This is a genomic window from Bacillus paranthracis, from assembly GCF_001883995.1.
Lineage (GTDB): Bacteria > Bacillota > Bacilli > Bacillales > Bacillaceae_G > Bacillus_A > Bacillus_A paranthracis.
The window spans coordinates 1-57,671 of the sequence record NZ_MACE01000015.1; the positions used below are offsets into that span (position 1 = coordinate 1).

The 57,671-nt window shown below is 34.2% G+C and carries 62 protein-coding genes and 3 pseudogenes (1 of these 65 running past the window's edge); 21 read left to right on the forward strand and 44 right to left on the reverse strand.

Annotated features, from left to right (window positions below; translation table 11 throughout):
• Window positions 1-106: pseudogene (locus BAQ46_RS05190) on the reverse strand (CPBP family intramembrane glutamate endopeptidase); the annotation flags it as partial.
• A 614-nt stretch (window positions 107-720) separates the two neighbouring features.
• On the opposite strand from BAQ46_RS05190, the gene BAQ46_RS05195 reads away from it, so the two are divergent.
• Window positions 721-1,311, forward strand: coding sequence for a TetR/AcrR family transcriptional regulator (locus tag BAQ46_RS05195; protein WP_047376240.1), 591 nt, complete (start codon window positions 721-723; stop codon window positions 1,309-1,311).
• A 369-nt stretch (window positions 1,312-1,680) separates the two neighbouring features.
• Here the strand turns inward: BAQ46_RS05195 and BAQ46_RS05200 are convergent, their stop codons facing one another.
• Complete coding sequence (locus BAQ46_RS05200; RefSeq protein WP_025991629.1) at window positions 1,681-2,160, reverse strand: hypothetical protein; 480 nt, start codon at window positions 2,158-2,160, stop codon at window positions 1,681-1,683.
• Window positions 2,161-2,176: 16 nt separating this feature from the next.
• Window positions 2,177-2,656 carry a GyrI-like domain-containing protein gene (locus BAQ46_RS05205; protein WP_000801047.1) on the reverse strand — a complete coding sequence of 160 codons (480 nt, stop codon included), beginning with the start codon at window positions 2,654-2,656 and terminating at the stop codon, window positions 2,177-2,179.
• Between the two features lie 110 nt (window positions 2,657-2,766).
• Between BAQ46_RS05205 and BAQ46_RS05210 the strand changes: the two genes are divergently transcribed.
• Window positions 2,767-3,729 carry a helix-turn-helix transcriptional regulator gene (locus BAQ46_RS05210; protein ID WP_000755048.1) on the forward strand — a complete coding sequence of 321 codons (963 nt, stop codon included), beginning with the start codon at window positions 2,767-2,769 and terminating at the stop codon, window positions 3,727-3,729.
• A gap of 143 nt (window positions 3,730-3,872) precedes the next feature.
• Here BAQ46_RS05210 and BAQ46_RS05215 read toward each other — a convergent pair whose 3' ends face one another.
• The 5 genes from BAQ46_RS05215 to hcp all read right to left on the reverse strand — a co-directional run bounded on the left by BAQ46_RS05215 (window position 3,873) and on the right by hcp (window position 7,988).
• On the reverse strand, window positions 3,873-4,622 hold the full coding sequence (locus BAQ46_RS05215) for an ABC transporter permease (RefSeq protein WP_000837823.1): 750 nt from the start codon (window positions 4,620-4,622) through the stop codon (window positions 3,873-3,875).
• Window positions 4,623-5,384: an ABC transporter ATP-binding protein gene (locus tag BAQ46_RS05220; RefSeq protein ID WP_071741733.1), complete on the reverse strand. Its 762-nt coding sequence runs from the start codon at window positions 5,382-5,384 to the stop codon at window positions 4,623-4,625.
• Between the two features lie 155 nt (window positions 5,385-5,539).
• Window positions 5,540-5,881, reverse strand: a complete 342-nt coding sequence (locus tag BAQ46_RS05225; RefSeq protein WP_000889650.1) for a DUF1048 domain-containing protein — start codon at window positions 5,879-5,881, stop codon at window positions 5,540-5,542.
• A 76-nt stretch (window positions 5,882-5,957) separates the two neighbouring features.
• Window positions 5,958-6,278: a PadR family transcriptional regulator gene (locus BAQ46_RS05230; RefSeq protein WP_000429483.1), complete on the reverse strand. Its 321-nt coding sequence runs from the start codon at window positions 6,276-6,278 to the stop codon at window positions 5,958-5,960.
• Window positions 6,279-6,701: 423 nt separating this feature from the next.
• Window positions 6,702-7,988 carry a hydroxylamine reductase gene (gene hcp, locus BAQ46_RS05235; protein ID WP_002170193.1) on the reverse strand — a complete coding sequence of 429 codons (1,287 nt, stop codon included), beginning with the start codon at window positions 7,986-7,988 and terminating at the stop codon, window positions 6,702-6,704.
• 275 nt (window positions 7,989-8,263) lie between these two features.
• On the opposite strand from hcp, the gene BAQ46_RS05240 reads away from it, so the two are divergent.
• Window positions 8,264-9,295, forward strand: a complete 1,032-nt coding sequence (locus BAQ46_RS05240) for a hypothetical protein (protein ID WP_071741778.1) — start codon at window positions 8,264-8,266, stop codon at window positions 9,293-9,295.
• 436 nt (window positions 9,296-9,731) lie between these two features.
• Here the strand turns inward: BAQ46_RS05240 and bla2 are convergent, their stop codons facing one another.
• Complete coding sequence (gene bla2 / locus BAQ46_RS05245) at window positions 9,732-10,502, reverse strand: BcII family subclass B1 metallo-beta-lactamase (protein WP_071741734.1); 771 nt, start codon at window positions 10,500-10,502, stop codon at window positions 9,732-9,734.
• Between the two features lie 145 nt (window positions 10,503-10,647).
• The gene (locus BAQ46_RS05250; RefSeq protein WP_001028126.1) at window positions 10,648-10,929 is read right to left on the reverse strand and encodes a MazG nucleotide pyrophosphohydrolase domain-containing protein; all 282 of its coding nucleotides are present in this window, start codon (window positions 10,927-10,929) and stop codon (window positions 10,648-10,650) included.
• 111 nt (window positions 10,930-11,040) lie between these two features.
• On the opposite strand from BAQ46_RS05250, the gene BAQ46_RS05255 reads away from it, so the two are divergent.
• Window positions 11,041-11,331: a DUF3784 domain-containing protein gene (locus BAQ46_RS05255; RefSeq protein ID WP_071741735.1), complete on the forward strand. Its 291-nt coding sequence runs from the start codon at window positions 11,041-11,043 to the stop codon at window positions 11,329-11,331.
• A 28-nt stretch (window positions 11,332-11,359) separates the two neighbouring features.
• Here the strand turns inward: BAQ46_RS05255 and BAQ46_RS05260 are convergent, their stop codons facing one another.
• Complete coding sequence (locus BAQ46_RS05260; RefSeq protein WP_000397700.1) at window positions 11,360-11,641, reverse strand: hypothetical protein; 282 nt, start codon at window positions 11,639-11,641, stop codon at window positions 11,360-11,362.
• 132 nt (window positions 11,642-11,773) lie between these two features.
• On the opposite strand from BAQ46_RS05260, the gene BAQ46_RS05265 reads away from it, so the two are divergent.
• Entirely contained in the window at window positions 11,774-11,968 is a 195-nt protein-coding gene (locus tag BAQ46_RS05265) for a hypothetical protein (RefSeq protein ID WP_000819249.1), read from the forward strand.
• 112 nt (window positions 11,969-12,080) lie between these two features.
• Window positions 12,081-13,118 carry a serine hydrolase domain-containing protein gene (locus tag BAQ46_RS05270; protein WP_071741736.1) on the forward strand — a complete coding sequence of 346 codons (1,038 nt, stop codon included), beginning with the start codon at window positions 12,081-12,083 and terminating at the stop codon, window positions 13,116-13,118.
• Window positions 13,119-13,154: 36 nt separating this feature from the next.
• Here BAQ46_RS05270 and BAQ46_RS05275 read toward each other — a convergent pair whose 3' ends face one another.
• The 4 genes from BAQ46_RS05275 to yeiL form a co-directional block, all read right to left on the reverse strand.
• Window positions 13,155-13,403: a hypothetical protein gene (locus BAQ46_RS05275; RefSeq protein WP_000666946.1), complete on the reverse strand. Its 249-nt coding sequence runs from the start codon at window positions 13,401-13,403 to the stop codon at window positions 13,155-13,157.
• Window positions 13,404-13,668: 265 nt separating this feature from the next.
• A complete protein-coding gene (locus tag BAQ46_RS05280) occupies window positions 13,669-14,712 on the reverse strand; it encodes a flavin-containing monooxygenase (protein WP_071741737.1) in 1,044 nt (347 codons plus the stop codon).
• 139 nt (window positions 14,713-14,851) lie between these two features.
• Window positions 14,852-15,583 carry a metallophosphoesterase family protein gene (locus BAQ46_RS05285; protein WP_000684261.1) on the reverse strand — a complete coding sequence of 244 codons (732 nt, stop codon included), beginning with the start codon at window positions 15,581-15,583 and terminating at the stop codon, window positions 14,852-14,854.
• A gap of 21 nt (window positions 15,584-15,604) precedes the next feature.
• Entirely contained in the window at window positions 15,605-16,297 is a 693-nt protein-coding gene (gene yeiL / locus BAQ46_RS05290; protein ID WP_033702248.1) for a transcriptional regulator YeiL, read from the reverse strand.
• A gap of 109 nt (window positions 16,298-16,406) precedes the next feature.
• Here yeiL and BAQ46_RS05295 point away from each other — a divergent pair, with 109 nt between their 5' ends.
• The 3 genes from BAQ46_RS05295 to BAQ46_RS05305 all read left to right on the forward strand — a co-directional run bounded on the left by BAQ46_RS05295 (window position 16,407) and on the right by BAQ46_RS05305 (window position 17,915).
• On the forward strand, window positions 16,407-16,853 hold the full coding sequence (locus tag BAQ46_RS05295; protein WP_061130361.1) for a DMT family transporter: 447 nt from the start codon (window positions 16,407-16,409) through the stop codon (window positions 16,851-16,853).
• A 13-nt stretch (window positions 16,854-16,866) separates the two neighbouring features.
• Window positions 16,867-17,331: a DMT family transporter gene (locus BAQ46_RS05300; protein WP_071741738.1), complete on the forward strand. Its 465-nt coding sequence runs from the start codon at window positions 16,867-16,869 to the stop codon at window positions 17,329-17,331.
• An 89-nt stretch (window positions 17,332-17,420) separates the two neighbouring features.
• A complete protein-coding gene (locus BAQ46_RS05305; RefSeq protein WP_071741739.1) occupies window positions 17,421-17,915 on the forward strand; it encodes a hypothetical protein in 495 nt (164 codons plus the stop codon).
• 40 nt (window positions 17,916-17,955) lie between these two features.
• On the opposite strand, the pseudogene BAQ46_RS05310 reads toward BAQ46_RS05305, so the two are convergent.
• The 4 genes and pseudogenes from BAQ46_RS05310 to BAQ46_RS05325 all read right to left on the reverse strand — a co-directional run.
• A pseudogene (locus tag BAQ46_RS05310) lies at window positions 17,956-18,282 on the reverse strand (MBL fold metallo-hydrolase); the annotation flags it as partial.
• A gap of 5 nt (window positions 18,283-18,287) precedes the next feature.
• A complete protein-coding gene (locus tag BAQ46_RS05315; RefSeq protein WP_000608745.1) occupies window positions 18,288-19,151 on the reverse strand; it encodes a DUF4097 family beta strand repeat-containing protein in 864 nt (287 codons plus the stop codon).
• On the reverse strand, window positions 19,141-19,704 hold the full coding sequence (locus BAQ46_RS05320) for an HAAS signaling domain-containing protein (protein ID WP_000164531.1): 564 nt from the start codon (window positions 19,702-19,704) through the stop codon (window positions 19,141-19,143). The genes BAQ46_RS05315 and BAQ46_RS05320 overlap by 11 nt, the downstream gene beginning before the upstream one ends.
• On the reverse strand, window positions 19,691-20,020 hold the full coding sequence (locus BAQ46_RS05325; RefSeq protein ID WP_001102641.1) for a PadR family transcriptional regulator: 330 nt from the start codon (window positions 20,018-20,020) through the stop codon (window positions 19,691-19,693). Before BAQ46_RS05325 ends, BAQ46_RS05320 begins: the two co-directional genes overlap by 14 nt.
• A gap of 316 nt (window positions 20,021-20,336) precedes the next feature.
• Between BAQ46_RS05325 and BAQ46_RS05330 the strand changes: the two genes are divergently transcribed.
• Window positions 20,337-21,356: a zinc-binding alcohol dehydrogenase family protein gene (locus tag BAQ46_RS05330; RefSeq protein WP_000643770.1), complete on the forward strand. Its 1,020-nt coding sequence runs from the start codon at window positions 20,337-20,339 to the stop codon at window positions 21,354-21,356.
• Window positions 21,357-21,404: 48 nt separating this feature from the next.
• Here the strand turns inward: BAQ46_RS05330 and BAQ46_RS05335 are convergent, their stop codons facing one another.
• Window positions 21,405-22,796, reverse strand: coding sequence for an amino acid permease (locus BAQ46_RS05335; RefSeq protein ID WP_001284419.1), 1,392 nt, complete (start codon window positions 22,794-22,796; stop codon window positions 21,405-21,407).
• A 573-nt stretch (window positions 22,797-23,369) separates the two neighbouring features.
• Window positions 23,370-24,569 (reverse strand): multidrug effflux MFS transporter, encoded by a 1,200-nt coding sequence (locus BAQ46_RS05340; RefSeq protein WP_071741740.1) that lies wholly within the window; start codon window positions 24,567-24,569, stop codon window positions 23,370-23,372.
• Window positions 24,570-24,934: 365 nt separating this feature from the next.
• Here BAQ46_RS05340 and BAQ46_RS05345 point away from each other — a divergent pair, with 365 nt between their 5' ends.
• Window positions 24,935-25,501 (forward strand): DUF5823 family protein, encoded by a 567-nt coding sequence (locus BAQ46_RS05345; RefSeq protein WP_071741741.1) that lies wholly within the window; start codon window positions 24,935-24,937, stop codon window positions 25,499-25,501.
• Window positions 25,502-25,544: 43 nt separating this feature from the next.
• Here the strand turns inward: BAQ46_RS05345 and BAQ46_RS05350 are convergent, their stop codons facing one another.
• The 5 genes from BAQ46_RS05350 to BAQ46_RS05375 form a co-directional block, all read right to left on the reverse strand.
• Window positions 25,545-25,769, reverse strand: coding sequence for a hemolysin XhlA family protein (locus BAQ46_RS05350; protein ID WP_000390469.1), 225 nt, complete (start codon window positions 25,767-25,769; stop codon window positions 25,545-25,547).
• A gap of 320 nt (window positions 25,770-26,089) precedes the next feature.
• On the reverse strand, window positions 26,090-26,368 hold the full coding sequence (locus BAQ46_RS05360) for a hypothetical protein (RefSeq protein ID WP_061130367.1): 279 nt from the start codon (window positions 26,366-26,368) through the stop codon (window positions 26,090-26,092).
• A gap of 1,048 nt (window positions 26,369-27,416) precedes the next feature.
• Entirely contained in the window at window positions 27,417-27,797 is a 381-nt protein-coding gene (locus tag BAQ46_RS05365; protein WP_061130368.1) for a hypothetical protein, read from the reverse strand.
• Window positions 27,798-28,180: 383 nt separating this feature from the next.
• Window positions 28,181-28,843, reverse strand: coding sequence for a bacillithiol biosynthesis deacetylase BshB2 (gene bshB2, locus BAQ46_RS05370; protein ID WP_061130369.1), 663 nt, complete (start codon window positions 28,841-28,843; stop codon window positions 28,181-28,183).
• Between the two features lie 15 nt (window positions 28,844-28,858).
• The gene (locus BAQ46_RS05375) at window positions 28,859-29,209 is read right to left on the reverse strand and encodes a YojF family protein (RefSeq protein WP_000407039.1); all 351 of its coding nucleotides are present in this window, start codon (window positions 29,207-29,209) and stop codon (window positions 28,859-28,861) included.
• Between the two features lie 251 nt (window positions 29,210-29,460).
• Between BAQ46_RS05375 and BAQ46_RS05380 the strand changes: the two genes are divergently transcribed.
• Window positions 29,461-30,786, forward strand: a complete 1,326-nt coding sequence (locus BAQ46_RS05380) for an ArsB/NhaD family transporter (RefSeq protein ID WP_071741742.1) — start codon at window positions 29,461-29,463, stop codon at window positions 30,784-30,786.
• A 151-nt stretch (window positions 30,787-30,937) separates the two neighbouring features.
• Here BAQ46_RS05380 and BAQ46_RS05385 read toward each other — a convergent pair whose 3' ends face one another.
• The 5 genes from BAQ46_RS05385 to BAQ46_RS05405 all read right to left on the reverse strand — a co-directional run bounded on the left by BAQ46_RS05385 (window position 30,938) and on the right by BAQ46_RS05405 (window position 35,015).
• The gene (locus BAQ46_RS05385; RefSeq protein ID WP_001047302.1) at window positions 30,938-31,165 is read right to left on the reverse strand and encodes a coiled-coil domain-containing protein; all 228 of its coding nucleotides are present in this window, start codon (window positions 31,163-31,165) and stop codon (window positions 30,938-30,940) included.
• A gap of 99 nt (window positions 31,166-31,264) precedes the next feature.
• Window positions 31,265-31,816, reverse strand: a complete 552-nt coding sequence (locus tag BAQ46_RS05390) for a GNAT family N-acetyltransferase (protein ID WP_061130371.1) — start codon at window positions 31,814-31,816, stop codon at window positions 31,265-31,267.
• Between the two features lie 217 nt (window positions 31,817-32,033).
• Entirely contained in the window at window positions 32,034-32,942 is a 909-nt protein-coding gene (locus BAQ46_RS05395) for an iron-hydroxamate ABC transporter substrate-binding protein (RefSeq protein ID WP_071741743.1), read from the reverse strand.
• A gap of 21 nt (window positions 32,943-32,963) precedes the next feature.
• Window positions 32,964-33,980 carry a FecCD family ABC transporter permease gene (locus BAQ46_RS05400; protein WP_071715717.1) on the reverse strand — a complete coding sequence of 339 codons (1,017 nt, stop codon included), beginning with the start codon at window positions 33,978-33,980 and terminating at the stop codon, window positions 32,964-32,966.
• On the reverse strand, window positions 33,981-35,015 hold the full coding sequence (locus BAQ46_RS05405) for a FecCD family ABC transporter permease (protein ID WP_071741744.1): 1,035 nt from the start codon (window positions 35,013-35,015) through the stop codon (window positions 33,981-33,983).
• A gap of 274 nt (window positions 35,016-35,289) precedes the next feature.
• Here BAQ46_RS05405 and BAQ46_RS05410 point away from each other — a divergent pair, with 274 nt between their 5' ends.
• Window positions 35,290-36,054, forward strand: coding sequence for a DUF817 domain-containing protein (locus BAQ46_RS05410; RefSeq protein WP_000965758.1), 765 nt, complete (start codon window positions 35,290-35,292; stop codon window positions 36,052-36,054).
• A gap of 114 nt (window positions 36,055-36,168) precedes the next feature.
• Here BAQ46_RS05410 and BAQ46_RS05415 read toward each other — a convergent pair whose 3' ends face one another.
• Window positions 36,169-37,206: a DUF4003 domain-containing protein gene (locus BAQ46_RS05415; RefSeq protein WP_071741745.1), complete on the reverse strand. Its 1,038-nt coding sequence runs from the start codon at window positions 37,204-37,206 to the stop codon at window positions 36,169-36,171.
• Window positions 37,207-37,415: 209 nt separating this feature from the next.
• Window positions 37,416-37,892, reverse strand: a complete 477-nt coding sequence (locus tag BAQ46_RS05420) for a DinB family protein (protein WP_001997933.1) — start codon at window positions 37,890-37,892, stop codon at window positions 37,416-37,418.
• A 171-nt stretch (window positions 37,893-38,063) separates the two neighbouring features.
• Here BAQ46_RS05420 and BAQ46_RS05425 point away from each other — a divergent pair, with 171 nt between their 5' ends.
• A complete protein-coding gene (locus BAQ46_RS05425; RefSeq protein WP_071741746.1) occupies window positions 38,064-38,555 on the forward strand; it encodes a DinB family protein in 492 nt (163 codons plus the stop codon).
• 97 nt (window positions 38,556-38,652) lie between these two features.
• Here BAQ46_RS05425 and BAQ46_RS05430 read toward each other — a convergent pair whose 3' ends face one another.
• The 3 genes from BAQ46_RS05430 to BAQ46_RS05440 form a co-directional block, all read right to left on the reverse strand.
• Entirely contained in the window at window positions 38,653-39,129 is a 477-nt protein-coding gene (locus BAQ46_RS05430) for a DUF2690 domain-containing protein (RefSeq protein ID WP_000771169.1), read from the reverse strand.
• Between the two features lie 17 nt (window positions 39,130-39,146).
• Window positions 39,147-39,659 carry a YjfA family protein gene (locus BAQ46_RS05435; protein WP_000473749.1) on the reverse strand — a complete coding sequence of 171 codons (513 nt, stop codon included), beginning with the start codon at window positions 39,657-39,659 and terminating at the stop codon, window positions 39,147-39,149.
• A gap of 291 nt (window positions 39,660-39,950) precedes the next feature.
• Complete coding sequence (locus BAQ46_RS05440; protein WP_071741747.1) at window positions 39,951-40,844, reverse strand: LysR family transcriptional regulator; 894 nt, start codon at window positions 40,842-40,844, stop codon at window positions 39,951-39,953.
• A 122-nt stretch (window positions 40,845-40,966) separates the two neighbouring features.
• On the opposite strand from BAQ46_RS05440, the gene BAQ46_RS05445 reads away from it, so the two are divergent.
• Window positions 40,967-41,932 (forward strand): quinone oxidoreductase family protein, encoded by a 966-nt coding sequence (locus BAQ46_RS05445; RefSeq protein ID WP_071741748.1) that lies wholly within the window; start codon window positions 40,967-40,969, stop codon window positions 41,930-41,932.
• Window positions 41,933-42,153: 221 nt separating this feature from the next.
• Here the strand turns inward: BAQ46_RS05445 and BAQ46_RS05450 are convergent, their stop codons facing one another.
• The 4 genes from BAQ46_RS05450 to BAQ46_RS05465 form a co-directional block, all read right to left on the reverse strand.
• The gene (locus tag BAQ46_RS05450) at window positions 42,154-42,936 is read right to left on the reverse strand and encodes a putative protein N(5)-glutamine methyltransferase (protein ID WP_071741749.1); all 783 of its coding nucleotides are present in this window, start codon (window positions 42,934-42,936) and stop codon (window positions 42,154-42,156) included.
• A gap of 277 nt (window positions 42,937-43,213) precedes the next feature.
• Window positions 43,214-43,918, reverse strand: coding sequence for a histidine phosphatase family protein (locus BAQ46_RS05455; protein WP_071741750.1), 705 nt, complete (start codon window positions 43,916-43,918; stop codon window positions 43,214-43,216).
• Window positions 43,919-44,080: 162 nt separating this feature from the next.
• A complete protein-coding gene (locus tag BAQ46_RS05460) occupies window positions 44,081-44,605 on the reverse strand; it encodes a GNAT family N-acetyltransferase (RefSeq protein WP_000256495.1) in 525 nt (174 codons plus the stop codon).
• 6 nt (window positions 44,606-44,611) lie between these two features.
• Window positions 44,612-46,513 carry an endonuclease MutS2 gene (locus tag BAQ46_RS05465; protein ID WP_001095176.1) on the reverse strand — a complete coding sequence of 634 codons (1,902 nt, stop codon included), beginning with the start codon at window positions 46,511-46,513 and terminating at the stop codon, window positions 44,612-44,614.
• A gap of 536 nt (window positions 46,514-47,049) precedes the next feature.
• On the opposite strand from BAQ46_RS05465, the gene BAQ46_RS05470 reads away from it, so the two are divergent.
• Both BAQ46_RS05470 and pepF read left to right on the forward strand, forming a co-directional pair.
• Entirely contained in the window at window positions 47,050-47,841 is a 792-nt protein-coding gene (locus BAQ46_RS05470; protein ID WP_000129178.1) for an arylamine N-acetyltransferase family protein, read from the forward strand.
• A gap of 116 nt (window positions 47,842-47,957) precedes the next feature.
• The gene (pepF, locus tag BAQ46_RS05475; RefSeq protein ID WP_071741751.1) at window positions 47,958-49,745 is read left to right on the forward strand and encodes an oligoendopeptidase F; all 1,788 of its coding nucleotides are present in this window, start codon (window positions 47,958-47,960) and stop codon (window positions 49,743-49,745) included.
• A gap of 35 nt (window positions 49,746-49,780) precedes the next feature.
• Here the strand turns inward: pepF and BAQ46_RS05480 are convergent, their stop codons facing one another.
• Window positions 49,781-50,914 carry a serine hydrolase domain-containing protein gene (locus tag BAQ46_RS05480; protein WP_000915218.1) on the reverse strand — a complete coding sequence of 378 codons (1,134 nt, stop codon included), beginning with the start codon at window positions 50,912-50,914 and terminating at the stop codon, window positions 49,781-49,783.
• A gap of 258 nt (window positions 50,915-51,172) precedes the next feature.
• Between BAQ46_RS05480 and BAQ46_RS31020 the strand changes: the two are divergent.
• Window positions 51,173-51,382, forward strand: a pseudogene (locus tag BAQ46_RS31020) (hypothetical protein).
• A gap of 99 nt (window positions 51,383-51,481) precedes the next feature.
• Here the strand turns inward: BAQ46_RS31020 and BAQ46_RS05490 are convergent.
• Complete coding sequence (locus BAQ46_RS05490) at window positions 51,482-52,702, reverse strand: MFS transporter (RefSeq protein ID WP_061131714.1); 1,221 nt, start codon at window positions 52,700-52,702, stop codon at window positions 51,482-51,484.
• Window positions 52,703-52,808: 106 nt separating this feature from the next.
• On the opposite strand from BAQ46_RS05490, the gene BAQ46_RS05495 reads away from it, so the two are divergent.
• From BAQ46_RS05495 to BAQ46_RS05505, 3 genes are all read left to right on the forward strand, one after another.
• Window positions 52,809-53,660, forward strand: a complete 852-nt coding sequence (locus BAQ46_RS05495) for a LysR family transcriptional regulator (RefSeq protein ID WP_061131713.1) — start codon at window positions 52,809-52,811, stop codon at window positions 53,658-53,660.
• Window positions 53,653-54,162: a DUF3916 domain-containing protein gene (locus BAQ46_RS05500; RefSeq protein ID WP_061131712.1), complete on the forward strand. Its 510-nt coding sequence runs from the start codon at window positions 53,653-53,655 to the stop codon at window positions 54,160-54,162. The genes BAQ46_RS05495 and BAQ46_RS05500 overlap by 8 nt, the downstream gene beginning before the upstream one ends.
• A gap of 93 nt (window positions 54,163-54,255) precedes the next feature.
• Window positions 54,256-54,933: a YdcF family protein gene (locus tag BAQ46_RS05505; RefSeq protein WP_071741752.1), complete on the forward strand. Its 678-nt coding sequence runs from the start codon at window positions 54,256-54,258 to the stop codon at window positions 54,931-54,933.
• Between the two features lie 43 nt (window positions 54,934-54,976).
• On the opposite strand, the gene BAQ46_RS05510 is transcribed toward BAQ46_RS05505, so the two are convergent.
• Together BAQ46_RS05510 and BAQ46_RS05515 are read right to left on the reverse strand one after the other, a co-directional pair.
• Entirely contained in the window at window positions 54,977-55,921 is a 945-nt protein-coding gene (locus tag BAQ46_RS05510; RefSeq protein WP_071741753.1) for a glycerophosphodiester phosphodiesterase, read from the reverse strand.
• Between the two features lie 382 nt (window positions 55,922-56,303).
• Window positions 56,304-57,671 carry the 3' portion of an FAD-dependent oxidoreductase gene (locus BAQ46_RS05515; protein ID WP_071741754.1) on the reverse strand. Its footprint extends 252 nt past the window's final position, so the window shows 1,368 of its 1,620 coding nt (coding positions 253-1,620); its start codon lies beyond the right edge, outside the window — the gene reads right to left on this strand; it ends in the stop codon at window positions 56,304-56,306.

Sequence of the window (57,671 nt, forward strand, 5' to 3'; positions counted from 1 at the left end):
AAAGGGATATGCCAAATAATATGAACAAGCCAATTTGAAGTAGTGCAAACAGTATATAAACTATTAGCATAATAAGTTCTTTTGTATTCGTTTTTATAAAGCTCACTTTATTACCTCCATAATGAAATTACTTAGAATCTTTGATTTTTCTTTCTGCATAACGTTCTCCTTCTAAATATACTTATATAAATTCCAGACCGGACGGTTCGGTCTGAAAACTAATGATACTATAAGTTTCTAGTTTTTTAAACCCCCTTTATAAATTATTTACAAAATCAAAACGGTACAAAGCAAATAAATTTATATTTCAGCTCCTGATCTACAATCAAATTCCAGTACTCATTCATTATTAACAATTAATCTTTTATAGTATGAAGTGATACGGCTTTTAACCGCAAGATCTCCTAATTAAACGAAGTGAAAATGAGAGTAGTTCAAACATTTTAGCTAAACATATTAATTAAAATTATATATAATACTCATATGTCGATACGGTAAAATTAGTTGCATGATATGACTGAATTAACCAACTGGTCATATTGTTTTTGACAGAAAATTCATTCGAATAGTATGGATAATACAGTTTGAGGTTTCCATCAGATAGGAATTGATAAGATATTTTTTGTTCCAAACTTATTTATACTCACAAAAAATCAAGAAAATAGAGGGTAAACATTACCTGGAATATTAAGCTCGTTTTTATTAGGAGGACTATAAAGCATGACTAAAGTTGATAAGGTAAAAGAAAAAATTATTGAAACATCTTTATATTTATTTAATACTAATGGGATAACTCGCACATCCATTCAGGATATAATGACAGCCACTGAACTACCGAAAGGATCTATTTATCGTAGATTCAAAAATAAAGAAGAAATTGTTCTTGCTGCCTACGACAAAAGTGGTGAGATTATGTGGAGTCATTTTCATAAAGCAATGGAAAATAAAAAGACAGCAATCGATAAAATCCTTGCAATTTTCCTTGTATATCAAGATGCAGCTAATAACCCCCCTATCGCCGGAGGCTGTCCATTGCTTAATAGCGCAATTGAAAGTACTGGAGTATTTCCAGAATTACAAAAAGCAGCAGCAAAAGGCTATGATGATACAGTAATGTTAATGGCTTCTCTCATAAAAGAAGGAATAGAGAAACAAGAACTTAAAGAAGAGATAAACATTATTTCGCTCGCTTCTTTCCTTGCCTCTTCAATGGAGGGCGCTATTATGGCAAGTCGTGTATCTAACGATAATATACACCATCATTATTTTATTGAACAAATAAAACATCATCTTTTCTCTTATTCTAAATAAGTGAGAACTTGCATTGCTTTCATTCAATTTTTATAGACTTAAATTGAATAAACCCCTCACATAAAGAATGCTTTCTATTTATGTGAGGGGTGAATAGTTTTTAGCAAAGGTAGCTTTTTAGGCGTTGTATATTATGCATACAACCAATCTATTTTTTTACATACCTCTCCTCACTATCTTGACGTGGATTTTAGGTTCTTATTTGTTACTGGTTAACCAAAAACTTTATAAAATCTCACATGTTCTTAGCTTGATAGCGATGCGCCGCTTCCCTATTTAAAAGAATGTAAAAAAGGCCAACAATTCAAGATTGTTAGCCTCCATATTCCATAATCGTGCATTTTAAAATACTACAAACGACTGGATTCTTCAACTTACACTATATTCTCCTTTAATTACAAAAAACGAACCCCGAATTGTTCCAGCTAATTTAGACTTCTGCCTAGCAAACTTAAATTTCTCTGCCAATTCTGTTGGTACCTCCATTCCATCAGAAAGCTTAAATCCAACAGCCCTCTTCTTCGGGTTATCCAATGTATACATGACGTTAATCACAAGACCATCTTCATAAAAGACGTATGCAAACTTAATATTTTCCACTTGAAAATACGATGTTTCTAAAGGTTTCGCCGCAAATTCAATATCACGTTCTTCCTTCAAAATGCGGTTCACATAATCAAGAGTCTTCTGGCTTGCACTAGCTGGTACAACTATAAATTCATGCTTGTATTTATTCATAAAGTAACGGGCTTCATGAGCACGTAAACCAGCTAGCGCTTCTACTATAGGTGAAGACTCTAAACCAACTGTAGTTACATTTTTAAAATCAACGATACAGGACAATTTCATCTCTCCTTTTAACTATTTACTTCCTAACAACCGGAATCCACATTTCACCAAACACTAAACCGTTTCTTTTCCCCATCTCAACCGTCGTATTTGGTCCACCAACATAAGCAAAATCTGTTGCTTCTCGTAAAGCCTGACCGAAGGCGATACCAGTAAGCTTATTACTTAGCTCTTCAGCTGTTTTGTCTTCCCCTTTTACTACTAAGTATTCTCCCTTAGGAAACTGAATCACTCTAGATTCTTCTTCTATTTGTGCTTCTGTCATGACGCCCGCATAATACATCATCTTGTTATTCACCGCTTCGCTCACAGAAAAAATGTAATCATTTGTAGCTAGAGCTTTTAAAGTATCCAACCTTCCATCTTCTTTAACAGCCGACCAAAAGTCTTCCTTTTCTTTTTTTATTCCAACAAAATCTGTATATTCACTCTTAATTTCAGTTCCAATACCTAACACAATAAAGCTATCTTTTTCTTCAATCGTATAATTTTTCATATTCAAAACCTTCCTTCTTTTAAAATGAATCAAATGATTTATCTTTTCATCTGATGAGTTTATAATAACTTTAAATCATGTCAAAAAATGATACTGTTTAGGAGAACCAAATGAAAAAAGTTGAACGGATTAATACAATTATGCGGTATATCAACAATCGCTCCCACTTTACAATTTCAGAAATCATACGAGAATTTAACATCTCTCGATCGACAGCTATTAGGGACATTAGAGAAATAGAAGCTATGGGCATGCCACTTGTTGCTGAAGTTGGGAGGACTGGGGGATATTTTGTTATGCATAACTCTATCCTGCCCGTTGTTCGCTTTACTGATAACGAAGTGAAAGCTCTTTTTATTGCCTTTATGGCTACAAGAAATCAACAACTTCCCTATTTAAAAAGTCGTCAATCTTTAGCCGAAAAACTGTTAGGACTCATCTCAGAAACCCAGCAAGATGATATCGTTCTTTTAAATCAACTCTTGCTGTTTGAAGGGACTAACCCATATAACCCTGATCTACTTGAGCTTTCTGACCTCCCTCACCCTATGTTAGAAAAACTCATCCAAATCCTTCTTTTGGATAGACATTTATTGATTTCCATTAAAGAAGAGAAAGAAATCAAGTCTTATTCCATTTATCTATTACACCTGTATCAAGAAAAAAGTCAATGGATCATTGAAGGTTTTGACTTAAAAGAAGAAAAGAAGAGAATGTTTCCTGTCGATCATCTCATCCATATCGAACCATACACGACGAAAAAAAAGCTAAATAAGAAAAAGATTTTAGAAAAACTAAGTAAGAAGGATGAAGTGATTAACCTTATACTTGAACTTGGTCCAAAAGCAATTGCCCAATTCAAAAAATACCACCCTTTCAAAATTTCAATATCTTATACAAATCCTTACCAATCCACAGCCATTTTAAAAACATTTATCAATGTTAACAATTCGGATGAAGTAACGGAAATAGTAAATTGGCTACTTTTCCTAGGGAAAGATATTACAATTAGGGAAATGCCTGAAGAAATACTAGAGAATTTACAAAAGCAATTGTGCTTTTACACTCCATAAGCAGTGAGCCATTGTCACTGGGTAGATATCCTTTTTTAATATCATTTTATTTACTACAGCGAGAGCACAACAAATAATAAAAGCACGGAAAATCTTTCCGTGCTTTTTCAAAGATATATATTATTTCGGACGATTTATTTCACTTACCCTAACTGACGTTTAAATGCTTTACTAGCGAAAAAGTAAGAGATGATCATGATCCCTACGCACCAAGCGAGCGCAATCCAAATATCGCTTCCAACAGATCCTTCATATAAAAGAGCACGAATCGCATTCACGATTGAAGTTACAGGCTGGTTTTCAGCAAATGCACGAACAATTTTCGGCATCGTTTCGGTAGGTACGAAGGCCGAACTAATAAATGGAAGAAAAACGAGTGGGTACGAATATGCTGTCGCCCCTTCCATAGACTTCGCTTTCAGCCCTGGAATGATAGCCAACCATGTTAGCGCTAACGTAAACATCCCTAGTATCCCAGCTACTCCAAGCCAATCTAGAATATTCGCACTGGAACGGAAACCCATTAAGAGCGCAACAAGAATAACAACTAAGATAGTAAGTACATTCGCAACAAGAGAGGTTAAAACGTGAGCCCACAATATCGATGAGCGCTTAATAGGCATCGTAATGAAACGTGCCATAAGCCCACTCTTTACATCCGTAAATAATCGTACAGAAGTGTAAGCGACACCAGATGCGATAGCCATTAGCAAAATTCCTGGCAATAAATAATTGACGTAGTTATCTGTTCCTGTTTGTATAGCCCCACCAAATACGTATACAAACAATAGCATCATCATAATCGGTGTAATCGCTACCGTAATAATTGTATCTGGACTACGCATAATATTGCGCATTAAGCGCCCAAGTAATACCCCTGTTTTGCTTTTCATTTACATCTCCTCCTTTTTGCCAATGATCGCAAGGAATATTTCTTCCAATGTAGGCTGCTTCTCGATATACTCCACTTTTGCTGGCGGGAACATCTCTTTCAGTTCAGTAAGAGTACCTGTCGTAATAATTTTTCCACCATGTAAAATAGCGATACGGTCAGCTAATTGTTCTGCTTCCTCTAAATACTGGGTTGTTAGTAAGATAGTTGTTCCTCCACCAGCAAGCTCTTTAACTGTATCCCACACTTCAATGCGCGCTTCAGGATCAAGCCCAGTCGTTGGTTCGTCAAGAAAAATAACTGCTGACGCCCCGATCAAACTCATCGCGATATCAAGCCGGCGCTTCATCCCGCCTGAATACTGATCTGCCCTTTGATTGGCCGCATCTGTCAGGCTAAATCTATCAAGCAAATCGTCAGCAACTTGAGCAGGATTGGAAACACCACGTAACTTGGCAATCATGATTAAGTTTTCCCTCCCGGTAAGCATGCCGTCTAAAGCTGCAAATTGTCCTGTCAAACTGATACTTTGACGAACATGATCTGGTTGGCGCTTAATATCAAATCCGCAAATACTTCCTTCACCGCTATCTTGTTTCAGTAGCGTCGAAAGGATGTTAACCGTTGTCGTCTTTCCCGCTCCATTTGAGCCTAGCAGCGCGAAAATTTCTCCACGCTGCACCTCAAAATCCACTCCCTTTAAGACTTCTTTATCTCTAAAAGCTTTTTTTAACCCTTTTACAGAAATCGCTGCATTACTCATACTTTTTCCCCCTTATAAAATTAAATTACCTGCACCCTCTATTTAGTACCACCGATAATCTGTATTACTTAGTAGTGGTTTAAAAATATAACTGAATAGCGATGGCGTTAATTCACATTTATGACCAGCTAATCAGTCGGTATTACTTGTTGCATTTATTTTTTTCTCAATTTCTTCATAATACTTTCATTCAAATCTTCACGATACTTAGAAACATACGTTTTAGCGTTTGCCACTAGTTCGTCAGCAAAAGATGCCACATCTTCCCCAGTAATATCTAACACTTGTCTGCCTTCCGCTGCACCAGCTTCAAACAAATCGATTAATTCGTACTGAATGTGCAGCATATCCATCCCGTTTCCGGTCGAAAAATTCCACATGTAGTTTTGAATTTTCTTAAACACAAACTGATAGTCCTCTGGCAGTGCTGCAACACGTGCCATCATCATTCTATACTCTTTTTTATCACCAATTAATTTTTTGAATATTTCCAACATCTTATTTTCCTCCTTTTTTTATAAAGCAGAACCAGAAACTCTCCAAATATGAGCCGAAACATTTTATATTATGAGGCTAGTTTGACTTCAAGACGTTAATTTTTGACGATACAAAATCCCATTTTTTCCAAAACAATTCAAGTTCCTGACGTCCAGCTTCATTTAATGAATAAAACTTACGAGGCGGTCCCATATCTGATGGTTTCTTTTCAATATTCACAAGCTTTTTCTTCTCTAATCGTACGAGGATAGTATAGACTGTTCCTTCCACGACTTCTGTAAACCCAAGATCATTCAGGTGGCGAGTAATCTCATAACCATACGTTTCACGGCGACTAATGATTTCCAGCACACACCCTTCCAGTGAACCTTTCAACATTTCAGTTAAATTTTCCATGTTCTGATCCTCCTTTACCCCCTATTCTGTCTGACTTATATTCAGTATTACAGAGTACTAAGGCGAATTTTTACTGAATAGCTTTTGAGTAAAACTACACTATTCAGTATTACTTATTACAACTACATTGTATGACTAAGTAGCGGTACATGTCAACTGATTTTCAAATTTCTTCTAAAATCCGCTATTACCTATTACTTAGTGAAAATTTTTTTAAGAAACAACACTACTCAGTATCACCTATTACAACTACATTGTATGACTGAGTAGTTGTAAATGTCAACTCGATTTTTATATTTTTCTAAAATCAACTACTACCCACCCCGCTAAGAAAAGAAAATACCCCAAAACAATAATTCTATATTATTGTTTTGGGGCGCTATAAGCTAGCTCTTCTTCTGAATAAGACCAATCATCCTCTTGTTACGATAACATCATATCCATATCTTCTGCTGCATTTGTAATTAATTTCAAACCGAATGTTTCTTGTAATACATCGAGCACGCCAGCTGAAATAAATTCAGGCGCCTTTGGACCGATGCGAATATCTTGAATTCCAAGACTAAATAGCCCAAGCAAAATAGCAACCGCTTTTTGTTCAAACCAAGATAAGACAATGCTTACTGGCAATTCATTCACTTCGCATTGGAAAGCATCAGCTAAAGCAGCCGCTATTTTCACTGTAGAAATGGAATTATTACATTGTCCTAAGTCGATGTAGCGCGGAATCTCGGTACCAGGTACAACGCCGTAATCCACATCATTGAAGCGGAACTTTCCGCAAGAAGTCGTTAAAATCACTGTTTCAGGCGGAAGTGACGTTGCTAATTCACGATAATATTCCCCGCCTTTTCCTGGTGCATCACAACCTGCGATGACAAAGAAACGCTTAATCTTTCCTTCTTTTACTGCCTCAATAATTTCTGGAGCTAATGATAAGACTGTATTATGATGAAACCCTGTTACTAACTGTTCATCCGACTCCATATGTACTTCTGGAAGTTCTAGCGCTTTTTGAATCAATGGTGCAAAATTATCATTTTCAATTTTTTGTACGCCCTCTAGGCCGGCAATATCATATGAATAAAATCGATCAGAGTATGATCCTTTAATTGGCATAACACAGTTCGTTGTCGCTAATATGGCACCTGTAAATTTTTCAAAAAGGCGTCTTTGATCATACCATGCCTTACCGATGTTTCCTTTTAAATGTTTATATTTTTTCAGCTGCGGATACCCGTGTGCTGGTAACATTTCCGAATGCGTATAAATATTAATTTCTTTTCCTTCTGTTTGTTTTAATAATTCTTCTAACGCAAATAAATTATGGCCTGTAACTACAATAGCTTTACCCTCTACACGGTTTTGTGTAATTTGAACAGGCTCTGGCACACCAAAGTGATTCGTATGTGCCTCATCTAACAACTCCATTACTCGTAAAGCTGATTTCCCAACTTTCATAGCCATATCAATATGTTCTTGTTCATTAAAATTAGAATTTGTTAATGTCATGTACAGTGCTTCTTGCGTCGTAGCATCTACAAAAGCATCCGTATACCCTAGCTGAGCAGCATGCGTACGATAAGCCGCAATTCCTTTTAACCCAAAAACAATCGTATCTTGTAAACTCGCAATCGTTTCATTCTTGCCACAAACACCCATTACTTTACATCCGCCTGTTGGGGTTTGCTCACATTGATAACAAAACATATCATCCCACCCTCTCCCAATCATTCATTACACCCTAAGCATAATATCCATTGAAAAAAAGTGATGTGATATCAATCACAATAATATATAAAGATTTGTGACAGTTCATATTGTTGACATAATATTTTTACTATATCCTGGCATTCATACTTGCACATGATTTATTTGCATCATATATCGGTACACTTTTAAGGAATACAAATATCCTATCCACCTAACATTTCACAAATTTTTCCTTACTAATGGTACAATTAAAGTTATGGAGGGACAATATGATGGTATATATGATGTTTTATTACGGAATACTGTTTCTTATACTTGGTATTGCAGTATTTCTGTTTATTGTGGCTGGGTCACGAAAAATTAGAAATAAAAATCTTTCATTCATATTGATTGCTTTAGGGATAAATATACTTGTAAGCCCAATGGCACTTTTTATAGGTGGGATGGCAACGGATTCTCCATATAGTACTGCACTTGATTTTTGGAAAGGATTTTTCTTTATTCAAGGAATACCTCTTTTCTTACTACTTATAGCTTTCGTTTGGTGGCTTATTCGCCCGCCAAAAGTAATAGCTCCAATGAGTATTGAAAAAGACCTTGAACAAAATAGTAAAAGCACTCAGAAAAAAAGGACACGAGGTCGTCCAATTACTGCCTTACGTATTGTAATTCCAATTATTTTAGTAGTAGGCTGTTTGTCTTACATTTTGTATTTACAGGACATTACACTAGAAAAAAGTCATTCTCCAAATAATAAAAATACGATTAAAGTAGTGAAAATAAATTCAGACTCTTCTCATGGTTCCTCTCCTGTCAGAATTAAATACGGCTTATGGGAACATTTTGACATAAGTATTGCAAATGAGGGAGAACGCCTCGATTCCTCAAACGTTTTCGTAGATTGGAAAAACGATTATGAAGCAACGATAACACTACGAGGAAAAGAATCCGTACCTGAAGTTGTGGAATTTAACATATCAAATAAATCCAATGGTCCTGTTTTTAAGAAGGTACAAAAAGTGGTCAGTTCCTTTACCTTTCAAAAAAGTGAATCTCCAAATCTCATAAATATTATCGAGCTTAGAGAAACAATAAAATCAAAAGGACCAAGTCCCAGCTCAACTGTAAGAATCTATTATGGGAAAAGAGGTAGCATTTTAGAAAAATATAAAGAGGTCACTCTTAAGGAAATGTATACGACAGACAACTTCAATATCAATTGGAGAAACGATGAACAAGTACAGGTAGAAGTAATAGAGGAAAATGTAGTAACATCTAGCATCGTGATTGATTTGTCAAAATGAATTTATTTTTCACATGTTATAACTGTGTTCTATCCGGCACACGAGAGATACATAGCATTTATAAATGAATAGATTTACAGACATGATGAACCGCCCCTTTCTTTACAATACATTTACATTATCTTAACATTGTTTACATTATTTATATGATATATTTATATAGAATCTACTTAATAAATTTCATGTACATTGTTATCTTTATAATCTCTGATTTAATTGATAAGAGATTATGTTATATTTTTTATACCAGGGGTGAATGAGGATGACTGAAACTTTAAAAACACTTATTATGCTTGATGCTACTTACGTTGTTATCGCAATTATGACGGTACTGGTATTTGTATACTTGGAATTAAAATCTCAGTAACGTATGCGGACTTCGCATTTAAATATAGTTAGAAGAAAGCGAGGAGAAAATTGTTTCTCATCGCTTTTTTTATTTCAACAAATCCAATGTATGTAAAAGTAATCCTCTATCCCCTACTTCTCCATGACCAGGCACTACTAAATTTATATTTCCATATCGCTTCAGCACATTTTCAATCGATGTGGACCATTCATTTACATAAGCATCAACAACGTTTCCTAAATCTTTCGAGGACGCAGACTTCACTAAACAACCTCCAGCTAAAATTTGATATTGTGGCAACCAAACAACAATATTATCTTCTGTATGTCCCTTTCCTGGATAAAATGTTTCTACTTTCATATTTCCAAACTTCAAATTTGTAACGCTTTGTAAGTCTCCAAGTGGTTCTTCATATCCATTTTTCTTTGCTAATTCCGCAGTTAACGCTGTACTATGCGCTTTAATGCCTCTTTCTTTCAATGTTTTCATTCCACCAATTCGATCAGCGTGTGCATGTGTAATAATGACATCTGTTACGCGCTTCTTAAATTTCTTTTCTACCATCTCTATTAATTCCTTCGTTAACTTATCATCCCAAGAAGAATCGACAAGTACTAACCCTTTAGAAGTATTAAGGACTAAACCGTTCGAAGGAACTGCTTCTCCGCTAAAATAACCTAACTCCGTATGAACCCATACATTTTTGTTTAACTGAGAAATCGAAATAGTTCCTGCCTCATTTTTTATTACTTTATGCTCTACCGTTCGTTCTGCTTGTACAGAAGAAATTGTACTAACAAATGGAGTTATTCCTAGTAAACTAACACATACCCCTAATTTTAATAATGTATTTTTCATTTTCTCCACCCTTTCTTTCAAACGAAATAGTTATTACCTATAATAGACAATTTATCTTCAGTGTTTGTTCCATCTTTTCTTACATATTTTTTTCATACCATTAATAAAAAGCGCACAAAATTTTGTACGCTTTTTAACTTCCCTTTTACCATTCACGTTTTTTATTAATCATCATTTTTTCTTCAAATGCCTTCTCCAAATCAATTTCTAACTTGTTTGCTAAATCACATATATTCCAAATGACATCAAACATTTCTAAACCGATTTCTCTTTTTGCATCTTGTATTTTATCGCGCTTTAATATAACTTCCGCTAATTCCCCTAATTCCGCCATTGTATACATTGTACGCTCTTCAATTGTTGTATCTTGAAATCCTTTTTCTTCACTGAAATTTGATACATATCTCTGGAATTCCACAATATTCATACTTAATCCCCCTTCATGATACATACTCCATTTTCTATTACACTTATATTTTGTTAAATTATAACATTCATACTATAATTGATTTATAGCCCTTTAACGGAGGTGTTCTCAATGACTCTCTTCGCTTCCCCATCATTATTCATACTAGCAATCATTTCATTTGCACTAGCTTATTTCATCGGAGTAAAACAATACACTTGGCTCTTATCAGGATTCAATGAACGCCTTGTACCAGAAAAAGATAAGTTATCAAAAATAGTTGGTCTTTATAATTTAACTGCTGGTGTTATTGCCACAATTGGTAGCGTCTTCCTTACTCCTAATGTAAAAATCTTATTTCCTATCATTATAATTGGACACTTTATAATCGCTGCTTATGTAAATACACGCATGGTGCAGTGAAAAAAGATCACCCACACGGATGATCTTTTTATAATTTATCAACATATTGCTTCGCTTCTAGTAAAGAAAAACCAAAAGCTTCTCTTACTCTCTTAACTGCTGTAACTGTTTTTCCTTCTTCCATAAGCTGCCGCAACTCTTTATTAATTTCCGGTTCTCTATCTACAATTCCCATTTCTTTCGTAATTAGCTGTAACCTATCTTCCATTCGCTTTAAACGCGCATCCGTTTTCTTTTCAATTTTATTTAACTTTTCGACGATATAAATAAACCCAAAGATCGCTATCGGTATGATCATCCAAAATTCCATGACTATTCCTCCTCACTAGCTTTCATTTGTTTTATTTCACTAACTTATGTAAATTTTACCACGAAACACATTTAATGTATAATAGTAATATACAACACTGTTGATAAACCTTTTATTTCAGGGGGACACTTTATGAAAAGATTTTTTAAGACGTTACTACAATTTGTAGTTCTTTCAATTGCACTACATTTATTATTTGATATCGTTGGCTGGCTTGTTTTCAAGGCACCAATTCAAAACAAACAAATCATTATTTCATTAATTACAGCCTCATGGCTTATGTACATGTACCGCGATAAATTTTTTAAAACATTCACTTCGAATTAACTAAAAAAACTTCATCGATAAAAGATGAAGTTTTTTCTTTTTCTCTCATTCTCTCTATTTACTACTGTATAATAGAACTAACATTCTGTCTTTTTCGACGAAAGGAGTCACTATGAAATTAAAAAGTAACAATATATACGAGAAAATGAACCAATATTCCATTGTAGGTTTAAGTCTTGCTGTTATACACGACGGCAAGCTAAATGAAACAGCTGCTTTCGGAACACTTGAATCTGGAACAACTAGAACTGTTACTACAGATTCCATATTCAATTCTTGTTCTATTAGCAAATTTATCACCACAATTCTCGTACTAACATTATCCGATCAGAAAATCGTACATTTAGATGAAGACGTAAATGATAGACTCACATCTTGGAACATCCCTACTAATCTATTTACTTCACAGAAAAAAGTCACATTGCGAAACTTGTTAAGTCACCAATCTGGAATCATTGACCCACCTAATAGTTTTGAACATTATACACTTGCACATGGGCAACCAAGCATGTCTAAACTCCTTGCCGGTAAAACACCATATTGCTCCGTACCTATAGAAGTAACTTATAAACCAGAAAGCGAATTTCACTACTCGGATGCAAACTTTTGTATAATCGAAATACTACTTGAAGATATAACTGGAAAGCCATTCAACCTTTTACTAGAAGAATATATACTTCAACCACTGCAAATGGAAAATAGTACAATCTTCTCTCCTGAAGACATAGATAAAACCGATGCTTTTGCTTGCGGACATAATAAAGATGGCACCGTTACAAATGAGAAGTATCCATTTTATCCATTCGCAGCTTCTTCAGGTATTTGGACAACACCAACTGACTTATCAGCTTTAGTTATTGAAATCATTCATTCCTTACAAGGAAAGGGTAAACTAAAACTTTCTCAAAAAACAGTACAAGATATGATTTCTCCTCAAGGTTGCTCAAAATGGACGGGACTAGGTGTTTTTCTGGATGATTCAAATGAAGACTTACAAATATATTCACTCGGATGGGGCGTAGGATTTCAATGTATGATGGTTTGTTATCCATACCGGGGTAATGGTGCTGTTATTATGACGAACACTGACTTAGGTGTTCATCAAATGGAAGGGATTATTGGTGAGATTTTAAAAACGTTATCCTTATAATGAAAAAGAAAGAAGCTGTTCCTTTCAGCTTCTTTCTTATATAACATTTTTCGCAACAATTTTTATATGTTCTGGTGCAATAATCTCCGTTATACTTTCTTGGAAATCTTCCTGCAACATTTCTTCAATATGTTCTAGCTGCACTTCAACATGTGTGCATTCTAAATTATGTATATTTAAAAGTGCATAATGATCTTTTTTCTTTATTACTAAATATTGATTTTCTTCTGTTACAAGTACAGAACCTAATCGTACTCCTAGTAGGCGTTGATCATCAAACTTCACAGCCATCCCCCTTACTTTATATGTAATAAAATAACATTTTATGTAATCTACTCTTTATAAACTATATCATAATTTATTAAAATATAAATATCATATTTCTTTTTACTAAAAACCCCCTATTCTTTTATATATTTCGATACAAAAAACTTTCTCAACACGAAATTAGAATTTTCAGTTTTTATTCTTATGAAAATCAATTATAATAAAGTCAATAAATGTTTGACCTCTCCTAATTCATGTACATATGGATGATCAGTAGTCGCTGCTACTGATCTATTTTTTTGATTTCAGAAAGTAAATACGCCGCATCCTTTCCTACACCACAAATAAGTGCAGAACCTCTTTGAGACTGCCATGGCAAGCCGATATAATATAATCCTCTTACTGGACTTATTCCTTTTACATGATTAGGCAATCCATTCTCATCCACTGCCTTTTCTATTTCAATCCAGTTATAGTTCTGAATAAAGCCTGTTGACCATATAATGCTTTCTGCACTATATGTTTCACCGTTCTGAAACATAATGTTATTTTCTGATGCACTTACTACTTTTTCTTGTAGTTGTATTGATCCATTACGAATGAGTTCCTTACCTTCAAATCCAAAAATGGGATCCTTTCTCTTTTGAAACCATTTCCCCCTCTTTGTATTTACTTCGGCGTACAATAAACCCAATTTTTCTAACCAACTGAAAATACTTTTTCTAAAAAGATGTAACGGTAAATACGTTAAAGGATGACTAATAGACAGTGTAACTTCATGAGTTTTTGCCAGTTCTACTGCAATTTGCATTCCTGAATTCCCGCCACCTACTACGAGTACTTTCTCCTTAGGAATTTGTGATGGTGATTTATATTGTGATGAATGTATTTGAAAAACATGTGATGATAGATTTGCTGAAACTGAGGGAATAAACGGTTGCTGAAAACCACCTGTTGCGATAATAACTTTTTTCGTTTGTAAAATTTCTGTAGGGGTATGTAATTCGAATATATCTCTTTCTTTCTTTATTTTAAAAACTTTAGTTTGTAATTGGATCGGTAATTGAAAATGTCTTGCATATTCTTCTAAATACGTTGCAATTTCATCTTTATATGGAAATTCATTTTTTTCATCTATTAACGCCATACCTGGTAAACTACTGTAAGGCCGCGGAGTAAAAAGCTGTAAAGAATCATATCGATTTCTCCATGAATCACCAACTCGGTTTCCTGCCTCAAGTAATAAAAAATTATACCCTTCTTGTTTCAAGTAATATCCCATTGTTAATCCAGCTTGACCCGCTCCAATAATAATTAGGTCTTTCATTCTAATCCCTCCTCTTCTCAAATATATGAATACTTGTTCATATATTCATACGTTTCCATAATCATAACATTTTATTTTTATATAATTCAATATGTACTCAAAATAAAAAAGAGCAGTTTACCATAAAGTAAGCTCCCCTTCATTCTATCTTCCCAGTCTTTATCGCCTGTGCCCAATCATGCCTTTCATGTTGAGTAGCTAACCGAGCAGCTTCTTCCCAATTATACGGAACTGAAATTTGTTCAATTATCCATTCTCCCAAAACCTCTTCTATCACTACATATTTTGCATGCGGAGTTCCTGATTCCATTTTATGCATAACAGGTAACTCATCTTTGTATGCTGGAAGTCCTACACTCCCCGGATTTATAACGATTTTTTCGTTTGCTAAATACACAACTCTAGGAATGTGCGTATGACCGCATACTATTATTTTTTGCTCAATATTTTGAAGTTGATCCATTATATTTTTTTCATTCTTTAATATCGCACCATTTTCATTCATCTCTTCTAACAAATACACTTCATCTGAAATTGGCGTACCATGACAACATAACATATCTTCTATAATAAATTGTGACGGATGTTGTTGTAACCAATCTATATGATTTTTTGTTAATTGATTTTGGACAAAAGTTAGTGTAGCCGACTGCTCTTGTATAGGTTCCCAAAGCATGCGATCACAGTTTCCCTTAATATGTACCATCTCGTTCTTCATTAATATTTCAATGGTTCCTAAAGGATCTAATGGCCCATACACGCTATCCCCTAAATTTATTATCATTTCGGCCTTACGACGTGCAATATCTTTTAATACTGCTTGTAAAGCGTGACTATTTCCGTGAACATCTGAAATGATTGCTATTTTCATCTAAATCCCCACTTTACTATATTATTTATAAACATCTGCCGCCAATTCTCTCAAAACTTCCACGTTTACTACTTCAAAACAACCATCATTCTTCTTTATTATCTCTTTATCACAAAAAACATTTAATGTGCGCAACAAATGCCGATAGCTCGTTCCTAACAATTCCGCTGTTTCCGTTAAATTCCCACTAAATACGATTCTATTTCCGTGCTGTACTGCCCGTTCTCCTGCTGCTAACATGTAACTCGCAAGTCTATTTTCAAGAGGATATAGTAAATTAATTGTACTATTTTTTGAAAGCCGATTTAACTTATGCGCTAACGATCCGCAAATACATCGTAAAAATTTCGCATCATGAAATAGTTGATTTCTCACTTTCCCTAAAGGCAAACCAACACAATATGAATCTGCCATCACTTGTACGTTTGAAGTTGTCTTTTGAGAATGAATTAACTCTACATCTCCTAACAGCTGCAAGCTATCATAAAAGCATAATAATACAGATTTCCCGTTACTTAATGTATTAAACGCTTTCGCTTTTCCTTCAACGAAGAAAAATAAATAATCTATCTCTTCATTTTCTCTACAAATAAACTCATTCTTCTTAAAAAATATAAGTTCCATATATGGTTTCATATCATTACTAAAAAATGAGTCAATATTATTTTGTTTCATATACTCTGCTAATTTAATAGAATTACATATTTTCTTCATAGTTCCCCCGCCTTTACAACTACTCCCCATTGTAATCAAAATTTTCTCCTTCCACTATGACATATGTCATAGTAATACACAATTTCAGCATGATACAGTCATTACAAATATGAAATACAAAGGGGATATTACATTGTATAACTTTCTTTCTGTCTTTATTGGTGTGCTCATCGCCGTTATGCTTCCATTGAATGGGATTTTATCTGAGTTAATTGGCAAGTATACAGCAAGTGTTGTCATTCACTTTGTCGGTTTAATTGCAGTTATTTTCGTTTTAATCATAAACAAACATAAAATCCATTTTGATAAAAGTATTTCACTTTTTTTATATAGCGCTGGAGCGATTGGAGTATTCACTGTTCTTTTTAACAATATAAGCTTCTCCGTCCTTGGTGCCTCTATTACGATCGCATTAAGTTTACTCGGTCAATCCATTGCTTCCATCGTTATTGATCATTTCGGTTTATTAGGAATGAAAGTTGCAAAGTTTGAAAAGAAAAAACTAATTGGATTATGTTTCATCTCTTCTGGAATTATAATCATGACAATTTATTAATGGGGGCAAGAAAATGTTATATGTTACGACCGCTATTTTAGCTGGTGTTTCTATCGTCGTTGCTAGAATTATTAACGCAAATTTAGCAGCGAAAATTGGAAATTGGGAAGGCACGTTTTTTAATTATATTACTGGCTTATTTTTCTCTATGTTATTTTTAATTTTCAGTTCAGATTCAATGTATATTCCAATGCATACGTTACAATCCATACCTATCGCTGTATATTTAGGCGGATTAGTAGGCGTTATCGTTATTTCATTATCGAACTATATCACTCCTAAAATATCAGCATTTTATTTAACGTTACTCATCTTTATCGGACAGTTATTTGCAGGGACTATCATTGATTTCTTCCTGACAAATGAACTCTCAACTGGAAAGATTATCGGCGGTGTTTTCGTATTAATTGGGCTTACTTACAATTTACTCGTTGATCGCCCTCTTAAAACTGTTAAGAATAGCCACGTTCAACTATAATACTTTACGCTTACCTATCATATATTAATAGAAAAGCTCTTTATACGAAGTAATAGAGAGGAGAATATTCTATTAAGAAAATTATTTTACTGCTTTGTAGCACATTGATTATTTGTGGGATCATATGGTTTATAAACTCTGGAAAATCTATTCAAGATCTCTATACAGCAAATAAGCCCAAGAAAAAAGCTACTATTATTTCCACTCAAAGGGATCCAAATGAGCCCCCTGTCTTTTTAGGAAAACAGGAAATAAAAGATATACATGTCGAATCCATTAAAACAAAAAAGGATCTCTTCCTCACAAAAACAGATGAATTAAAAACGTTTATTAATAGTATGGATACCGCAAAAAAAGGAAAATTAATATTAGATGAAGAAGGATCAGATTTAATAGATTGTGATATGTGGATTACTTTCGAAGATGGAACTTATAAAAAATATTTCATTTGGGTAGTTGATCATCACAATAACGAAGTGATGATTGCTCAGCAAGATACTCCTGATGATGTAAACCTAACGTACTATCAACTAAATGAAGATAGTTCCAAAAAAGTTTATAACTTATTAAAAAAAATTATTTAAACGAAAAAGTCATGAGCACGTGAGCTCATGACTTTTTGCACTATACATATTCAGGAAACACTTTACAACCCTTTTCCTGTTCTATATCATGTCCAAAGAAAATAATTGGTTTCTCTTTTGTCACAACTTCTTTTAAACGTTTAATTGAAGATAAAGCTAATTCCGAATCAAATCCCGCAAACGGCACTTCATCTTCAAAATTCTCTTTCGTATAAGATGCATCAATCGTTAATAGTACAGGACCGTTTTTTTCCGTCTCAATTAATAATGACTGATGTCCTGGAGAATGTCCTGGTGTATACAATAACCGAACACCAGGTACCACTTCATAATCACCTTCAATAATTTTGCAGTTTAAATTTGGCAGATATGCTATTGTTTTTCCACTGTAATATTTCCGTTATGTGTATTTAATTTAATTACATTTTCTCCTTTTCCAATAACGGTATTTCCATTATATTTATCAAGGATATTCGCTCTACCATTATCAACAGCAACATTAAATTGAACATTAGTTGGTTCTTTTTCAGTTTCAATATTAATTTTTCCATTGTGAGTCGTAAAATTGAGATTTCGATCCAGTTCATTCGTTTTCAGAGTAAGACTTCCATTTTTAGTTTGCCCCTCTATTTCACCTTCAACATGGTCTAGCATTATTCGTCCGTTGTTCGATTTCACATGAATATTTTGTGCCAATACATCTTTGAAATCCATAATTCCATTGTTTGTTTCCGCGATAATTTTTGGCGAATTGATTTCTCTTAATTCAACACGTCCATTGCTTGTATTGATATTAAAATTTGTTGCGTTTAGTTTTTTAGCAGAAACATAGCCATTATTATTGGAAACTTTTAATAATTCATATTGTTTTTCAGGTAGATACACATTTAATGTTAATGGCGCCAACACTTCAGAAATATTAAAGTTGAACCAACTCTGTTGTTTTTCTTTATAAGAAATAAGAAGCGTTGAATCTTTCTCATCCGTAGCTAATGTTCTTTTTACGTTTGGATTAACCTCACCATCTAATTTTACTTTCACGTTACTACCTGTTGTAGGGTTGATGTTAACACGAACATTATTCGTATCGATAATGACGCTTGACACATTATTATTAATGACCTTTTCTTCTGAAATTGGTACCCCAGCAATTGAACGATAAGTGAATAAACTTCCGATAATACCAATAATGAAAATAATACCTGCAATGATTGAGAAACTCTTCTTATTTATCATGCTTCAAACCACCTTTTACTAGTGCTATATTGAACTTTAAATAACGAACAAATCCTTTCGTTGCTAACTTCGTTAAAAATAACATAGCAATAACAATGAAATATCCAAGTCCACAAAGTGCTAAAGAAACGAAAAGATTAAATAACAAGAATGTATTTGGATGTATAATCGTATCAACTAAAACAAGTAATGGTGCACCTAAAAATGAGATACCTAGAACCCAACCTGAAAAAATCAATGCCGCTAATGTAATTGCAGGTGCAAGTACGATTAACAAATTGAAAAAACCTAATCCAATTACTGCCCAAATTGCACGAAAAACATTTCCTGTTGTTGCACTTGTTGTTACTTTCTCAATATGATAATCTGCTAATAACTCTTTGGCGATTTGAGCTGGAGAACCTAATGAAGCTACAATTTCTTCTTCCCTTTTCCCTTCCTCTAATCCGAAAGTAAAATGTTCTTCATAATCTTTTAAAATATCTGCACGCTCTTTTTCAGATAATCTTTTTAGAGATGCATTTAATTGTTGTAAAAATTCATTTTTCGTCATTACTTACACCTTCTTTTATTAATTGATTGACACCTTGTGAGAACTCATTCCATTCCCTCAAAAGTTGGTACAAATACGTTCTACCTTTATCCGTCAGCGTATAATACTTCCTTGAAGGACCTTCTGAAGACTCCTGTAAATACGTTGTAAAATATTCTTCTTTAGTTAATCTACGCAGTAGAGGATAAACAGACCCTTCTGATATTTCAATTCGATTGGAAATACTTCGAACTAATTCATACCCATAACGGTCTTGCTTATCAAGTAAGACAAGAACACAAAGTTCTAAAACTCCTTTTTTAAATTGTACATTCAATATTCATTCACCCTATTCTAATTGATGTTCACTACTATTTATTATTCAGTACTGTTTTATAATAAGTAACCACAAGTATAATATAACACTTGGTATTGTTCATTGCAAGGTACACTGGAAAAATAAGTATAACTTTCATCCAACGCCTATAAAATCAAAACGATGGCGGATCCTCTCCAGTTACACGGTACTACATGATGCTGAAACAGGCCTTTTACAAAATAGAAGGGACTTAACTTTTTTACATAATGACACTCCACCTACTATAATAAAAATAAAAGAGTAAATGACTCTTACTTTAATGGAGGGAATACAAATGAAAGCAATTGGTTTACATGAATACTTACCTATTGAAGAAGAAAACAGTTTAATTGATATGGAAGTTGAAAAACCTGTTGCTACAGGAAGAGATATACTCGTTAAAATTAACGCTATTTCCGTTAATCCAGTTGATACAAAAGTTCGCTCTCCGAAAGATAAAAAAGAAGAAGTAGCGAAAATACTTGGCTGGGATGCGAGTGGTGTTGTTGTACAAACTGGCGAAAGTTGTACGTTATTTAAAGAAGGCGATGAAGTGTTTTACGCTGGAAGCATTACGAGACAAGGTACCTATAGTGAATACCACCTAGTTGATGAAAGAATTGTTGGTAAAAAACCAAGAACGTTAAGTGATGCTGAATCTGCAGCACTTCCGTTAACAGCTATTACAGCTTGGGAAGGTTTATTCGAACGTTTAGGTATTGATTATAATAAGAAAGATACGAACTCCTTTAAAAACATTTTAATTATAGGCGGTGCTGGTGGTGTAGGTTCAATTGCCATTCAACTTGCAAAATGGGCCGGACTAAATGTTATCACAACTGCATCCCGCAATGAAACGATACACTGGGTTGAAAAATTCGGTGCCGATTATATCATTAACCATCACCAACCTTTACAAGAACAAATATTAGAGTTTGGGCTAAAAGATGTAGATTATATTTTCTGTTTAAACAATACAGATCAACATTGGCAAGCAATATGTGACCTCATTAAACCACAAGGAAAAATTTGCTCTATCGTAGAAAATGAGCACCCTCTTGAAATGGGTATTTTAAAAAGTAAAAGTGCTACACTCGTTTGGGAATTTATGTTTACAAAAGCGATGTATGAAACTGGAGACATGATTACGCAACACGAACTATTAAATAAAGTAAGCGAACTACTAGATGAAGGCATTTTAAAGACTACTTTAAATGAAACATTCACACCAATTAACGCTCAAAATGTAAAAAAAGCACATGCCCTGCTTGAAAGCGGAAGTACAATTGGGAAGATCGTTTTAGAAAAGTTTTAATAACAAAAAGTCCGATTTCCAAATAAGAAATCGGACTTTTTACTATCTTTATTTACTTGAAATCTCTTGATCATTTTGAACGTCTAACGGAGTTCGCTTCCCTATTCCGAAAGCATAGAAACTAATTGTAACGATAGCTAAGAAAATAATACCTACAACTAGTGAAATGCGCGTATCATCGTTAAACCACATTCCGATTAATACCATAATTAAAAAGGCAATTGTTAAATAGTTTGTAACAGGAGCAAACGGCATTTTGAACGGATGATCTTTCATCTCTGCTCCCTTTTCTTTTCTAAAATTAATTTGGCTAATTAAAATGACAAACCATGGTACCATACCAGGAAGTACACTCGCACTATATACATATACGAATAAGTTTTTTGGTGCAATATAACTTAGAACTACACCGACCGCTAAACCGATAATTACGCCAACTGTACCGAATAAAGGTACACCATTTCCAGAAAGTTTCGTGAAATATTTCGGTGCTTGTCCATTTACACCTAACGTATATAGCATACGACCAGCACTATAAATACCACTATTACAACCAGACATTGCTGCTGTAATAACAACGAAGTTAATAAGTCCCGCAGCTGCCGTAATACCAACTTTCGCAAAAGTTGCTACGAACGGACTTCCAATTGTACTTAATTGATCCCACGGATACACAGTTACAATAACGAAAATCGCACCGATGTAGAAAATTAAAATACGCCAAATTGTACTTTGAATCGCTCTTGTAAGTGTCTTCTTCGGATCCTTCGCTTCACCAGCAGTAATACCAATTAATTCCACACCTTGATACGCTCCAACTACAAGTGATAATGCAAAGAAGAATCCAGAAAAACCACCTGTAAAGAAACCGCCATTTGACCAAAGATTCGATATGCCAATCGCTTCTCCACCGTTACCAATTCCAAAGAAAATAAGTCCAAATCCCGCAATAATCATTAATAGAATCGTAACGATTTTAATCATCGCAAACCAAAATTCAAATTCACCAAATGACTTAACAGAAATTAAGTTAGCTGCGCCAAGAATAACCATTGCGATTACACCTGGTATCCAAGCTGGTAAATCCGGGAACCAATATTGCATATACGCCCCCACCGCGATAATCTCTGACATCCCAACGATAACCCACTGGAACCAGTTACTCCACGCTGTCATGTAACCAGCTAACGGGTGAATATACTTATGACCGAACGTTGCAAATGATCCTGTACTTGGCTCCATATACAACATTTCTCCCATGGCACGCATGATGAAGAAGATAAAAATACCTGCAATTGCATACGCAAGCATAACTGACGGACCTGTCCATTTAATCGTGCTGGCTGAACCCATAAACAAACCAACACCAATTGTTCCGCCTAAAGCAATCATTTGAATATGACGTGCTTCTAAACCTCTTTTCAATTCTTTGTTTGCCACTTCACTTCCCCCTCTTAGATGATTCATAGCCGCATTTTAAAACAAGATGCTTTCCCCTAATTCTTTTCGGCCCTGAAAATGATGAAGCAAACGTCATTTTACACTAGCTTTAAAGCTATCCTAAAATCGTTTTGTGCTCCTAATAAAATTCTCAAAACCTTTCATCTTCCAATATTCTATAAATCTTAAAATTACTTACCTTATATTAATTCATTAATCTGAAAAATTCAATTATTTTTTCAATAAATTAATATGCATGATTACGTTTAAATTTTAACTGAATTAACAATAAAATACATCTATTCAATATGATTCCGGTATGTATATTATTACAATATAAATAACCGAGGAGAGCATTTTTTCCTCGGTTTCACATCTCATGTACTTCAATCATTATAGTTAATAACGTAATTTCCCACGCGTCCAATTCATATACCAACCAGAAATTTAATATATTAATAAACTACTAACTTTTTTAATCTAATTTTGAGGCAGGAATCTTACTGCCTCAAAACAGCGGGATAAAATATAAAAGAGTCTCATTTTTAATGAGACCCTTTTACCATTACATATTTAAATCGTTTTTGAAGTTTGTTTACCTAAAATAAACACTTTAGTAAACACTGTCATGATAACGACTATAGCTAGAAAATAAAGTGGCATCACTAGTAACGAGCCCGTATGCAGCTGACTCATTCCCCAAATTGTCATCGTTACAATTACATAGTACCCTAAGCTAAACAATGCACCTGCTGTACCAATAACATCTTGAAAATCTACTAATGCTAAACTTAAACAGTTAGGTAGCGCTACTCCGATTCCTAATAGCAATATAAACATCGCTACTAAAAATACAACCATATATATTGCATTCGGATTTGGTCCAACAAACGTAATAACAGATAAAAGGATAGCTCCTCCTGTCATTACGAGACAACCGATATATATAATTTTCTCTGGTTTATAAGTAGCAAGTAAACGTTTCGAAACTTTCGCTCCAACAATAGAAGCAGACGCTACAACAATTCCTAAAAATCCATACATACTAGGCGATAATTGAAAGTATTCAATAAAGATAAACGGTGCTTCTGCATAATAGCTAAATAAAACACCATTTGCTCCTCCAATTAATAGCCCATACGTTACTACTTTCGGATTTGTAATTAACTTCTTTAAGACTGCAAACACATTTATTTTATTCGTTACCGAGTCCGTTTTTGTTTCTGGAAGAGAAACAAATGTATACAGAAAAATACCGATACTCATAACTACTAAACTTAAAAATACTATTTTAAATCCAAACATTTGATCAAGAAAGCCACCAATTAACGGTCCTATCGCTGGTGTAAAAGCAATAACTGCCGAAATTTGAGCAAACATAACGTGGCGCTTATGCCCCTCTACACTTTCACGTAGAATCGTTTGTGTCACAACTGATCCTGCACTTGCTCCAAACGCTTGAATAAAACGACTTACTAATAAAACTTCAATGGAATTTGCAATAAAGCATAAGAAACTCCCAACGCCATATACAACAATTCCAAGTAACATTGCCGGGCGACGACCATTTATATCTGATAACCATCCAATAAAAAATACACCTAAAGCAAATCCAGCAAAATACATACTAAGTGTTAACTGTACCTCATTATTACTTACGTGCAACGCCTTTGAAATATCTGGTAAAGACGGTGTATAAATCGTTTCACTAATTTGCGGAAATGCGACAAGAATAATCATTAACAAAAGTGATGGTACTGAGACTTTTTTCATTTTTCGTACCCTCCTATAACTTTGAAAATCTCAGAAATAAAAAGAATTTCCTTAGCTACGGAACAGGAGGGGCCATGATAGAAATTCGCTCATAAAACAACAAAGAAAACACCTCAATTACGTATGTTAATACTTATAGGAGGGTAATATTAACATTAATTTTTAAATATACTTTTTCAATTATATTACATATTGTGTTTCTTTTTCTAGTACTCGGCCTTGGCAGATTTATTAAAGAGATACCTTGAATCAACAACCTTTTTATGGAATAATCAGAAATAGTTTGAATAAATAGATCTAATTATTAAACGATAGACTAGCATATTTCTAATTTCGCCAAGCTTACAAACAGGAGGACTTTCGTAATGATTGAAATTTTAAGGACACTATTAAACTTCCTACTCTCTCTATTCTCGGGAGAATTACCAATTGTATATTATGTATGGATTATTAGCCTATTCCTAATTCAAATAACCCAATCTACTCTGAACTATAAGCTTTTTAACAAGAAAGATAATTTCAGCACTTATATATCGGAAGGATTACTCGCTTTTATTATTTTATTGTTTGGAGGCATGTTAGTATCTAAGTTACTTGCTTATATCATAGACGATCCTACTATTAGTATGACAAATGTAACACATTATTTTATTTCTCTGATCATATTAACTATATTTGTCGTAATAGCCTGTATTAAAGACTTTATAGAGGCATCTATAAAGAATAAAAATATATTACTTTTTAGCTTGTTAGTAATTTCCTTACTAACAAGTATACTTTCGTTCAAGTTTTTATTACCTTTAATTGAAGGTTCTTTTTCTCTTTCTAAATCTTTTATCACTACTTTAATCATTCTTGTAACTATATCAATCCCTCTATTAATTTCCTTAGAGGATAAGTATGCAGATGAAAAGGAAACGGAAAATTTATAGTTTCTTATTTATTTAAAAGAAAGAGGGAGCTCCCCTCTTTCTTTTAAATCATCCCTTTTAATATCAATCCTAAAACTGACATTATTATCGCACTAATAATAATTCGCAAAATCCAAGTTGTATTTGTACTTATTTTTTCTAATTGCTTATTAATTGTTGCTATGTCTTTCTCATTAATAGTGGTACGCGTTTCTAAATTTCGAATGTCTCTCATCATTTCTTTTTGCTCCGCCTTGAGACTGTCAATTTTAGCGTAAACATCTTCCATATATTCACACCCTCTGTTCATCTTAATAGAAAAATCTATATATATTATGAGACAACCCTCTTACCGGTGAATACATTACGTATATGTGCGCACCAAATTATTTGTACAATCTAATTATGTTTCCATTCTTCTATATTTAAATTAGCGTTAGGATAAATTAAATATAGAAAAGGAATCCCTTGTTTATGTAACAGCAAACAAGGTGCTCTCCAGCATATGAGAGCACCTAAGATAATTTCTATTGTTTTCATCACCATTTTCATGTTTACTAACTCAATATAGTCAGTATGATTTTATGAAGAGTCTACTTTGTTAGCTGCTTAATGTATACTAATAGTAATACGAAATAGTTCCATTGATAAACTCTCTAGAACAATAAATATACTGGCGGAAACAGACCTATACCCAATATTTTTTCCAGTAACATGAATGGTTATTTCTAATAAATGCGTTTGTATACCATTGTTTTCAAAAATTCCATCCTCAACCTTTACAATATCTGCTTCACAATCTACTTCTTTAAAAGTTTTCAGTAATTTTGTTTTTAATAAACTACAGTCAAAGTTTTCATCTTTTATTACAGCAAATTTAACCTTCATATCGATTTCCCCATTTTTAACAAATTAAAATCATTAAATCTATATAAATATATATTATTCTATTAAACAATTCAAAATATATGTTTCTTATAAACCATTACTAAATTCCAGTTCTAAGACTTTATATAAAAAAGAAAACAAATAAAATGAAATTCTAATCATTAAGAGGGGTATCTATCCCCCACTAATTGTTTAGTTGAACTAACCAGACATTTACAAGATTAAAAAATTACTCTTTCAATCGCTAAACTAATTAATATATAATCCCCCTGTTTTCAGTGGCTCAAATTTTTTCATTTTTAATTCATGGATTCTGAGAACTTTTTGCTTTAATATTAATTAGTCGCTTCTTAAGTTCTGTAATATTGGAAATAACTATATAGTGAAACAAATTAACTATTAGGAGTGCTATTGATGTTTGATATACTTCGTCTCTTAATTTTTTTTCTCATTGCTATCTTTTTATTTTTCTCCATAATAATGGAATTTAAAAAACCTCAAAAAAGTGTATTTTGGTTTTCGATTGAAGTCTTATCTCTTCTAGGAATTGTAATGCTTTTTAAAGATTTTTTATCAAAAATATAACTTAACCCACGAATAATCACGTGTTTCAAATACGATATCTTTATCTGTTGAACGACCTTATCTCTCGTTAAAAAATCTTGTTTTCACCCTATTTCTTAACAAGGGCTCTAGCCTTAAGTTGTCTTTTCTTTATAAAAAATAGCCTGCCTATTTCTGTAGGCGGGCTATATCTTTATTACACCATACAAAAAGTATACTCTCTTCTCCACTTGAACTTTATGTAATGACATAGATTCTAAATAAATTATTATCTTTTCTATATTCTTATCATTGATTTTTTGTTCATAAATTCGTAACACATATATATGAGTTATCATGCTAAAATTAGTTTATTCAAAAGAAGCTATTCTTAATGAATCTATAAATTTTAATACCCTGTTTAAAGCCTCGCCCCCTGCGAGGCTTTTTCCTATTTAACTTGAATAGTAGTTATCAACGCAACGCTACACATCCCTCTCTTTAGCTATTCAGCATCAGCACACGTAAATTTCTTTCCTCCATTATTTGATTTACAAATTTTATTTATCGATTTTCCGGTTATCTTTTCACTTTCATTAGAAACTTGATCTAAATCCATTCGAAGTACTTGTTCCGAATTCTCTTTTGAATTTCCTTCAATATGAATTATACGATCGAACATCTCAGCCGTGAAGTTGCTAGATGTATTTATCATTTTCACTCCATTACTTTCACCTACATAGCATTCAACTACTTTCTCAGCTTCGTTAAGTTGTTGAGATGATGTAGGATATGGTATAGATTCCGCTAATATGACTACACCTACTAAATATGTAATATACAAACCACCTGCAATTAAGATAACTTTCTTTACTGTTTTATGAATCGTGCTCTAACTCCCTTTTCTTTTTTTGCTATTAAAATATATAACATTCCCAATTTCCATCGATTTCTTTTTAGTACATAACATTCATTTTATATTTCATACAAAGCACCTCTCTTACTAACTTTCAATTTGATATATAATAATTATTAATTGTTTTTTCAACAAAAAAATATTATATACCAATATTTATTCACTTTTTTAATCTCGAACAACGATAAAAGCAAATAACTTTCTTATAACATCCTCATTCTAATAAGGAAGTAGCTAAAGCTCTCCTATCTTGAACAAGGGATGATGCTAATGTTGTTAATAGCACAAAAAAGCACCGTCACAAGTGACGGTGCTTTTTCTATGTAAGAGCTACTAGAAGATACCCTTCTAGCCTACTCCCATTTATAAGTCCAAAATTGTTCAAGTTGCAGCCATTTTAATGTTGCTGCATCTTTATTTTTGATTTTCACGTGTGTTTCTTCTAGCATCGCTTCTGTTTGCGAACGGTGCGCACCTAATGCAGCTAATTTATGTTCGAATACTTCACTAATATTATTTACAACATCCGGCTCACCTAGTACAGCTTCGCGATTTTTCGTAATCGCAACCGCATGAATAACTGGACGTTCTTCTTTTGACATACGTGATACGGCGCGAACGACAGCGCGGCCAAATGCATCATGATCTGGATGTACGCCGTGCTCTGGATAAAATGTAATAATTCGAGATGGATTTACTTCTTGAATAATCGCTTCAATTTTGTCTGCAACGAAATCAATATCTTCAAATTCTAACGTTTTATCATGGAAACCAAGCATTCTTAAATCTTTGATTCCCATCGCTTCACATGCATCTTTTAATTCTTTTTCACGGATATTCGGAATCGTTTCACGGTTAGCAAATACGTTCTTACCCATGTTACGTCCCATTTGTCCTAGCGTACCGCACGCATACGTTACAGGTACTCCTTGATCTGTTAATAAGCGAATTGTTCCTCCCGCCGCAAATGCTTCATCATCTGGATGCGGAAATACAACAAGTACATGTCTCTCCATAAGTTTCCCTCCTTCTTACTTAAATGGCGTTAAGCTTAACTCAAGTGCAACTGCTAAGCGGCCTTGATTATCGTGCCCTGCTAGTAATAAACGCTCTTTATCGTCTACTTCCCAGTGCGTAATACCTTCTGCATATACCCAGCCATGATCCATCTTTAGACCAACTCGGTATGGGTTTGTTCCAGTTATTTTCCCGCGCTCAAAGCGAATAATTGCATTTCGAATGAATGCTCCAACTGTCATCATCTTTTCATTAAAGTGTGACGCGTACGCTCCATTCGTCGTTTCTAAATGAATATATACATCTTTATTTACAAAACGTTCAATTTCATTTTGAATAAGAGAACTATCTTTTACTATTTCCATCGGAATTCACCTCTTTAAACCATTTTACGCAAAAATAATGTAAATTGCTATCTCTATATTAGAGGACAACTCTCACTTTTCCTAATAATTTGCACTGTGTTTCTTTATTTTTTTATATCATATGTAAAAAACACATTTTTTCCTTCACTTTGTTAAATAGTTTTCTTTCTTTTTTGAATTTGCTACAATATAAATTATGCAGAAGGATGCATGTTTACAATTGAATACATACTTTAAAGAAGGTGACATGATTGGAACAATCAGCACATGAAGTAGCAAATTGGCAATATTATTTTGCAATTGCCGTATTTTTAGTCACGTACGGATTTATTATTTCTGAGAAATTGAATCGTGCTGTAATTGCACTATTCGGTGCTGCTATTATGATTATTTTTGGAATTGTAGATTTACATACCGCTTTCACATCACATATTCAATGGGAAACAATCACCCTTTTAATTGGGATGATGATTCTCGTACATATTACGAGTCAATCAGGCGTCTTTGAATTTGTGGCCATTAAAGCAGCGAAGGCAGCTGGCGGAAAACCAATCCGTATTTTATTATTGCTATCCCTATTAACCGCTGTCGGATCAGCATTTTTGGACAACGTAACGACCGTTTTATTAATCGTTCCTGTTACATTATCCATTACACGTATTTTAAAAGTTAATCCTATTCCTTATTTACTTTCAGAAGTACTATTTTCAAATATAGGTGGAACAGCAACATTAATCGGTGATCCACCTAATATTATGATTGGATCAGCAAACAAGCATTTAGACTTTAACGCCTTTTTACTTAACTTAGCTCCAATCGTAATTATTATTTCTATTGTGACACTTGGCATTATTTACTTCATGTACCGTAACAAACTAAAAACAACACCTGAACAAATCGAAAAACTAATGGCATTAAATGAAAAAGATTATATTAAAGATCAAAGCCTCCTTTTAAAATCCATTTCGATTTTAGGACTAACTATTTTAGGATTTGTACTTCATTCGATTATTCATGTAGATGCTGCAGTTATCGCGATGACAGGCGCTACACTTCTTATGTTAATCGGTGTGAAAGAACATGATATTGAAGATGTATTTACCCACGTTGAATGGGTAACTATTTTCTTCTTCGCCGGACTATTCGTTCTCGTTGGTGGTTTAATTGATATCGGACTTATTTCTTCACTCGCAAAAGAAGTAATCGGCGTCACAAATGGCGATATCGGTTTCGCTGCGATACTTATTTTATGGGTATCAGGTATCGCATCTGCGACAATTGACAATATCCCATTTGTCGCAACGATGATACCACTTATTCAAGACTTAGCTACAGGACTCGGACTATCTGTTGATTCTCCGCAAATCGAAGTACTATGGTGGGCATTATCACTTGGAGCTTGCTTAGGAGGAAACGGAACGTTAATCGGAGCATCAGCAAACGTAGTCGTTGCTGGTATTGCTAAACGTGAAGGACATGCTTTCTCTTATATGGACTTCTTAAAAATTGGTTTGCCGTTAACAATCATTGCATTACTATTATCACATGCTTATATATATTTACGTTATTTAATGTAAAAGTTGGATTGCATGAAATTATATCGACGATTTTTAAAATATATCAACGATTTTCTAAGTATATCGACGATTCGACAGAGAATATCGACTTACCGACAAATAACGACAACGAAAAAAGGTATGCAGCGCTAAACTGCATACCTTTTTTCGTTCACCAAAATATACCGATAATTGCTAAACCACCTAAAATCATACCACCAATTTGTCCAACGATTGCTGGCGATAATTGGACACCTTTCCTCACTTCAACAACCGGTCTTTCGTGCCTTAGTTGCTGCACTTCGCTTTGCAATTGATGTACACTTCCGTGCAATTCTTTAATTAACTCCTTTAATTCAGCGACCTCTTCATTTACTGGTTTTGCTTTTTCTAAATTCATTTTGCATGACTCCTTATAAATTCAATCCGTACACTGTGAATTTTCGCCAATTCTCATTATATCTCCTGCATACTACATATATAATTTCGAATATACTTTCTAACCTTGTAGCTCTATCCATTCATCCCGCAATATCCCCATAATCATGCGATCAAAACACTTCCCATCTCTTTGCACTGCTTCTCTCATACAGCCTTCCATTTGAAAACCCATCTTTTTATACAACTCAATAGCAGCTTTGTTATAAGAAATAACATCCAGACCGACACGGTGTAAATTCAATTCATAAAAAGCATACTTTAAAATAAGATGGATTGCTTCTCTTCCATATCCCTTACCTCTATCATTTGCAGCTCCTATACCAATTGCTAATAACCCTGTTCTGTTATTCCACTCTATGCCATGAATTGCAACAAAACCAATTAAACGATCATCTTGAACTGTCCTCAACATCAAAGATACACTATTCGATCTCCGTCCCTTTAATAGCCCATCACTTGCTATTTCTTGTAACGATTGCGGAAACGCTACATCTGTATCGACATTTCTTAAATACTCACTATCTTCTTGCCACATTGCCATTACTGCAGTATCAGCTTCTCTAATAGCTGATAATTTAATCGTTTTATTTTGAAAAAGATTCATCATCATTTCAAACTCCCCCTTTATTAAATAACAGGGATAATTATTCGAGCCTATTTACCCCCTCGTTTCATAAACTGTTTCATAAACGGGATACTTACAATAAGCGCTGACATTGGCACATCTCCTCTACGTTAAATTAAATTCATTGTATAATTTTTCATTTATTCTAACAATAAAAAAAGACCCTCTAAATTTAGAGGATCTTCCTAACGACGAATCGATATTATTTCGTAAACATTTTCTCCGCTTCATCCATTGCCATTTTGTTTCCTAAAGCAGAATAGTCAAGCCACGGTTGGTCATTGATAATGTATACGTGCTTGCCTTTAACTGCTTTTAAGTCTTTCCAGATTGGTGTTTCTTGAAGTTGTTTAAATGCAGCTTTTGCTTTATCGTCTCTGTTTACAACAACGAAAATAGCATCTGCATCAAAGTCAGGTAATACTTCTTGTGAAATGACTTCGAAAGGACGGTTTCCATCGATTTTCTCTACACCATTTGCAGGTTGTAATCCTAAGTCTTGGAATAAAATTGGTCCCATCGGTCTTTTCGTACTAAATACACGTAATTCTTTGGCAGTAACGCGAATTGCCATTACTTTTTCGTTATTACCTAGCTCTTTATCTATTAAACCTTTTACTCGTTTTGATTGCTCTTCGTAATCTTGAATATATTGATCCGCTTCTTTCTCACGGTTTACAAGTTTACCAACTTGTTTTAAATGGTCTCTCCACGTACCTTCATCTAAATTGAAAGTATGCGTTTTTGCAATTTTTTCGTATTTCGCTACATCTTTACCCGCGTATTTTTCATCCACATAAATGTCAGTAGGCTTTAATTGAAGTAATGCTTCCATATTCGGATCAGTTACAACACCCAGTTTCTTCGTATCTTTCAGTTGTTCTTTTGCGTGTGGTAAGAAATCTTTTAAATCTCCACCAATTACAGAACCTACTGGTGTAATTCCTAATGCAAGTAAATTATTCGTTAAATGAATAGACATTGAAGCAATTTTTGGGTCATTACTTTTTTCCGTTTTTTTCGTTGTCTCTTCATTAGATTTCGTTTGACCACATGCTGCTAATACTAAAATACACATGATGCTAAATAAAATAGTAAGTTTCTTTTTCATATGTTCTCCTCTTTGAAGTATTTATTTTGTTTTTGTAAGTAAATAAAGAAAATACGGTGCTCCTAATGCGGCCACTACTACACCAGCTGGAATAGAATTTGGCTCAAATATAGAACGACCTATCGTATCTGCTAGTACTAAAATAATCATTCCGATAATACCAGCCAGTGGAAGGAAATGTTGATAGGTAGTACCTACTAACTTTCTGGCGATATGCGGAGCAACTAAACCGATAAAACCAATCCCTCCTGCCATCGATACACTCCCGCAAGATAATCCAACCGCTGTAGCTAAAAGTAGTAACCGTTCTTTTTGAACAGAAACACCAAGTCCCGCTGCCACACTATCACCTAGTGACAATGCATTTAACGTTTTAGATTTTAACCATGCATACGGGGTAAGTATGAAAATCCAAGGTAATAATGCTAGGACATGAATCCAATCCCTTCCCCACACGTTACCAACTAGCCATCTAGAAGCGAATGTATACGTCTCATCATTTAACTTGAGAGAGAAAAATAACGAAATTGCACTAAAGCCAGCTGAAACAGCAATACCAACGAGAATAAGTCTAATGGGAAGTAAACCTTTCGAACGATCACTCGCAAGTAAAATAATAAGAAATGCAGCTAATACTCCTCCACCAAATGTAAATAACGGTATTAAAATCGATGCATTCTCATTAATAGAATGAAAGAAAGTAACGAATATAATTAGCCCGAAAGATGCACCTGAATGCAGTCCAAGAATACCAGGATCGGCCAACGCATTCCTTGATAACCCTTGCAAAATCGCACCGGAAATCCCAAGGCCAATACCAGCTAACATTGTGATTATAATTCTTGGCATACGATAATCGTATAGCACGGTTGCACTCTCAAAATCACCATGACCGAAAAGCGTTTGAATTACTTTGAGCGGTGCAATGCTAAGTGTCCCCGTATTTAAGCTAAGCAAAATGACAGCGATACCAATACAACCGAATATTGTAGTTACAGTAACGGCTCTCGTTTTATCTGTGTTTAAAATCTTCTTCACTTACAACTCCCTCCCAACTTTACGTGCTATATAGAGGAAGAACGGAACTCCAACAAGAGCCACCATAATTCCTATTGCAAGTTCTTTAGGAGGATTTACTGTTCTTGCCCCTAAGTCAGCTACAACTAATAACATGGCTCCTAAAAATGCTGACATAGGAATAATGAGTCGATAATTAACACCAACTAATTTTCTAGCAATATGCGGGATAACTAGTCCTACAAATCCAATAGAGCCAACAGCTGAAACAGATACACCTGCAAGAATGACTACTATAATCATCCCTAGTATTCTCGTTCGGTTCGTTTTTACTCCTAAATTCGTAGCGACATCATCACCCATTGATATGAGTGAAATAGACCGCCCTAAAATTGTCGCAAAAACAATGGTTATGAGAATAATAGGAACCAAAAATTTCAAGTGTTCCCACTTAACCCCTGCAACACCACCAGCGTACCAAAAAGCTAAATCTTGACTTAAGTCATAATAAATCGCGACACCTGAACTTAACGAATGTAAAAGCGCAGCCATAACTGCCCCAGCGATCGTTAATCTCATCGGTGTTAATCCGCCTGATGTTGCTGATCCGATAATAAAAATAAGCACTGTACTTAAGATCGCTCCAATAAAGGAGACAATCATTAAATAGGAATACGGCATATGCGGGAAAAAGGCAAAACTAAGTGCTACTACAAACATCGCACCTGCATTTATGCCAAGCACACCTGCATCCGCTAAAGGGTTTCGTGTTACTCCTTGCATAACAGCTCCAGCCACTGCAAAAGCCGCTCCTACAACTGCTGCACCAATTACCCTTGGGAGTCTTAATTCATAAATAATTTGGTGCTGTGTTAATTTCGGATTATAATCAAAAACCGCTGTCCACACTGTTTGCAAATGAATATCCTTTGCACCAAATGCGACAGCCAAAAATATAGATCCAATTAAACATACAATTGTTAAGCTCATAAAACATATAAACTTAATCTGTATCCAGCGGTTATTGCCAGCACGTATAGTAGACTTATGTAACATGTTTCATTTCATCCTTTATATTCAGTTGTTTTTTATAATTATTTTTTATTTATAATTAATATTGATAATAATTATCATTTTCATTTAGATATTATATCCCCACTTTTTTTAAATAGCAAACTATTTTTCACTTCGCTAAATATTAAAATACTTATTACAATTCCCTTCCAAAACTTACAAATACACGCAAAATAGACTACTAGCTTATTTTTAAAAGTGTAGTATACTTAATCATTATTTTGAGTTTTCAAATAAAAATATCTAAGGTGATGCAATGTTATATATAAAACAACTACTCTATTTTACCTATGAACAAGCATTATCCTGCTTATTCCCAGTCGTTATTTTCTTAACACTGGCCCTTTCAAAAATCGTTTCGATCCCAGGGTTATACCGCTACGATTTCATACTCATCGTATGCCTTCTTATGCAGTGGGTTATGTACAAGACTGGCCTTGAGACGAAAGACGAATTAAAAGTAATTACTGTCTTCCACCTCATCGGCCTTTTACTAGAAATATATAAAGTTCATTTCGGTTCATGGAGTTATCCGGAAGAGGCATATTCAAAGGTTTTTGGAGTTCCACTTTACAGCGGCTTTATGTATGCAAGTGTTGCAAGTTACATATGCCAAGCGTGGAGAAGACTACATTTACAAATGTATCATTGGCCGAAAGCTATTTTTGTAATACCTCTAGGAGCAATGATTTACTTCAATTTTTTCACACATCATTTTCTATACGATTTTAGATGGTTCTTAACGTTACTTCTATTCATCGTTTTCTTTCGAACATTTGTGGAATTTTCATTACGAGGCGTTACATATAAAATGCCGCTCGTTCTCTCCTTTTTTCTTATCGGATTCTTTATTTGGATTGCAGAAAACATCGCAACATTTTTCGGTGCATGGCAATATCCAAACCAACGGGAAGCTTGGAATCTCGTTCACTTAAGTAAAATCAGCTCATGGTTTTTACTCGTTGTTATTAGCATTATGATTGTTACACAACTCAAACATTTGAAGCAGTTGAAAAGATAATACTGATTATATAAAAAAAGCCCATCACTCATTTGATGGGCTTTTTTTAGTAATATTTTTTAAACCATCCTTATCAAAGGAGTTATAATTTACAACAGCATAAACAGTTACACATTATGAACTACTACTAGCAGAGGAGGTTGCTACAGATGAAGCGGCAATCGTTGCCATCATAGCTGCTTGTTGTGCTTGGATAAGGACTTCTATCATAGTTTGTAAACCTGTGTTGGTAGCTTTACTTTCCTCACCTTTCTGACTTACGAACAGTTGAATAGCAATAAGAATATTCGTATCTGTATGCCAACGGAATAATTTCTCTCCCTGCAATTTTTCAATCAACGCTTTAATAGAATGAATCTCTTTTTCTCCATCCTCAAGTAACGCTAATAGCCCGATTGCTGGGTAATGCATTTGTTTCACTTTTACCTTTTCTTGCTTTAACAAATTCCATATGTTTGTGCATGTTGCAACTAATATTTCTTCCCTGACATCCTTCTTTAGTGAAAGAATATGGCTTAGAAATTGGAGGTCATTCCCTTTGCGCAAGCCAGCTTTTGCTAGTTTCTGATAAAGACGCTCCACTCGGTCCATAAGTGTTTCTACATGCTCTGATTGTCCTGCTAATAAAACGGAGAGCGGATAATCATTTGTACCTGTTAGGAAAAGATGATCCTCTTTCATACGTTTATATACTTGCATCGAACGCTGAATGTGCGTGCCATGATGCTCATTATCTTCTGTTAAAAGCACAGCTGCTGCAAGATAAGTAAATATACTGCGGCTAAAGCCACCAGCGACCAATTGTTCATATAAGTCTAAAAACTCTCGAAAAGCTTTCTTATAATCTGTAAAGTGAATATCTAATGTTGCGGCCACTACAAAGCGATGATAAGACTTTAAATATGAAAACATCCCTACCTCATTCTTAATATAACTACTAATTTCTAAAAAACGTCCGAGATCAAGCAATTTATCACTACTTGCATACATAGCAGCAATCATCATTCCTATTCGAGAATCACTCGTTTTCCATTTTAGTTCTCCCTTTAACTGTGAATATGTATGTATATATTGCTCTAGCTTTTGTTCTAATGTAATCATAGTATTCACCCCTATTTCTAGTTCCTCTCTATTATTATACGCATATTCCATATTTAGGAATACTATAATTAATAATCCATCATAAAAATAATATTTTTTTATCCTTATATATTGTTTTTACGCCCTTCTTCATCAGCATCACGATGATAATCCCTAATCCTTCAAGAAGTTATACAAAAAAGGTAGATAATAATTTATCTACCTTTTTTGTATATATTATTTAACATTACACCTGTATTGCTCGTTATATGCAATTAAGACTAAAGAGCTTTAATAATACGTTCCATCGCCTTCATTTGCCCAATATGATCAGCTTCATGATAAAGCATCATACCGTAAAGTTCCCCTACTGTTTCCAATCCTAGGAATGGCTCTGGCAGTTTATTTTCAAATGCTTCTGCTGGAATTTCTTTAATACGTTTTGCTTGTTCTTTTAATTGAACCGTTAACACTTCTAACGATGGTCCTGCTGTTGTCCATTTAGATGGTCTTGATCCATATCCAAACATACCTGGATATTCCGTTGGTAATTGTTTGAATTCTTTTCCAAACATGAAAACTTCTGCTGCCGTTAACACATGACCGATATGCCAGCGAATTGTATTGTTAAAACCCTTTGGCTGCGTATCTGCAGTTTTATCATCTAGCGTCTCCATAAATGTAAGTAACGCACCGCGCGTTATTTCAAATTGTTTTAAGCCAACTAGTCTATTCATTTTATCGTTCCCCTTCTTCATGTACCATTTATTATGAACTAAGAATGTTCAACTTATTAAAGTTTTACCTTGTTTAATCTATCAGAAACAAATAAGAAATACATCTAATATGCTTATTAAAAATAATAAAAAGGTTCACTCCTCGTAAATATAGAATTACTTACTATGTAAATAAAGGAGGAGTGTACTTGCATGTTACACATTTTAAAACAACAATATAACCTTATTAGCTCTACAAGAGAAACTCTATTTTCGTTTTTGGAAGAAATTCCACTAGAAAAATTACATAGCACAATTCCGAATTTCGGGAGCGGTAGCATTATAAAGACACATATTCATGTAGCCGATTGCTACCGATACTGGCTTGGATCATTCGCATTTAAACAAAAGCGAGCAGACTTTTCATTTGCTAGCGATTACGAAATTGAGCATGCAGATGTGGAAAAAGTTCGTACTAGATTTAAGTTAGTAGATGCGACCGTACAACGCTTTTTAGATGAATACAATGACCGCTGGCTCGACAATATAGCAAATGAAGTAAAATGGCAAAAAGAACCTTGGAGTACAACGCCGCTATGGCTTTTAACTCATACGGAGACGCATGAGTTTCACCATAAAGGACAAATTGTATCTATGGCTAGACACCTTGGATATGTTCCTCCTGATACAGACCTGATTAGTTGATATCAAAAAGCTTAGGATGAATACAAATCGAGCATGTTTTGAAAACCAATCAAAACATGCTCTTAAAATATTCTACCTTACAATCTCCATATCCTCATCAATACCAAATAGTCTCGGCATAATTATAAGCATCACTATTTGGTATAGCATGTTTCCCTTGTGCTTGTGCCTTTCTTGGATCTAAATCATATACCATTGGTGTATAGCATGATGTTTGCCCTTTATTTACAACACCATTTCCTCCAGCACTTCCGCAAGTATATGCCTTTCCATCTGTTTTTCTAACAATTCTTGCATCAGCTTCGTTATTATAAACTGCCAGGCGAGTTACAGTAACTTTTGCCCATGCTGTTTTACACGTCGTGCTAAATTTTAATTCCACATAAGAATTTGAATCAATCCACTTCTTCTCTTTCGTTACTGCTGATTGATCACAGCTATTATAATAAGGACTTTTCCCATCATATGAGTGGTCTTCTGCGTATGCTTTATCGCTATTAGTCGTACTAAACATACTAGTTACAACGAGTAAAGATAACAATAAACATGCACTCACCTTTTTTAATAGCTTCATATAATTTCACTCCTTTATTAATAACGTGCTGTTTTCCCGTAACCGTTATTAAACGTAACTGCTTCAGCATCTGCTGTGTATCCGAAATCAGCAGTTAAATCAAATACCATTCCTGTATAAGTACTCGTTTGACCAGTTTTAATTGTGCCATTTCCTTGATTGGAAGTGACTGATTTTTGAAACACACCATTTTTGTATTTATTCACAACAGCGTACGCATACACTCCTCCTGAAACAGCTGGTGCTGGTTGATCTAAAACAAACTTAGCCCAAGCTGCATGACATTTATTACTGTAACGTAAATACACTGTCCCTACTTTTTTACTCCCTTCGTATACCGCTGTAGACTTTGCATTAAATCCATCTGCATCACACGTTGTACTTCCCCCGTATACTTTCGTTGTTGCTGGATTTTTCCCGTCATAATAACTACTCAGATCGGTAGCTGCAAATGTACTTCCTTGAAAACTAAATAATACCCCTACACTCGCTACACTTAACACACATACTTTCATTAACTTTTTAAACATTGTAAATCTCCTCCCTCAAAATAAGTACGTATATCTATCCCCTATGTACGCCCCTCCTTTCATGCTGCCTAGAGGCATCTTACAGAAACGAATAAAAGTTGTAAATTCCCTTACGATTATTGGAATATACGAAGAAATTTACTTACCCTTGTAAGAAAAAAAGTTGAGAAATACACATTTGAAAACATCCTTTATTTAAAACATAAAGAACCGATACTCGTTTCATGCAAGCATCGATTCTCAATACAAAATTACCATTTCTTCTTTTATAGAAAATAAATATTTCTCCACTTAATCCGTTGTAAAAAACTCCCTCGTCACATCAATAAATTGCTGCAGTGGCACTGTCATCCATTTGTCTTTATGCCAAGCAATTTGTGTGAAAATTGGATTGATAGTATTTTCTAGATGTAACTCTTTTATCGTCCCCTCTCGTATATCTTTTTCTACTACTATCGCCGGTAAAACGGCTATACCTAAATCTGCAATAACACATTGTTTTATTGCCTCTACACTAACAAACTCAATCTTATTTGCTGGATACACATCTTGGATGCGAAATAACTCTTCAAATAAAGTCCGATATGAGCACCCTAGTTCTGTTAATAAAAGTGTTTCCGTCCCTAAATCTTTTATGGAAACAGAAGTTTGCTGGAGTAAATGATGCCCTGGAGCAGCTACTACTTTTAATTCTTCTTTCATAAGCGGCTCAACATGTAAAGCATCTTCTGTTTTACATTCATCCAAAATAAATGCAAGATCGACTTTTCCATCCATCAATTGTTCCTTCGCATCTTTATTGGAATGTGCGGGTTTAAATATAAGTTTTATTTGAGGAAATTGTGCTTTAAATCTCTTTAATATAGAAGGAAGTCTATATGTACATTGGCTTTCTTGCGCACCAATTGTTAACGTACCAGCTATTTCTTCATCATCTTTCACAGCCGTCTTCGCTTCGTTACTAAGTGCGATTATCTTGTCCGCGTATAGTTGAAACTTTCTTCCTGCTTCGGTTAAGAAAAGACGTTTCCCTAATCTTTCAAATAACGGCGTACCTAGCTCAGTTTCTAACGTTTTAATTTGCGCCGTTACGCTTGATTGAGCAAAGTTTAATTTCTTCGCAGTTTGGGTAAAGTTCAAAGTGTCCGCGGCGATTTTAAAGGTAATTAATTGTTTTATCTCCATTTATCATCCCTCTTTTCAATCGGAATTCCCGATTGATTTCATCGAAATAATCCTCTTTGTCTATTGATATTTGTATTGTATGATAAAGAGCATCGACAAACAATATAATGGAGGTATTCCATATGAAAGCACTTTGTTTCGAACAGTTTGGAAGTCCAGATGTACTACAATATAAAGAAATACATGATCCAATCATAAATCCAAATGAAATTCTTCTCCGTACAAAAGCAATTGGATTAAACTTCGCTGATATTTACAGACGCCGCGGTGATTATCATCTTGCTGGCAATCCACCTTATATATTAGGTTATGAAGGGGCTGGTATTGTTGAAGAGGTAGGAGCTAACGTTACAAATATCAATCCTGGAGACCGTATTGCATTTACTGATGTTCCATTTGCAAATGCAGAATTAGTTGCCGTTCCATCAGAAAAAGCAATCCCGCTTCCAGATTCAATTTCTTTTGAAACAGCCGCTTCTGTCTTATTGCAAGGCTTAACAGCACATTATTTAACGAAAGATAGCTATCAAATAAAACAAAGTGATATAGCTTTAGTGCACGCTGCAGCTGGCGGTGTTGGGCAACTTCTTATTCAAATGATTAAACTGCTAGGCGGAAAAGTAATCGGCCTAACTTCATCAAACGAAAAAGGAAAAGTAGCCACATTAGCTGGTGCCGATCACATATTTTTATATACGGAATCATGGGCTACGAAAGTACTTGAAATAACAAATGGTACCGGGGTAAATGTTGTATATGAATCAGTAGGCTCTACACTTGAGGAAAGTTTTAACGCTACTAAAGTTGGTGGTACTGTTGTATTTTTCGGAATGGCTGGCGGTAATCCTGCTCCCGTTGATCCGCGTATGCTTATGGATACTTCAAAAACTTTAACTGGCGGAGACCTTTGGAACGTGCTTACTACTTTTGAAGAACGAAAAAAACGCTCTACTCAATTATTTGATTGGATCGCTACTGGAAAATTAAACATTGCAAGTCCTACTACATTCTCTTTACAAGACGGTGCCCGTGCTCATAAATTATTAGAGAGCAGAAAAAGTACAGGGAAGATTTTATTGACTCCATAATTCACAAAATGAAAAGGAATCTAGGTTAAGTTTTATGAAAACCTATAGTGAAAAAAGTTGATAAATGGAAGGACATAACTAATACGTTATGTTCTTTCTTCTTCAAATCACTCGGATAATTTTCGATCTCTTTTCTCAATTAAAAGCATATGTTTTTTATTTGTATATCGCTAGGAAATTATCATTTTATTTATGAATAAGGCTATACATACCCATTTAAATTAAAAACTAGCTTTCGAACCTATAACAACAGTAGCATCTAATTCCTCATCTCGAGCCACTTTCGTGGTAAGCCCAGCACCAGCAAAGATTTCAAAGGTCTGATTTGCCTGCATTTCGCTCGTCTCTATTAAAAGATGACCTCCAGGTGCTAGCCAGAGAAATGCTTCTTTCGCTACTCTTCGCTGAATGTCAAGTCCATCCTCTCCCCCATCAAGCGCCACCTTTGGTTCATGTAGGCGAGCTTCCTGTGGGAGCAGTTTTATTGCATCAGTAGGAACATAAGGTGCGTTTGCAAGTATGGTCTTCACGTTGCCTTTAAGTGAATGAGGCAACGATTTATACAAATCACCTTCAAAAACATGGCCACCGAAACTCGTTACATTGCGGCTTGCACATCGTACTGCAATAGGGTCAATATCAACACAATATAATTCAACTCTTCCTAAAGCTGCCGCTAGAGCTGCACCGACAGCACCTGAACCACAACAGAGATCAACGACAATATCACCAAAACATGACAGCGCTTCTGCTTGGTGAACAAGAAACTCGGTACGTTGACGAGGTACGAAAACACCTCGGTCCACTTCTATCCGCAACCCACAAAATTTTGCGTATCCAACAACATATTCAAGTGGTAAACCATCGGCTCGCATTTCCACCATTCTCTTGAGGTCCTCTGGAGTTTGGGCTACTGAAATAAGTAACCTGGTCTCTTCTTCTGCGAAAACACACCCCGCGCTCTGAAGCCTGTTAATTATACATTTTTCTGTTTTATTGTCCAAAAAGGAATTACATTCTTTTCCTATTTACCTCACCACTTTTCTTATTTATAACCCTGTATTCGCTAAAAATTGGATGTATCCTTTTTAACAAAGTTGTCCTATTCAAAAAAATACGCCCTTATTCAATTAAATGACCCAATTGTTGAACAAAGAAACATTCTACACATTAAAAACAAAATCATAATATAAAGATACAATATTTCAAATGATGCACTAAAAAATAAAAAGGAAGCTAGATTTTACTAACTCCCTTTTCTTATATCTATTTGAGATAGGATTATATTTCCACACCTTCTTTCCCTTTTGCAACATAGCTCATATCTCCAACTGACTCGACTGTATATGTTCCATCTTGATATAAAATCTTCGTCACACTAGCATTTTCCACTCCAAGTTTTGTTTTACTACTGTCTAGCATTTCTATTAAGGTAGTAATCAACAGCCCATGAACAACAACTAAAACGTTACCGCCGCCATCTTTAGCTACTTCTTCACTAATATTATCTATCTCTGCTTTTATACGAGTAGAAAATAATTCCCAATCTTCCGCCTGTTTCGTAGGATCTGCTGCTCTAATAAGATCAATAACTTCTTGAATAGAAAACTTCATAAGTTCTTCTGGTGATGCAACGCCTGCAGCTTTTCCAACCGCATCCCACATATTATCAAGTTTTTCACCTTCAAAAATACCAAAATTTAATTCTCGTAATTTTTTTCTTTGCTCAAGTTTCAATTTTGATTGCTCACTATATTTTAATACTAAATTAGCAGTTTCAATCGCGCGGCCGCTATCACTACTATACGCACTTGTAAAATGAATATCTTTTAATCCCGTTCCTAAATTAGAGGCAACTTCCACACCTTTTTCTACTAACGGAGAGTCTGCCCAACCTTGCGCGCGATGGTTCGTATTTAATATTGTTTTACCATGTCTTGTAACATATAACGTAACTACGTTGCTATCTGTTTCTCGATTCTTCATTCTTTTTTCTCTCCCTTTACATTTCTATCTCAATTTTAACACCTCAATTATTCATTGAGCAAAATATATGTAAGTAGCTTCGCTTAATAAAAAACGCTACCTTTCTGTATATCCATACAAAAAGATAGCGTCTTTTATGATTATATTTCTTAACCGATACTCCTACTCAGCAAATGCACTCGAATATTGTACAACTCCTTCTACACTTTCAAGAGCATTCTCTGTTAATTCCATTACCATAAATACTTCTTCAGGCACTTCAAATGGTGCTTTTATATTCCACTCACTGGCTTTCTTAAAACCAAATTTCGGATAGTACTCTGGATGTCCTAATACTACAACTGATCCGTATCCAAGTTCTTTCGCTTTTTCTAACGCAGCTACTATAAGCTTTCCACCAATTCCTTTTTTCTGATATCCCGTAGCAACTGATACTGGTGCAAGCGCTAATGAATCTACAGAAGCTCCATCTTGTTCTATCGTAATTTTAGATAACATAATATGACCGACTATTTCTTCATCTACTGCAACGATTGATAACTCTGGAATAAATGCGTCACACTCTCTAATACGTTTTACAAGTTCATGTTCCTTTTTATCACTAAATTCTTCATTTAAAAATGCTTGTTGTACAACTTCTTCCGTTTTTCTATAATCGGTTTGTCGTTCTTGTCTAATCGTTACCACTCTGGATTACCCTCTATTCTTTCTCATTTCTTTTTGAATTTTACGAAGTGCTTTTTTCGATCCCCGCTCAATATCATGTTGCATTTTTCTTTCTTTATAATCGACAAATAGCGTATTTAAATCGTATCCCTCTGGATATAACTCTTTTGCTGATACCTCTAAAGTAATACGTTTTACATTCACTTCAATGAATTCACCGTTATAATATACAACGACATTATAGAAGTTATCTTTTTCCTTATAGATGATACCAAAATCATCATGATCCAATAAATTTACACGGTCGCCAATTTTATACTCGTAATGATTTTCTCTTTTTTCTTGCAGGAATTTCGGCTTTCTAATTTTACTTTCATTCACTTTTTCTAAAGTATATTCTTTATTTTCCATGTACTCTTTCGCTCTTTTCAGTACACGTTCTCTTACGTTCATTTTATTTGCAATCCAAAGTGCATTACTTTCACCTGATTTACCGATCACTAATTTATAAAGCGGTTCTAGCGTCTCACTATTAAATTGCATGGCTGCGTTCATGAAATCATCGTGCATTTCTGAGAAGCGTTTAATTTCACCGTAATGCGTACTCGCAACTGTAATACATCCTGCAAGATAAAACTCCTCTAAAATAGAAATTGCAAGTGCTGCTCCTTCATTCGGTTCAGTCCCGCTTCCTATTTCATCAAATAATAGCAACGTATTATTATTTGACATCCTCATAATCTCAGATAAATTTTTCATATGTGATGAAAATGTACTTAGTGCATTTTCGATACTTTGATTATCACCAATATCTACAAATACATTTTCGAAAATAGCAATTTCTGTTTCTTTATCTCCGGCAATATGCAAACCTGACATTGTCGCTAATGTTAACAATCCAATCGTCTTTAACACAATTGTCTTCCCGCCCGCATTCGGCCCTGTAATAATTAAACTACGATAGTTTTGACCGATTTCAAAGTTTAATGGTACTACTTTTCCACTTAAAAGCGGATGCTTACAATTTACTAAATGAACGTAGCCATGATCATTTAACTTCGGCTCTATTCCATCAATCGATTTACTAAACTTCGCTTTCGCAAACACCATATCATACTGACTAATTAATTCCATATTAATTTTTATATGATATATATTTTCTACTACCATTCCTGATAAAGTCGCTAAAATTTGATATTCTTCCATCGCTTCTTCTGCTTTCAAACTTGCCAGTTCCGCATTTAACTTTGTAACCGTATGCGGTTCTATAAATACAGTAGAACCTTTAGCCGACGCTTCAACAATACTTCCGGCAACTTGATTTTTATAAGAAGATTTAATCGGAATCGTATAACGATCATCTTTTTTACTAATAAAGAACTCCTGAATATACTTCTTATTTGCACTGCTATTTAAAAACTTCGTTAAACGTTCTTTTATTTTCCCATCTACCGAATCCATGTTATTTCGAATTCGTTTTAACTCTTTACTAGCGGCAGAATCAATACTATTTCCTTTAATTGAAAAGTTAATTTCTTCTTCAATACTTTTATATTCAGTCATTGAATTTGCATAAGAAGCTAATACTGGTGCAAAAAATTCTTTATCTAACATAAATTTTTTAATCTTTCTACATCCGCGTAAAAAGTCTGAAACGCTGACTAATTCTTCTGGATCTAAAATCATCCCTTTTTCTAATTTTTGAATTGTACTTGCGATATTTGAAATACCGAAGAAAGGAACATGCCCTTCTGCATCTAATATAGCTCGCGCTTCGGTTGTTTCATTCAATCGATTCCTTACTACTTTTATACTTGCACTCGGCTCTAATTTATTTATTAATTCTTTTCCTAATCCACTTACACAATAAGATTTCACTATATCCTTTAATTCGTTATATTGTAACTTTTCAAAAGTCATTGTATTCATTTTGTTTCTCCTCACTATGATTGATTTCTATCATAAATGAAGATACCTACTCATTAGATTCCAATGAGTTCTACATTATTCAATTACCCTTTTTAAACATTAAAAATATACACAAAAAAGCTGCGGGGATACCGCAGCTTTTACATTTACAAGGCATGAGTAATAACATATGAGGAAATAAACCATAAAAAACGGATGGCAATCCCCTTATTACACGCTTTATAAAGTATTGTAGGTATCTTCATAGGTATCGAAATAAATCCATGACAAAATTAGGGGTATGGTATACATAAAAATCCCCTGTTCTTATCCGATTTATTTCATTCAATTTTTCCTATTTAGTACCTACCGCACTCACAAAAAGCACCTCTCATTATTTTATATTATGGTCATTGAAATCTAATTTACTGAAATCATCATACTATATGTATAGCAAGAAGTAAAGGTGTCATACTTTAGTCGTACGCACATATGCAGATGTTTCCTCTTGCGATATTAGATACAATATATATAAATCGTTTAACGGAGGGGTTTCTATGACAGACTTTCAAAAACAATTTTTCGCACGATTACATATAGAAGAAAAAGACAAAGTTTCATTTGAAGATTTACCTAACATTATGTACGCGATGGCACAAACTGTCCCATTTGAAAACTTAAATGTTCTCGAAAAGAATTTTAAGGAAATATCAAAAGAAAATCTAAAAGAAAAAATTTTAGTAAACAATCGTGGTGGTCTTTGTTATGAACTCAATCCTACTATGTATCACTTCCTTAAAGACGCTGGATTCGATGTTCATCTCGTTTCAGGAACAGTGTATAACGCTGCAAATTCTATATGGGCTGTTGATTCTGGCCATATCGCAACCGTTTTAACACATCATAATGAGCTTTATTTAATTGAAGTTGGATTCGGATCATACTTACCACTTGCACCTGTTCCTTTCTCAGGTGAAGTCATTCACTCCGTTACAGGAGATTATCGTATTCGTAAAGAAATGACCGAAAAAGGAAACTACATGTTAGAGATGCGTAAAAACAATGAGTTTTTGGATCAATCTTCTACTGATGATTGGACGTTAGGCTATGCATTTTATATAGAAGAAGTGGATGAAGAAAAAGCAAATGCAGCACAAAAAATTATCGTTGAACATGAGTGCTCACCATTTAACAAAGTACCTCTTATTGTAAAACTAACTGAAGATGGGCATGCCTCTTTAACGAAGGATAGTCTCACAATAGCGAAAAACGGTAAAAAAACGAAAGAAAAAGTTACAGATGGGCAATATAAAAACCTTTTACATTCAAAATTCGGAATTACATTATAATTTTTCAAGCCTTGCCTTTTAGCAAGGCTTTTTAATTTTCAGCAGGGATTTTTTGCAATTTGTTGTATTTCATAGTTATATAGAAATATAACTACATATTTAGAAAGGAAATGATTATGACAGAACTTAAAGATCGACTACAAGTAGATGAGAAAGAAAAATGGGATTTAACGGATATTTATGATACCATTGAAGATTGGGAAAGTGATTTTCATAAAATTGAAGTATTAACGAAAGAACTACACGAGTTTAATGGAAATATTCACGATGGCAATAGTTTATTAGCCTATTTAACAAAGAGTGAAGAAATTTCTAGCATCATATCTTTACTATTCGCTTATGCACGATTACAATCTGATCTTGATACACGCGATACTGACGCTCAATCTCTTGTCGATAAAGTAACACAATTACAAGTGAAAGTAAGTGCAGCTAAATCTTTCTTTTCTCCATTCTTACTTAGCGTAGATGAAAACACATTACACACTTACATAGAAGAAGCTGAAGGCTTACAATATTATAAAGAAGATTTATTTGAATTATACCGTTATAAAAAACACGTATTGAATAAGGACCAAGAAGAGATTTTATCACAAATGGGCGAAGCACTCTCCTCTCCGCAACATACATATGGCATGCTAAATAATGCAGATATACTATTTGGTGAAGTGGCTACTAATGATGGAGAAAAAGTTACTTTAACACGAGGAATGTATGCAAAGTTAATAGAAGATGAGAACCGCGAAAAACGTAAAGAAGCCTATAAAGCTTATTACAAACCATACGTTCAATTAAAGAATTCTATCGCTTCTACTTTATCTGCAGCTATTAAAAATAATGTTACTGTTTCTAAGCTAAGAAAATATCCATCAGCGTTAGAGAAATCATTATTTGGCGACATGGTTCCGAAAGAAGTATATGAAAATTTAATTGAAACGACGAAAAAAAACATTCAATCTTTACATACATATAATGAACTTCGAAAAGAGAAATTAAATGTCGATGAACTAAGACAATATGACTTAAGTGTCGACTTAGTAAAAGGTGTAAAACAAGATATTCCATACGATAGAGCGTTTGACATCATGATTGAATCACTAGCTCCTTTAGGTGAAGAATATATTGAAACATTAAAAAGCTTTAAAGATAAACGTTATATTGACGTAAGAGAAACGCCAGGAAAACGTTCCGGTGCTTATAACTTTGGTGTATACGGCGTTCATCCATTCATTCTTTTAAATCATCACGATGATTTAAATAGCCTTTTCACCCTTACTCACGAATGTGGGCATGGCATGCATACGCACTACTCACACGGATATCAACCAAGAATTTCTGCACACTATACTATTTTCGTCGCAGAAGTCGCTTCTACAGTAAATGAAGTGCTATTAATTCATCATTTATTAAAAGAAGCAAAAGATGCTAACGTGCGTAACCATTTAGTAAACCATTTCATTGAGAAATTTAAAGGCACTTTCTTTACACAAATCATGTTCGCTGAATTTGAAAAAATCACGCATGAAATGGCACAGCAAGGTAAATCATTAAATGCCCAAACCTTTAGCGAGGTTTACGAAAACTTGTTTAGAGAATATAACGGCGACTCCCTCGTATTTGACGAAGAAGTAAAATACGGATGGGCTAGAATACCGCATTTCTATCGTCCATTTTACGTGTACAAATATGCAACTGGATTCGCTTCTGCAATCCAAATTGCTGATAAATTATTAAGCGGCGATCCAAATGCACAGAAAAACTATCTCGAATTCCTTAAAGGTGGAAGTTCAGATTATCCATTAAATCTACTGAAAAAAGCTGGCGTTGATTTAACTACGCCAGAACCGATTGAAAGTGCATTACATCGTTTTAGTGAACTTGTTGAAGAATTTTCAACTTTATAAAAAAGAAGAGCCTCTCGCTAGAGGCTCTTTCTCTTTCATGCTCCCTTTCCTTCTATTAAATCACTCGCCATTTTCCTAAACTCTTGATTAAATGCATCATTCATACCATTTTGGACGTTAGAGAACAATATGACGAATGTTTTTTTATCCCAGTTAAAATTATTAAAAGTATTCCAGCCTGCTAATACCCCGTGGTTATGATAATAATCTGGATACGTATAGAAACTAAATCCATATTTTCTTGCAGGTGATGCAGTAAACATATCTAATACACTTTGTTTAGATAACAGCTTTCCATCCATTATTGCCTCATCTAATCTTTTCATATCTTCAACAGTTGTATACATTTCACCACACCCATACAACCAGTTCATTTTTAAGCGGGGGGCAGCTATTAATTCATTATCTTTTCTCGTATAACCTTCTGCTAAAAAAATATCTTCTGGGAGAGTCGCCCCCATTCCAGATTCATACATGCCAGCAGAAGTAAAAATATTTTCTTTCACGTATTCAGCGAGCGGTTTATTCGTAATTTTTTCTACAATATATGCAAGCACCATATAATTATAGTCTGTATATTTCCAGCCTGTCCCTGCAGGAAATTGCAATTTTTGCGCTCCAATCCACGTTACTAACTTTAAACGTGACCCTGCATCCACCCTACCTTGTCCTTGATCTGGCAAGCCAGATGTGTGTGTTAATAGATTTCGTAACGTAATGTTTTTATCTGCTGGAAACGATGGAATATACTTATTTACATTGTCTTCAATATTTAATTTCCCTTTTTCTTTTAGCTGCATAATAGATATTGCAACGACCGTTTTCGTAATAGAACCAATACGATATTTCGTTCTTGGCGTTGTTACTACTTTATCTTTCACATTCGCATATCCATAACCTTTTCGTAAAATCACATGATCTTTACTAGCTACAAGAACGCTCCCATTAAATCCTTTATCTTTTAAATATTGATCTAGTTTTCCAGCTACAGCTTCATAGCGTTTTTTCTCAGTTGCATCAACTTCTTGCATATCGTCCTTTTGCTTACTATTTAAATTAGAAAATGCCTTTATATCATATTTCTTACCTTTATTTGCATGTATTAGTGCAACGACACTCCCACAAAAAATAGCAAAAACAAAGAAAACGATTAACCATTTCTTTAGCATAATAGGAACCCTCTTTTATATAGTTTCACTTAACGCGCATCCATTCTATTCTATATCTATTAATTTTTAAATTTTTTATAATACTACCTATTATTCACCTAAATGAACTAGATTCCTTTTTCTCATATTCAGTTTTCGGCTACTCTCTATTGTATTTCTTTCTCGCAAAATTTCCACCATACAATCGGATGCACCCTACTATAATTTCAACATCTTATGTAACATTTGTTACACAAGATAAGAAACGGAGTTGTTAAGATGAAAAACACAGATAAAAACAATCGTTTAGATGATATGACGTTTCATTATCCTACAATAAAATATAGTTATAATTTAATATTAAGTAAAATAGATTACAACTTTAAAAGGAAATGATACTAAAAATTTTCAAACAAAATAAATCATGTAAATAACGATAAAGAAAAACAAATCATTATAGCTAAAATTACAGGCAATGAACTTCATTGAAAATGAATCTCATTTATACTTTGATTATACAACAAATAAAAAAAGAAATGTCGCTCACTCGGCATTTCTTTATATTTTCTTCATAAAAAATTTACATTGCTAACTTTCTTTTATTTTCTTGTTTTTTCTATATAAACTGACTGCCGAGATACTTAACAATACTACTATACATAACCACGCATACGCATACCCTTTCTCATCCACAATATAACCAAATAAAACAGGTGCAACAATAATAGCAATTTGATTTAATGTAAGTGCTACACTCACTGTTATTCCTACAGATTCTTCACTTGCCAATTCAGCAACTTCGGCTATAAAAAGACTAAACCATCCAATTGAAAAGAATCCTAACAATGCACTTACACTATACAAGACTCCACTCATTATTGTATGTATATTCATTACTAACAATAAAATCAAGCCGATAGAAGCGCAGACAGCTATAAATAAAGGTATACGCCGATTCCCCTTATACAACACATCACTAATAGCTGCTAATGCAATACGACCAATCATTCCAGAAAAGAACATAACCGAAAATACTGTTCCGGCTACAATAGATGTAATCGATTGTTCCCCTGCTAAAAATTTCATGAAGTGTCCAACTAACACCATTTGTAATGAAATCATGCAAATACCCGTTATATAAATTGGATACAACTCTTTTTTGCATATCACTACTTTTAGCTCCATCCAAAAGGAAATGTTATTATGTCCTTTCCTCGCTTCCTCCTGAACATATGGCTCTTTATAAAACACAAAAAATAATACTCCTCCCATTATACAAATGCATGCGATACTATTGATCGCGTAAGTCATATTATATTGTACTGTAAGAAACGGGATTAACACTCCCGCTAACGCGCCACCAATCGGTATACCCGCTTGCCTTATTCCCATCGCTAACCCACGATTTTCTTTTCGGAACCATTTTAAAATCACTTTACTTCCTCCTGGCTGGGAAACACTATAAAACATTCCTATTAATAAAAGTACAAATAATAACCCATTAAATCCACTTACTATATTAGTTAGTAAAAGCGAACTCCCTAGCAAAAATGAACTGATAGAAATTAATATTTTTTCATTATATTGATCAAGTAGCCGACCGACAAAAAGCATACAAAATAACGGTCCAACATTTACAACACTTACTAATAATCCACTCTCCGTATTCGTAAGTGCATATTCTTCTTTCCAAAATAAAGCGAAAACCCCGACACCATACGTTATAAGTGTCGCTGTTGTTTGAGCAATCGTCGCAACAATTAACATAACCCATTTATAAGTACTATTCACCCTTTCTTCAATCAACATAATAATCCCTCCCCCTTCCATTGTATGAAAGTTCTGATATCATATAAAATAAAGATTCATCATATAATCCATCAAAAAAATTGATACCTTTTCGGAGGGATGATACGTGGACATAAAAGATTTAACTGTATTTTACGAAGTCGCGAAGGAAAATAATATTTCTCACGCAGCGAAAAATTTGAACTATGTGCAATCAGGCGTAACGATGCGTATGAAACAACTAGAAAATGAATTAGGTGTTCCTTTATTTTACAGAAACGGAAAAGGTGTAACTTTAACTTCTAACGGTGAGATTTTATTAACGTACGCCAAACAAATTATCCACTTAATGGATCAATCTATAAAAGCGGTTCAAAGTAATGGAACTGATCCTAAAGGTACTTTAAAAATTGGGTGTACAGAATCTACAACTGCGGTAAGGCTTCCCTCTATATTAACGGCCTACTATGAGAGGTACCCAGAAGTCGAATTGATTTTGGAAACAAATACGACTGAACAACTAATTAAGCTTGTATTAGAGCGAAAACTAGACGGAGCGTTTATAGCTGGCTCTACTCAGCATAATAAACTCCATACAACTGTATTTCATGAAGAAGAATTGGTTCTCATTAGTAAAAAACCTTTATCCTCTCTTACAGACATAGAAGATATGAATTTACTCGCTTTTAGTCACGGGTGCTATTATAGAAGTTTATTAGAAGACTGGCTTCAAGAAGAAGACATCTCGCCTAAACGAGTATTAGAATTCGGAACAATCGAAGCGATACTTGCATGTGTAAAATCAAATATAGGCGTAGCGATTATGATGAAATCAATTTTAAAGGGACATGAACATGACGTATCATTCAACCCTTTACCAAATAGCTTCAAAAAGGTTCCTACTACTTTCATTACTAGAAACGATATATTTCGCTCAGCTGCATTACAAAAATTTATGGAGATGACTCACAATGCATGAAAAGAAAATACGTGGGATGAAACGAAAAACAAACACTATGATTAAACGCATTGAGGAACATACAAAAATATTCCCTTCTACTTTCTATAACGATGAATATTGGTATATGCCTTTACCAGTTTCTCAAGCTTTTATCGAGTCTCATAAAACACCTAGAAAAGTAAAACGATTATGTATACAAACCTTAATAGATCGAGTGAATCATTTAATAAAAATAAAACCGAATGATACACATACATATCGAGTTGTTACTATAATTTCTATAGAAAATTTATGGAGATCGCAAATTATCGTATTTAAAAACGATGACTACTTTCAAAATTTTTTCAATAGAAATAATGAATTTCAAACATGGATCCCTCTTTCAAATGAAATTAATTTTTGGGAAACATGGGGAATTTCAATTCGCCCTACTGCCCAACTGTTTCACTTTCAAGAAGTCATTTATGATGAAGATACAATCGATAAAAAAGAGATTTGGTTTATTGGAGAGTTATCTTAAAAGGGGTACTTTCAAATGAAAAGCTTCCCTTTTTCCACTTATTAAAATCGCTATATAATGAATTTGTCATTTTATTATATAGGAGGTTTTCAAATGGTAATACCTAAATATCCTGATGTCCCTACTCTTACGAAAAAACAAATCGATCAAATTACAGAAATCACTTTTCTAAAAGAAATAACACCACAAAAATGTGATGCAATATTCGTTTTCGGCGGTTCACACCCTGGCAATTGGCAAGCTCCTCTAGAAGCTTATCGACAAGGTTTAGGAAATAAAATTATCGTTACAGGTGGTACTAGTTTACATGGCATGAAACATCCGAGCTGGAATTACGGGGATTTGTCAGATGCAGAAGTAATTGTAAATAAATTACTTGAACATGGCGTACCAAAAGATGCTATCCTATTCGAGAAAAACTCCCTCCATTCTATCGCTAATGTAATGGAAGCGAAAAAGATTTTTGATTTTACAAAGATTAATCAGCTACTATTTGTTTGCAAAAGTTTAGGCGCTGGTCGGCAATATCAAGTATTAAAAAAACATTTACCTAAAACTATTACTTGTATCCCATATACATTTGATACAAGTTTCGATGGTGAGTTTATCATTAATAGATATAATTGGATGGAAAATGAAAAAAGTCGCTCTATGATTTTTGGAGAATACTTGAGAAATGTTTGCTACGGTAGAAAGGGCGGCATTGAGCCACCTGAAAATGAGGTTGAAGGTTTAGAAGAATATGTATCCTATTACTATAATCTAGCATAATAAAAAAAGGTATACCAAAATGTCGGTATACCTTTTCTCCTATTTATTTTTCTTTTAACACACTATGTAATCGATCAGGATAATTTGTAAACATTCCTGTAGCACCCCATTTTATTAACAATCTCATATCTGGTTTCTCATTAATTGTATAAGGATGAATTAGCAGTCCATTATTTCTAGCTATTTTCATATATGACTCATCAATAATTAATTCTCCGTTATCATTACGTAAGTTTGGTCCAATACCAACTGCATACTTTTTAATTTCTTGAAAATCTTCATTCGTTACATGTTTCGGTTCATGTGTAATAGCAGACCATTCAACAATCTCATTGTTTTCATTTGGATAATACCAAAGCAGTTGAACTAACGGAATATTTTCATTCATACTATGAATCTTTATTAAACTATCTTTACTAAATGATTGAATCATCACACGGCTAGAAGACATGTTTTGACCTATTAAATTATATTTTTCTAATAAAGCTAATAATTTCTCTTCCATTCCTGGATACACATCTGGTGATTTTGTTTCAATGTAATACTTCATGCTTCTTCCGTACTTTTGGAAAATTTCTTCAAGAGTCGGAACTTTTTGACCAACGTACTCTTGCTTAGCCTTTTCTGGATACGCTTTATTGAACCACGATCCTGCATCTAAACTCTTTATTTCACTTAATGTTTTATCTCGTACTTCACCTGTACCATTTGTCGTGCGATCAACTGCCGTATCATGCATTGCAATCAACTGGCCGTCCTTAGTTAATTGAATATCTAACTCCAAATAATCCGCTTTCATTTTTTTCACTAAATCATAAGAAGCAAAAGTATGCTCAGGTGCATGTCCACTTGCTCCGCGATGTGCAATATTTAAAAACTTATTCTTATTCCACTCATGCTTTCCTTCTGCTTTCGCATGAACAGCTCCCCCAGCAAAGATACTTCCCGTCATAAAGAAGATAACTAAAACGCTAATAATTTTTCTCATCCTTCTAACCCTTCCTACGTTACAAATTTCAACAAGTTAATGAGATTTACACGAAATAGAAGATATACTTTCATCATTTTTATAAGTTTATATTAAAATTCCAATCTTACAAATATAATTCCCCTATGTTATTACTATACTATTTATTTTCCATATCCCCCCTATTCACATGTAACTTCCTATTGATTACATTTCATCAATAAAAAAAGCCATAAATTATTTAGAGGACACTTCTGTATCCTTAAATAAATTTATGGCTTATCTCAAATATCTCCGGCCTCGATTAACTTGTCGAAATTAATCATACCAAACCTATTAATATTTGTGAATATTATTTTTTCAGTAAAGTGAAGCATATAAAACAATATACTTCCATAGCTACTTAAAAACTACATAATAAATTACTCATTACCTTCTCCAGTATTACATCTGGATTTACCACTGCTTTTTCCGAACGCCATCCAATAAAGCCGTCTGGTCTAATTAATACAGTTCCTTCATTTCCTATCCCATATAATTCACGAAAAACATTTTCTTGAGCAATAAAATCTCCGCTTCCCCCTACTCGATATACATTAATATTTATCCCTAATTTAGATGAAACATCATACACAGCTTCAGCCCAAGAACTATTGTCTACTCCAGTAAGTAATACAAAATTGTTACCAAATAAGTCTAATATAGAAGCTTTTTTCCCTTTATACATTCCCCAAAAGTGTGGCGCTCGCGTTCCAGGTCTCCCGTTCAACTCTACGCTATCCATTCTATGTGGAATGACTGATTCATCTATTATTGCATCTGAACTATAATGATACCCAACAGTCACAGCTAAACCGTCCATATTATTCAGACTGCCTTCCTCTCTATTCGCAGCACGAAACAGTAAACTACTCGCATAATCTGTCGTTAATTTTGCAACAGGATATCTCTCTTCATGATATGTTTCTAACAATTTTGGTTTTGCCTTTCCTTTTATAACAGCCGCTAATTTCCAGGCTAGATTGTGTGCGTCTTGTATTCCTGTATTGGAACCAAACCCTCCTGTTGGCGGCATAATATGTGCAGAATCACCAACTAAAAAAATGCGATTATCTTGAAATTTTGTAGCAGTACTTTCAGTCGCTTCCCACGGTAAAACACTTACTATTTCTGACTCAACATTTGTACTTCCTATTGCGGTTTGAATAATTTGTTTACAACGTTCTATAGTGAAATCTTCTGGTTGCTCTCCTTTTAATGGATCGTAGGATACATGGTAAATCCATCTTCTTTCGTTATCAACTGGAATAAGCGCACCAAGAACTTCAGGATGAAGTACCATAGTAAAACCAAATGCATCTCCTTGTATAAATTCACTTAAATCCGCTTCAAAATAAATATTCATATAATAACCACCAATTGTTCCACGGCCCTCGGTACTAATCCCTAAGTGCTCACGTATTTTACTTTTTGCCCCATCTGCTGCAATTACATAGTCACAATGTATGACACTTTCTTTTTCTGTTTCACGATTTCGAATCGTTGCGATTACTCCTTGCTCATTTTGTTCATAAGAAACCAATTCATGATAAAAAGATAATTCTCCGCCTAATGTTCTCGCTTCTTGTAACATCATCTCTTCTAAAGTAATTTGATAACAAGCAGTTTGTTTTGATGGACTAATCTCTTTTACTTTTCGAAGTAATTTTTCATCGTTTCCATACTGAGTCACTCTCAATTGTGCGAATTCTTCCTGATTCGCCTCAGCTAT

Excerpts from the sequence above, each read along its gene's own strand:
- BAQ46_RS05505 (WP_071741752.1), top strand. The coding sequence starts at position 54,256 with ATGGTAATACCTAAATATCCTGATGTCCCTACTCTTACGAAAAAACAA.
- BAQ46_RS05300 (WP_071741738.1), top strand. The coding sequence starts at position 16,867 with ATGTTATATGTTACGACCGCTATTTTAGCTGGTGTTTCTATCGTCGTT.
- BAQ46_RS05350 (WP_000390469.1), bottom strand. The coding sequence starts at position 25,769 with ATGGAAGATGTTTACGCTAAAATTGACAGTCTCAAGGCGGAGCAAAAA.
- BAQ46_RS05205 (WP_000801047.1), bottom strand. The coding sequence starts at position 2,656 with ATGAAAAATTATACGATTGAAGAAAAAGATAGCTTTATTGTGTTAGGT.
- pepF (WP_071741751.1), top strand. The coding sequence starts at position 47,958 with ATGACAGAACTTAAAGATCGACTACAAGTAGATGAGAAAGAAAAATGG.
- BAQ46_RS05470 (WP_000129178.1), top strand. The coding sequence starts at position 47,050 with ATGACAGACTTTCAAAAACAATTTTTCGCACGATTACATATAGAAGAA.
- yeiL (WP_033702248.1), bottom strand. The coding sequence starts at position 16,297 with ATGAAGAAAATATGTAATTCTATTAAATTAGCAGAGTATATGAAACAA.
- BAQ46_RS05255 (WP_071741735.1), top strand. The coding sequence starts at position 11,041 with ATGACTCTCTTCGCTTCCCCATCATTATTCATACTAGCAATCATTTCA.
- BAQ46_RS05480 (WP_000915218.1), bottom strand. The coding sequence starts at position 50,914 with ATGCTAAAGAAATGGTTAATCGTTTTCTTTGTTTTTGCTATTTTTTGT.
- BAQ46_RS05285 (WP_000684261.1), bottom strand. The coding sequence starts at position 15,583 with ATGAAAATAGCAATCATTTCAGATGTTCACGGAAATAGTCACGCTTTA.
- BAQ46_RS05210 (WP_000755048.1), top strand. The coding sequence starts at position 2,767 with ATGAAAAAAGTTGAACGGATTAATACAATTATGCGGTATATCAACAAT.
- BAQ46_RS05490 (WP_061131714.1), bottom strand. The coding sequence starts at position 52,702 with ATGTTGATTGAAGAAAGGGTGAATAGTACTTATAAATGGGTTATGTTA.
- BAQ46_RS05200 (WP_025991629.1), bottom strand. The coding sequence starts at position 2,160 with ATGAAATTGTCCTGTATCGTTGATTTTAAAAATGTAACTACAGTTGGT.
- BAQ46_RS05430 (WP_000771169.1), bottom strand. The coding sequence starts at position 39,129 with ATGAAGCTATTAAAAAAGGTGAGTGCATGTTTATTGTTATCTTTACTC.
- BAQ46_RS05410 (WP_000965758.1), top strand. The coding sequence starts at position 35,290 with ATGTTATATATAAAACAACTACTCTATTTTACCTATGAACAAGCATTA.
- BAQ46_RS05225 (WP_000889650.1), bottom strand. The coding sequence starts at position 5,881 with ATGTTGGAAATATTCAAAAAATTAATTGGTGATAAAAAAGAGTATAGA.
- BAQ46_RS05440 (WP_071741747.1), bottom strand. The coding sequence starts at position 40,844 with ATGGAGATAAAACAATTAATTACCTTTAAAATCGCCGCGGACACTTTG.
- BAQ46_RS05280 (WP_071741737.1), bottom strand. The coding sequence starts at position 14,712 with ATGAAAGACCTAATTATTATTGGAGCGGGTCAAGCTGGATTAACAATG.
- BAQ46_RS05195 (WP_047376240.1), top strand. The coding sequence starts at position 721 with ATGACTAAAGTTGATAAGGTAAAAGAAAAAATTATTGAAACATCTTTA.
- hcp (WP_002170193.1), bottom strand. The coding sequence starts at position 7,988 with ATGTTTTGTTATCAATGTGAGCAAACCCCAACAGGCGGATGTAAAGTA.
- bshB2 (WP_061130369.1), bottom strand. The coding sequence starts at position 28,843 with ATGGAGAGACATGTACTTGTTGTATTTCCGCATCCAGATGATGAAGCA.
- BAQ46_RS05465 (WP_001095176.1), bottom strand. The coding sequence starts at position 46,513 with ATGAATACAATGACTTTTGAAAAGTTACAATATAACGAATTAAAGGAT.
- BAQ46_RS05390 (WP_061130371.1), bottom strand. The coding sequence starts at position 31,816 with ATGATGATGAATCTTTTTCAAAATAAAACGATTAAATTATCAGCTATT.
- BAQ46_RS05360 (WP_061130367.1), bottom strand. The coding sequence starts at position 26,368 with ATGAAGGTTAAATTTGCTGTAATAAAAGATGAAAACTTTGACTGTAGT.
- BAQ46_RS05250 (WP_001028126.1), bottom strand. The coding sequence starts at position 10,929 with ATGAATATTGTGGAATTCCAGAGATATGTATCAAATTTCAGTGAAGAA.
- BAQ46_RS05500 (WP_061131712.1), top strand. The coding sequence starts at position 53,653 with ATGCATGAAAAGAAAATACGTGGGATGAAACGAAAAACAAACACTATG.
- BAQ46_RS05320 (WP_000164531.1), bottom strand. The coding sequence starts at position 19,704 with ATGACGAAAAATGAATTTTTACAACAATTAAATGCATCTCTAAAAAGA.
- BAQ46_RS05375 (WP_000407039.1), bottom strand. The coding sequence starts at position 29,209 with ATGGAAATAGTAAAAGATAGTTCTCTTATTCAAAATGAAATTGAACGT.
- BAQ46_RS05425 (WP_071741746.1), top strand. The coding sequence starts at position 38,064 with ATGTTACACATTTTAAAACAACAATATAACCTTATTAGCTCTACAAGA.
- BAQ46_RS05415 (WP_071741745.1), bottom strand. The coding sequence starts at position 37,206 with ATGGAATATGCGTATAATAATAGAGAGGAACTAGAAATAGGGGTGAAT.
- BAQ46_RS05315 (WP_000608745.1), bottom strand. The coding sequence starts at position 19,151 with ATGATAAATAAGAAGAGTTTCTCAATCATTGCAGGTATTATTTTCATT.
- BAQ46_RS05260 (WP_000397700.1), bottom strand. The coding sequence starts at position 11,641 with ATGGAATTTTGGATGATCATACCGATAGCGATCTTTGGGTTTATTTAT.
- BAQ46_RS05395 (WP_071741743.1), bottom strand. The coding sequence starts at position 32,942 with ATGAAAAAGAAACTTACTATTTTATTTAGCATCATGTGTATTTTAGTA.
- BAQ46_RS05385 (WP_001047302.1), bottom strand. The coding sequence starts at position 31,165 with ATGAATTTAGAAAAAGCAAAACCAGTAAATGAAGAGGTCGCTGAATTA.
- BAQ46_RS05405 (WP_071741744.1), bottom strand. The coding sequence starts at position 35,015 with ATGTTACATAAGTCTACTATACGTGCTGGCAATAACCGCTGGATACAG.
- BAQ46_RS05330 (WP_000643770.1), top strand. The coding sequence starts at position 20,337 with ATGAAAGCAATTGGTTTACATGAATACTTACCTATTGAAGAAGAAAAC.
- BAQ46_RS05445 (WP_071741748.1), top strand. The coding sequence starts at position 40,967 with ATGAAAGCACTTTGTTTCGAACAGTTTGGAAGTCCAGATGTACTACAA.
- BAQ46_RS05295 (WP_061130361.1), top strand. The coding sequence starts at position 16,407 with ATGAAATACAAAGGGGATATTACATTGTATAACTTTCTTTCTGTCTTT.
- BAQ46_RS05265 (WP_000819249.1), top strand. The coding sequence starts at position 11,774 with ATGAAAAGATTTTTTAAGACGTTACTACAATTTGTAGTTCTTTCAATT.
- BAQ46_RS05510 (WP_071741753.1), bottom strand. The coding sequence starts at position 55,921 with ATGAGAAAAATTATTAGCGTTTTAGTTATCTTCTTTATGACGGGAAGT.
- BAQ46_RS05220 (WP_071741733.1), bottom strand. The coding sequence starts at position 5,384 with ATGAGTAATGCAGCGATTTCTGTAAAAGGGTTAAAAAAAGCTTTTAGA.
- bla2 (WP_071741734.1), bottom strand. The coding sequence starts at position 10,502 with ATGAAAAATACATTATTAAAATTAGGGGTATGTGTTAGTTTACTAGGA.
- BAQ46_RS05270 (WP_071741736.1), top strand. The coding sequence starts at position 12,081 with ATGAAATTAAAAAGTAACAATATATACGAGAAAATGAACCAATATTCC.
- BAQ46_RS05345 (WP_071741741.1), top strand. The coding sequence starts at position 24,935 with ATGATTGAAATTTTAAGGACACTATTAAACTTCCTACTCTCTCTATTC.
- BAQ46_RS05240 (WP_071741778.1), top strand. The coding sequence starts at position 8,264 with ATGGTATATATGATGTTTTATTACGGAATACTGTTTCTTATACTTGGT.
- BAQ46_RS05340 (WP_071741740.1), bottom strand. The coding sequence starts at position 24,569 with ATGAAAAAAGTCTCAGTACCATCACTTTTGTTAATGATTATTCTTGTC.
- BAQ46_RS05455 (WP_071741750.1), bottom strand. The coding sequence starts at position 43,918 with ATGAAGAATCGAGAAACAGATAGCAACGTAGTTACGTTATATGTTACA.
- BAQ46_RS05230 (WP_000429483.1), bottom strand. The coding sequence starts at position 6,278 with ATGGAAAATTTAACTGAAATGTTGAAAGGTTCACTGGAAGGGTGTGTG.
- BAQ46_RS05215 (WP_000837823.1), bottom strand. The coding sequence starts at position 4,622 with ATGAAAAGCAAAACAGGGGTATTACTTGGGCGCTTAATGCGCAATATT.
- BAQ46_RS05435 (WP_000473749.1), bottom strand. The coding sequence starts at position 39,659 with ATGTTTAAAAAGTTAATGAAAGTATGTGTGTTAAGTGTAGCGAGTGTA.
- BAQ46_RS05420 (WP_001997933.1), bottom strand. The coding sequence starts at position 37,892 with ATGAAGAAGGGGAACGATAAAATGAATAGACTAGTTGGCTTAAAACAA.